This window comes from Burkholderia sp. WAC0059 (genome assembly GCF_002870125.1).
GTDB lineage: Bacteria > Pseudomonadota > Gammaproteobacteria > Burkholderiales > Burkholderiaceae > Paraburkholderia.
Window position 1 is genome coordinate 113,610 of the sequence record NZ_PNEO01000009.1, and the last position, 57,671, is coordinate 171,280.

Consider the following 57,671-nt stretch of genomic DNA (forward strand, 5'->3'; position numbering starts at 1 on the left):
TGCTCACCCGTATCGCTCCGTGGAGACGCGCGTCGTGACGTCGAAAACAGGCGCCGCGGCGCGCGCAGACGTCGCCCGATGCGCGACGGCCACGACCTGGGCGGCGGCCGTCGCGCTCGCGGCCGCCGTGCTCTCGGCCGCGGCCGCGGCCGAGACCGCCGGCAACGCGCCATCGGCGTCCGGGCCCGCGAGCAGCGGCAACGCGAAAAACGCCGGCAACGCCGGCGCCCTGCCGGCCGCGCGCTCCGCCGCCGGCCCGACAGCGACCGTGACAACCCCGGCCGCGCCGGCGCCGAACGTCGGCGACCTGCCGCCGGGAAGCTGGCGGCAGTTGCGCTTCGGCGGCACGTTCTCGACGCTGCGCAACCGGATTCCCTCGCCGGTGCTCGAAGCGCAGGCCGCCGCCGAATACGCCGAGATCGTGCGCGGCGCCGCGCACTCGGATCGCCTCTATCCGGACAACGATCCGCACGTGCTGCGCGTACTCTCCATCGTCGAGCGGCTCGAGCCGTACTCGCTGAAATGGAGCGATCGCGTCAGCCACTGGAAATGGGAAGTCGCGGTCATCCGTTCGCCCGACATCCGCATGTATTGTCTGCCCGGCGGCAAGATCGTCGTGTACGGCGGCCTGCTCGACCGCGTCGCGCTCAACAACGACGAGCTCGGCATGCTGCTCGGCCACGAGATCGCCCACGCGATCCGCGAGCACGTGCGCGAGCGGCTCGGCGAGCAGGAGGCCGCGCAGATCGGTTCGGGCACCGTGCCGCAATTGTTCGGCCTCGCCGACCTCGGCATGTTTCCGCTCGGCCTCGGCTCGCAACTGGCCACGTTGCACTACGGACTCGCCGACGAAACCGAGGCCGACGTGATCGGCAGCGAAATCGCCGCGCGCGCGGGCTTCGATCCGCGCGCGGCGCTCACGCTCTGGGACAAGCTCGCCGCTGCGACGCGCAGCGACGACGACCAGGGCTTCATCTACGTGCATCCGTACACGGCCGCGCGCCGCGCCGACATCGCGAAACGGCTTCCGGACATGCTGCCGCTCTACGCGAAGGCGATCGGCAAGCCGGTCGGCACGCTGCCCGGCTACCCCGGCGTCACCGTGCCGATGCGCCGCCGCGGGGCGCGGTAGGATCAACCGCCGTTCGCGTAGTCGTAATCGACCGTCAGCGGCGCGTGATCGCTGAACTTGATGTCGCGAAAGATCGAGGTGCCCTTCGCCGTGGCCGCGACGCCCGGCGTCGCGATCTGGTAGTCGATGCGCCACCCCACGTTCTTCGCGTACGCCTGGCCGCGGTTGCTCCACCAGGTGTACTGCTCGGGGCGCGAATCGAGCGTGCGGAACACGTCCACATAGCCGACCTCGTCGAAAAGCTGCGTGAGCCACGCGCGCTCCTCCGGCAGGCAGCCGGAGTTCTTCTGGTTGCCCTTCCAGTTCTTGATGTCGATTTCCCTGTGCACGATGTTGACGTCACCGCAAACGATCACCTCGCGCTCGCGCCTGAGCTGCGCGAGATGCGGCATGAACTCGTCCATGAAGCGGTACTTGGCCGCCTGGCGCTCTTCGCCGCTCGACCCCGACGGCACGTATACCGAAATGACCGAGAGCTTGCCGAAGCGCACCTCGACATAGCGCCCCTCGGGATCGAACTCGGCGCTGCCGAAGCCGATCAGCACGTCGTCGGGCGTGCGGCGCGCGTAGACGCCCGCGCCGCTGTAGCCCTTCTTCACCGCGTGCTGGAAGTAGCCCGTGTAGTCGTGCGGCGCGAGAAACTCGGGCGTCATGTCGTCCTGCGAGCACTTGATTTCCTGCACGCAGAGCACGTCGGCGTTCTGCTCGCCGAACCATTCGAAAAAACCTTTCTTCGCCGCCGACCGGATGCCGTTGAGGTTGGCGGTAATCACACGCAGCATGTTTTCGTCCTTGTATCGACGCGAGCGGCGCGCCTTTGCGTTGTCATTCGATCCTGATGCCCTTGAGCGACTCCTTCGCGGGCGGATATTCGAGCTTGAGGCTTTCGAGCAGGCGCAGCAGCAGCTTGCCGACCATCACGTTGCGATGCGGCTTCGAATCGGCCGGCACCACGTACCACGGCGCGTAGTCGGTCGAGGTCGCGGCCAGCGCGGACTGGTAGGCGTGCCGGTAGTCGTCCCATTGCTTGCGCGCCTCGAGGTCGGAGACGTCGAACTTCCAGTGCTTGGTCGGGTCGTCGATACGCGACTGCAGCCGGCGGCGCTGCTCGTCCTTCGAGATGTGCAGCATGCACTTGATGATCGACGTGCCGTTCTCGGCGAGCAGCGCCTCGAAGTCGCGGATCTGCCGGTAGCGGCGCTCGCATTCGGCCTTGTCGATCTGGCCGAGCACGCGCGGCACCAGCACGTCCTCGTAGTGGCTGCGGTTGAAGATCGCGAGCTCGCCCGCCGCCGGCACCTGCCGGTGCACGCGCCAGAGGAAGTCGCGCGCGGCCTCGATGGGCGTGGGCGCCTTGAACGGCACGATGCGCAGGCCGAGCGGATCGACTTCGTGGAACACGCCGCGGATCGTGCCGTCCTTGCCGCTCGTATCCATGCCCTGCAGCACCAGCAGCACGCGCTGGCGATGCTGCGCGTGCAGGCGCTCCTGCAGCGCGTCGAGCTTCGTGCCGAGGCCGGCCAGTTGATCGCGGTCGGCATCCTTGCCGCCGTCGGAAAACGGCTTCGACGCAGGGTCGTAGTCGTCGAGCGAGAACTTCGCCGCCTTCTTGCCGTCGCCGTAGTGCGGCACGCGATAATCGTCGAGATCCGGTTCCTTCGCCATGCGTCGTTCTCCTCCTCGTGACTTCGCCATGCGGCGCGCGACGGATGCGCGCGCCGCGCCGAAACCGCGCGCCGGGGGTTCAGGCCAGCTTCTTCTTCAGCAGCTCGTTCACCTGCTGGGGGTTCGCCTTGCCCTTCGTGGCCTTCATCGCCTGACCGATCAGCGCGTTGAACGCCTTCTCCTTGCCCGCGCGGAACTCTTCCACGGACTTCGGGTTCGCGGCCAGCACCTCGTCGAGGATGGCCTCGAGCGCGCCCGTGTCCGAAATCTGCCTGAGACCCTTCGCCTCGATGATGCGGTCGGCCGCGCCCGCGTCGGCGGCCCGCTCGTCCCACATCGCGACGAACACTTCCTTCGCGATCTTGTTGGAAACCGTGCCGTCGGCGATGCGCTGCAGCAGCAGCGCGAGCTGCGCGGCCGAGACCGGGCTCGCGTCGATCTCGAGTCCGTCGCGGTTCAGTTGCGACGACACCTCGCCCATCAGCCAGTTCGCCGCCGCCTTCGCCTGGGACGCGCCGGCCTGCGCGACGACGGCCTCGAAATACGCGGCCATCGCCTTGCCCGACGTGAGCGCGCCCGCATCGTACGGCGTCAGGCCGTACTGCTCGACGAAGCGCTTTTGCATCGCCGCGGGCAGCTCCGGCAGCTCGCCCCTCACGCGCTCGATCCAGGCCGCGTCGATCACGAGCGGCATCAGGTCCGGGTCGGGGAAGTAGCGGTAGTCGTGCGCGTCTTCCTTGCTGCGCATCGAGCGCGTCTCGCGCTTGTCCGGGTCGTAGAGGCGCGTTTCCTGGACGACGGTGCCGCCGTCCTCGATCAGCTCGATCTGGCGGCGCACCTCGAACTGGATCGCCTCTTCGAGGAAGCGGAACGAGTTCAGGTTCTTGATCTCGGCGCGCGTGCCGAATGCTTTCTGGCCGACCGGGCGCACCGACACGTTCGCGTCGCAGCGGAACGAGCCTTCCTGCATGTTGCCGTCGCAAATGCCGAGCCACACGACGAGCGTGTGCAGCGCCTTCGCGTAGGCCACGGCCTCGGCCGCGCTGCGCATCTCCGGCTCGGTGACGATTTCGAGCAGCGGCGTGCCGGCGCGGTTCAGGTCGATGCCCGTCATGCCGGCGAAGTCTTCGTGCAGCGACTTGCCCGCGTCCTCTTCAAGATGCGCGCGGGTCAGGTTGATGGTCTTCTCGTAGGCCTCGACGCCGGCCTTCTCGTTGGCCGGCACCTGGATCGTGACCTGCCCGCCCTGCACGACCGGAATCTCGTACTGGCTGATCTGATAGCCCTTCGGCAGGTCCGGGTAGAAGTAGTTCTTGCGCGCGAACACGCTGCGCGGCGCGACGCTCGCGCCGATGGCGAGACCGAGGCGGATCGCGCGCTCCACGGCGCCGCGGTTCATCACGGGCAGCACGCCCGGCAGCGCGAGATCGACGGGGCACGCCTGGGTGTTCGGCGCCGCGCCAAACGTGGTCGATGCGCCCGAGAAAATTTTCGAGGCCGTCGAGAGCTGCGCGTGCGTCTCGAGACCGATCACGACTTCCCACTGCATGGTCATGCCTCCCGCCGCGCCGCATCGCTGCGACCGGCCTGCTGCGTCCTGAGTGTGCGCAGGGCGTCCTCGCCCGGCGCGGGTGAGCGCCGATGCCAGTCGGTCGCGCGCTGGAACGCGTCGGCGACCTGCAGCATGCGGGCTTCGCTGAAATAGTTGCCGACGATCTGCAGGCCGACCGGCCGCTGCGCGTTCGCCCCGGCGCCGAAGCCGCACGGCACGCTCATGCCGGGCAGGCCGGCGAGGCTCGTCGACAGCGTGTAGATGTCGGCGAGATACATCTGCAGCGGGTCGTCGCCCTTCGCGCCGATGTCCCAGGCGACGCTCGGCGCAACCGGCCCCATGATGAGGTCGCACTGCGCGAACGCCTGCTGGAAGTCCTGCGCGATGATGCGCCGGATCTTCTGCGCCTGCAGGTAGTAGGCGTCGTAATAGCCGTGCGAAAGCACGTAGGTACCGACGAGGATACGGCGCTTCACCTCGGCGCCGAAGCCTTCGGCGCGCGACTTGCGGTACATGTCGGCCAGATCGCGATAGTCGGCCGCGCGATGGCCGTAGCGCACGCCGTCGAAGCGCGAAAGGTTCGACGACGCCTCGGCCGGCGCGATCACGTAGTAGACCGGAATCGAGAGTTCCGTTTTCGGCAGCGACACCTCGACGAGCGTGGCGCCGAGCGCTTCGTACTGTTTGAGGGCGGCGTCGATGGCCGCGCGCACGTCGGCGGCCAGCCCGTCGCCGAAATACTCCTTCGGCAGGCCGATGCGCAGGCCGGCGAGCGGCTTGCCCGCGTCCGCAGCCGGCGCGTCGGCGCGCCAGCCCTGGCCGAGATAGCGCGCGTAGTCCTCGTCCGCGCGTTCGAGGCTCGTCGAATCGCGCGCGTCGAAACCCGCCATCGCGTTGAGCAGCAGCGCGCAGTCGGCGGCGCTTTGCGCCAGCGGGCCGCCCTGGTCGAGCGACGACGCGAACGCGATCATGCCGTAGCGCGACACGCGTCCGTAGGTCGGCTTGATGCCGGTGACGCCCGAAAACGACGCGGGCTGACGAATCGAGCCGCCCGTGTCGGTGCCGGTGGCGGCCGGCGCGAGACGCGCGGCCACGGCGGCGGCCGAGCCGCCCGACGAGCCGCCCGGCACGGCCTTCAGGTCCCACGGGTTGTGCACCGGGCCGAAATGCGAGTTCTCGTTGGACGAGCCCATCGCGAACTCGTCCATGTTCGTCTTGCCGAGGCAGACCGCGCCGGCGCGCTCGAGCCGCTCGACCACGGCGGCGTCGAACGGGCTCACGTAGTGCTCGAGCATCCTCGAGCCGGCCGTCGAGCGCCAGCCGCGCGTGACGAACACGTCCTTGTGCGCAAGCGGCAGGCCCGTGAGCGGGCCGGCGTCGCCGGCGGCAAGGCGCGCGTCGGCGGCCTTCGCCTGCGCGAGCGTGCGTTGCGCGTCGACGTGGACGAACGCGTTCAGCCCGGCATGCGCCTCGATGCGGCTCAGGTAGCGCTGCGCCAGTTCGACGGCGGAGCACTCCCGCGCGGCCAGCGCGGCGCGCAGTTCGGTCAAGCTTTTTTCATGCATTGCGTGGTTCCTGGAAGAACACGGCCGGCGCGCTCACGAAGAACGCGCCTGCGGCCATCAGAGCGGCGCCGCCCGCCGGCGGCGCCCACCCGGAAAAAACCGGAAAAGACGGGAAAACGGCGCGGGCGCCGGCAAAACGCGCGGCCGGTCGCGCGCGGCGGAAGTTACTCGATCACCTTCGGCACGAGGTAGAGGCCGTCCTGCACGGCCGGCGCCGGGGCCTGCAGCGCGTCGCGGTCGACGGTCTCGGTCACGGCGTCCTCGCGCAGGCGCAGCGCCACGTCCTCGATCTGCTCGATCGGATGCGCGAGCGGCGCGATGCCCGCGGTGTCGACGGCCTGCATCCGCTCGACGAGGCCGAAAAAGTCGTTGAGCCGCGTGAGCATGCCGCCGGCTTCGTCCTCGGCCAGTTCGAGCCGCGCAAGGTGCGCGATGCGCTTCACATCGTTCAGGGTCAGGGCCATGCGGTCACCGGAAAGAAAGTAGGGCTGGTGCAATGCGGAAAACGGTGCTGCAACAGCGGGTTAGTGCGCGGGAGCCGGCCCGCCGGGGAAGCGCCGGCAACGTCAAAAAGTGCCGTGTGCAACCTGCAAAACAGGCAAAATTATAAGGTATCATTACGCGTTCGACTCAAACCCGGACCGCCTTGCGCCTGCCTTTCGCCCCCGGCCGCGATGCTGCGCGGCCAGCGGGCAGGCGGCAGGCGCTGCCTCCGATAATCATTCCCGTGCAGTTTCAGGTTCTTTCGCGGCGGCGCGTTCCGCCCGGCCTGAAGCTGTTATTTTTTCCGCTGCCGTCCTTGCAGCCTTACGCGCAGGCCGGCCCCAGCGAGACAGGATTTTGAATGTTCGGTTTTCTGCGCAGTTATTTTTCCAACGATCTGGCGATCGATCTCGGCACCGCCAACACCCTCATCTACATGCGCGGCAAAGGCATCGTCCTTGACGAGCCCTCCGTGGTCTCGATCCGCCAGGAAGGCGGCCCGAACGGCAAGAAAACCATCCAGGCAGTGGGCCGGGAAGCCAAGCAGATGCTCGGCAAGGTGCCCGGCAACATCGAGGCCATCCGCCCGATGAAGGACGGCGTGATCGCCGACTTCACCGTCACCGAGCAGATGATCAAGCAGTTCATCAAGACGGCCCACGAGTCGCGCATGTTCTCGCCTTCGCCGCGCATCATCATCTGCGTGCCGTGCGGCTCCACCCAGGTCGAGCGCCGCGCCATCAAGGAAGCCGCGCACGGCGCCGGCGCCTCGCAGGTCTACCTGATCGAGGAGCCGATGGCCGCTGCGATCGGCGCGGGCCTGCCGGTGTCGGAAGCGACGGGCTCGATGGTCGTCGACATCGGCGGCGGCACGACGGAAGTCGGCGTGATCTCGCTCGGCGGCATCGTCTACAAGGGCTCGGTGCGCGTCGGCGGCGACAAGTTCGACGAGGCGATCGTCAATTACATCCGCCGCAACTACGGCATGCTGATCGGCGAGCAGACCGCCGAGGCGATCAAGAAGGAAATCGGCTCCGCGTTCCCGGGCTCCGAGGTCAAGGAAATGGAAGTGAAGGGCCGCAACCTGTCGGAAGGCATTCCGCGCAGCTTCACGATTTCGAGCAACGAGATTCTCGAGGCGCTGACCGATCCGCTGAACCAGATCGTCTCGTCCGTGAAGATCGCGCTCGAGCAGACGCCGCCGGAGCTCGGCGCCGACATCGCCGAGCGCGGCATGATGCTCACGGGCGGCGGCGCGCTGCTGCGCGACCTGGACCGCCTGCTCGCCGAGGAAACCGGCCTGCCGGTGCTCGTGGCCGAAGACCCGCTGACCTGCGTCGTGCGCGGGTCGGGCATGGCGCTCGAGCGCATGGACAAGCTCGGCAGCATCTTCTCCTACGAGTAAGGCAAGACCGATGTCGGCGATGCGGCGCTTCCGGCTTCGGCGCGCCGCTCCCGCCAGAGCAGCTTGAGGCGGCCCCCGCGCCGCCGCCGTTACACCTACTTGCCCACGCCCCCGGCGCAGACCATGGAATACAGTCCGCCGCCTCTTTTCAAGCAAGGCCCGTCGGCCTTCGCACGGCTCGTCTTCTTCGTCGTGCTCTCGCTCGCGCTGCTCGTCTCCGACGCCCGCTTCAAGACGCTTGAAATCGTGCGCGGCGTGCTCGGCGCGGGGCTCTACCCGTTGCAGCGCGCGGCCCTCGTGCCGCGCGACCTGTTCGTCGGCGCGGCCGACCTCGCCGTCACGGGCGCCGCGCTGCGCACCGATAACCAGCAACTGCACGCGAAGAACCTCCAGCTCTCGCTCCAGGCGAACCAGGCGGCGGCGCTCGCCGCCGAGAACGCGCATCTGCGCGCGCTGCTGCAGCTCTCGCAGCGCCTCGGGGCACAGTCCACGCCGGTCGAGATCCAGTACGACACGAGCGATCCGTTCACGCAGAAAGTGGTGATCGGCAGCGGCTCGCAGCAGGGCATCCGGAACGGCGCGCCCGTCGTCAGCGAGGACGGCGTGGTCGGCCAGGTGACGCGCGTGTTCCCGATGCAGTCGGAAGTCACGCTGCTCACGGACAAGGACCAGGCCGTGCCGGTCGAGGTGCTGCGCACGGGCCTGCGCAGCGTGATTTACGGCACGGCGCAGGGCGATCTGCTCGATTTGCGCTTCGTGCCGATCAGCGCCGACGTGGTGGCCGGCGACGAACTCGTGACGAGCGGGCTCGACGGCGTCTATCCGCCGGGGCTGCCGGTCGCGAAGGTGCTGCGCGTCGACAAGCAGGCCGACACGGCGTTCGCGCACGTCGTCTGCGTGCCGCTCGCGGCCGTGCGCGGGGCGCGCCAGATGCTGGTGCTCCACTACGATCCGCACGTGCCGCCGCGCCCCGTCGACGACGACACGCCGCCGGCCGCCGGCGGCAACGCGAAGAAGGCGGCCGCGAAACCCGCGGCCGCGACGGCGGCCAGCGCCGCCGCGCGCTCGCCGATCGCGCGCTGGCTCACGCGCCTGTTCCCCGGACCCGCCTCGGGCGGCGCCGCCGCCAGCGGACCGACCGGTAGCGCCGCTGCCGGGGGGAGCCATCCATGAACCGTCCGCAATACATCCTGCAGCCGGTCAACCCGTATTTCATCGCGTTCAGCCTCGCCGCCGCGTTCCTGCTGAACCTGCTGCCGTGGGACAAGCTCGTCGGCGTGCCCGATTTCGTCGCGCTCGTGCTGCTGTTCTGGAACATCCACCAGCCGCGCAAGGTCGGAATGGGCATCGCATTCATGCTCGGCCTGTTGATGGACGTTCACGACGCCAGCCTGCTCGGCGAGCACGCGCTCGCTTACACGCTGCTCTCCTACGGCGCGATCACGATTCACCGCCGCGTGCTGTGGCTCTCGCTCGGCCTGCAGACCTTCGCGATCCTGCCGCTCCTCGTCGGCAGCCAGCTCGTGCCGTTCGTGATCCGGCTCGTCATGGGCGCGGCGTTTCCGGGCTGGAGCTATCTCGTGAGCGGTTTCGTGGCCGCGGCGCTGTGGCCCATCGTGAGCCCGCTGCTGCTGCTGCCGCAGCGGCGCCCCGTCGATCCCGACGACACGCGGCCCATCTGAGCGGCCCCGCCCGCGCGCCGAGACCCGCCCCGATGAACGCCCCCGCCCTCAGCCCCGCCGCGCCGCCGGCACCGGCGCGCCGCGCGCAGCCGCGCGCCGGCGCAAGGCGGGCCGACGCGCCGGCCTGCCCCGGCCCCGCCGCCCCCCGTTTCGTACCCGCATGACCGAATTCAAGGACACCCAGCAGCAGATTTCGAAGTTCCGCCTGCGGGTCGGGGCCGCCGGCCTGTTCGTGTTCGTCTGCTTCGGGCTGATCGCGTTCCGCTTCCTCTACCTGCAGGTCTGGAACCACAGCAAGTATTCGCTGCAGGCCGACGAGAACCGCATCTCGGTCGCGCCGATCGTGCCGAACCGCGGCATCATCACCGACCGCAACGGCGTCGTGCTCGCGAAGAACTACTCGGCCTACACGCTCGAAATCACGCCCTCGAAGCTCGACGACACGCTCGACAACGTGATCGACCGGCTCTCGACCGTGGTCACGATCGACGCGCGCGACCGGCGCAACTTCAAGAAGCTGCTCGAAGACTCCAAGAACTTCGAGAGCCTGCCGATCCGCACGCGCCTGACCGACGACGAAGTGGCGCGCTTCACGGCGCAGCGCTACCGCTTTCCCGGCGTCGAGGTGCGCGCGCGGCTGTTCCGCCAATATCCGCTCGGGCCGACGGCGGCGCACGTGATCGGCTACATCGGCCGAATCTCGCAGCGCGACCAGGACCGCATCGACGCGGCGAGCGAAAAGAACGACAGCGACCCGGACCACTACGACCCGCGCCTCGACGCCAACAACTACAAGGGCACCGACTACATCGGCAAGATCGGCGTCGAGCAGAGCTACGAGACCGAGCTGCACGGCTTGACAGGCTTCGAGGAGGTCGAGGTGACGGCGGGCGGGCGCCCCGTGCGCACGCTCTCGCGCACCCAGGCGACGCCCGGCAACAACCTCGTGCTCTCGCTCGACATCGGGCTGCAGCAGGTCGCTGAGCAGGCGTTCGCGGGCAAGCGCGGCGCGCTCGTCGCCATCGAGCCCGCGACGGGCGACATCCTCGCGTTCGTCTCCGCGCCGAGTTTCGATCCGAACGCGTTCGTCGACGGCATCGACCAGCAGGCCTGGGACGCGCTCAACAATTCGCCCGACCATCCGCTCCTGAACCGGCCGCTGCGCGGCACCTATCCGCCGGGCTCGACCTACAAGCCGTTCATGGCGCTCGCCGCGCTGACGCTGCACAAGCGCACGCCGCAATGGGGCTTCCAGGACCCCGGCTACTACATCTTCGGCGGCCACACGTTCCACAACGACGTGCGCTCGGGCCAGGGCTGGATCGACCTGAACCGCGCGCTCATGGTGTCGAACGACACCTACTTCTTCATGCTCGCGCACGATCTGGGCGTCGACGCGATCGCGAACTTCATGAAGCCCTGGGGCTTCGGCCAGTTGACGGGCATCGACATCGCCGGCGAGGCGCGCGGCGTGCTGCCCTCGACCGAGTGGAAACGCAAGGCCTACCGCAATCCCGCGCAGCAGCGCTGGTACGAGGGCGAGACGATCAGCCTCGGCATCGGCCAGGGCTACAACGCGTTCACGATCCTGCAGCTCGCGCACGCCACGGCGACGCTCGCGAACAACGGCATCGTGATGCGGCCCCACCTCGTGAAGGAAATCGTCAATCCGATCACGCACGCCGTCCAGCTCACGGTGCCGCACGAAAGCGGGCGGATCGCCGTTTCCCAGGCGGACATCGACATCGTCAAGCACGCCATGCAGGAGGTGGCGTCGAATCCGTCGGGCACGGCCTACCAGATCTTCGCGAACGCGCCGTACACCGTGGCGGCCAAGACCGGCACCGCGCAGGTGTACTCGCTGCAGGGCGCCCGCTACCACGCGCACTCGGTCGCCGAGCGGCTGCGCGACCACTCGCTCTTCATCGCGTTCGCGCCCGTCGACCATCCGCAGATCGCCATCGCCGCCATCGTCGAGAACGGCGGCTGGGGCGCGGAAGCGGCCGGGCCGATCGTGCGGCGCGTACTCGACTATTATCTGATCGACCGGCTCAAGCCCGGTGTGGAGGCGGCGTCGGTGGCGGCCGCGGCCTCGGCGACCGTGGACGCCTCGGCGCCCGTCATCGGCGCGCCCGCCGCGGCGGCCTCCGAGCCGCCGCCCGTCGCCGTCGCGACGGGCTTCGAGGCGCTGCCGTTCCCGCCCGGCGCCTCGGTCCCGGCGGCGGCCTCCGACCCGGCCGCGTCCGGCGCGGCCGCGGCTTCGGGCGCCGACGCTGCGGTTCCGGCGACGCCGGTCGCATCGGGCACCGCGTCGGCAACGTCGGCCGTATCCGCCACCCCGGCCGCCCCAGCGAACTCGTCCGTCACCCCGCGGCCGAACGGCGCATCCGCGCCCGCCGCCGCTCCGGCGGCACGCCATGCCGCCCCGCATCGGCCGCGCCGGCCCGCCGGCGACGGCGGGGCCTCGGCCCCGCTCGCCGCGCCGCCGCGCGAAAGCAGCGCGCCGGCCACGCCCGATGCCGCCTCCGGCGGCGTCGACGAGTAAGGAGAAACGGCATGTCCACCCCCCTGCAATTCGACAAGCGCGCCGTGCTCGAACGCGTGAAGACGATGTTCGTCGGCTTCGACCGGCCGCTGGCGCTTACCGTGTTCCTGCTGCTGTGCGTCGGCATCGTGACGCTCTACAGCGCGACCATCGACATGCCCGGCCGCGTCGAGGACCAACTGCGCAACATCATGCTGACGTTCGTGCTGATGTGGGCGCTCGCTAACGTGCCGACTACCACGCTGATGCGCTTCGCGGTGCCGATCTACACGTTCGGTATTGCCTTGCTGGTCGCGGTCGCGATGTTCGGCCTCACGCGCAAGGGCGCGAAGCGGTGGATCAACGTCGGCGTGGTGATCCAGCCCTCCGAGATCCTGAAGATCGCGACGCCGCTGATGCTCGCCTGGTACTACCAGCGGCGCGAGGGCGCGATCCGCTGGTACGACTATCTGGTCGGCCTCACGATCCTCGCCGTGCCGGTCGCGCTGATCGCCAAGCAGCCGGACCTCGGCACGGCCGTGCTCGTGCTCGCCTCGGGCCTTTACGTCATCTATTTCGCGGGCTTGAGCTTCAAGCTGATCGTGCCGGTGCTGATCGCGGGTGTGATCGCGGTCGGGTCGATCGCGGCGTTCCAGAACCGCATCTGCCAGCCCGACGTGAGCTGGCCGCTCATGCACGACTATCAGAAGCACCGCATCTGCACGCTGCTCGACCCGGAATCCGACCCGCTCGGCCGCGGCTTCCACACGATCCAGGCCGTCATCGCCATCGGTTCGGGCGGGCCGTTCGGCAAGGGCTACCTGAAGGGCACGCAGTCGCACCTCGAGTTCATCCCAGAAAAGCACACGGACTTCATCTTCGCGGTGTTCTCGGAGGAGTTCGGGATGGCGGGCGGCCTCGTGCTGCTGACGCTCTACATGGCGCTGATCGCGCGCGGCCTCTACATCGCCGCGAACGGCGCCACGCTGTTCGGCCGGCTGCTGGCCGGCTCGCTGACGATGGCGTTCTTCACCTACGCGTTCGTCAACATCGGGATGGTGAGCGGCATCCTGCCCGTCGTCGGCGTGCCGTTGCCGTTCATGAGCTACGGCGGCACCGCGCTCACGACGCTCGGCATCGCGGTCGGACTCATCATGAACGTCGGCCGGCAGAAACGGCTGATGCAGAGCTAGGGCGCGCCCGGCGCAAAGACGGTTTCGCGTTTCGCGTTTCGCGTTTCGCGTTTCGCGTTTCGCGTTTCGCGTTTCGCGTTTCGCGGCAAGCGGCAAGCGGCAAGCATCGCAGCGCGGGCATGCCCGCGCTTGCGCGCCGTCCGCGATCGCCCCTTCCCCGCTCCCTATTCCTCGACTACCGGGCCCTTGTACGCCTTCCCGGCGTCGCGGCGCACCTCCGTCGTCAGCTCGTCGTACTTGAGCCGCGCCACGGGATCGCCCTGGACCGCCGCCGCCGCATAGTAGGCGCGCGCGATGTTGATGTTCTTGCGCACGCCGTCGCCGCCGCGCTCGTAGAACGAGCCCGTCACGTATTGCGCGGTCATGTCGCCGCCGTGCGCCGCCTTCTTGTACCAGTAGAACGCCTGCCGGTTGTTGCGCGGCGTGCCGCGGCCGTCGAGGAACTGGTTCGCGAGCGCGAGCTCCGCCTGCACGTGGCCCTGGTTCGCCGCGCGCAGAAACCAGTAGTGCGCCTTCGCCGGATCGCGCGCGACGAAATCGCCGTCGTCGTACATCCGTCCGTAGATGTACTGCGCGTGCGACATGTTCGCGTCGGCTGCCTTGCGCAGCCATTTCCGGCCTTCGTCGACGTTGGCCGCGGTGCCCTCGCCGTTGACCAGCATCATCGCGTAGTCGAACTCGGCGAGACGGTTGCCGTGCCCGGCCGCGACGCGGAATTCGGCGAGCGCGACGGCCAGATTGCCGGCGTTGTAATCGGCCACGGCCGCCTGGGTTTCCGGGTCCGCGTCGGCCTGCGCATGCCGCTGCGCGGCCGGAGCGGCCGGGGCTGCCTTTACTGCCGCGGCGCCTGTCAGACAGACGACGGCCAGCGCGCCGAGCGCGGCGGCGCGAACGCCTTGCGAACGCGCGAGCGCGCGCGCGACGACCAACCGGATCGACTTCATGAACGAACCTCCTGCAACGCTTGCCGTGTGGCGCGCAGCAGCCAGATCACGTCGGCCGCGAGCGCGATGAAACTGAATCCCATCTCGCGATACTGGCGCGCGCTGGCCGTATCCATCGCGAAGATGCCGGTCGCGACGCCGGCGCCGCGCGCCGCCTCGACGATGCGCGCCATCGCCTCGTGAACCTGCGGGTGCTTCATGTCGCCGAGGTGGCCGAGGCTCGCGGATAGATCCGCCGGGCCGACGAACAGGCAGTCGACGCCGGGCGTCGCCGCGATCTGCGCGATTTCGTCGAGCGCGGAGGCCGACTCGATCTGCACGATCGTCGCGATCTGCGCATTCGCGCCCTGCAGATAGTCGCGCCGCATGCCGTACGCGGCGGCGCGCACGAGGCCGGCCACGCCGCGCTCGCCCAGCGGCGCGTCGGCGTCGCGATAGCGGGTCAGGCGCACCGCCTGTTCCGCCTGCGCGGCCGAAACAATGTCGGGAAACATCACGGTGCGCGCGCCCGCGTCGAGCACGCGCTTGACGAGCCACGGCTCGCCGGCCGGCACGCGCACCACGGGCTCGGCCGGCAGGTGAGCGGCGGCGATGGCGCGCAACTGGGCGGTGACGTCGGCGCTGTCGTTGGGCGCATGCTCCATGTCGATCAGCAGCCAGTCGAAACCGGCGTGCGCGAGCGCTTCGGCGGCGGTTTCGCTGGCCATCGACAACCACAGCCCGAACAGGGGCTCGGCCTCTTGCAGGCGCGTCTTGAGGGGGTTCGTGAACGTGCTCATCGCCATCTCCCGGTGAACATGCGGCGGCGCGGCCGGCATGTCTCGCTCCATCGTCAGGGCAAAGCAGCAACCGGGACGATCATACCGCGACATAACGCGCCTCGCCGGCGAGCCGGAAGCACGGCGCGAAGGGCTAACGGGGACGGAAGCGGAACCGGCGCGGCGACGAGCGGCGCGGGTTGGCCGGCACGGCGACGGCCGGCGGGATGCGAGCGAAATGCCGGCGCAGGAAGAACGAAATGCCGGCGAGGAGGGAAAAAGACGAAACGATGCCGGAAAGAAAGACCAACCGCCGGGCCAACTGCGGAACGAGCCGCCGGGCCAACCGCAGGACTAATCGCGCACGACGTCGGCCCAGCAGTTCGGCGTCTCGTACAGGCGCACGCGATGAAGCCGCAGGTTGATGCCGTAATGGGCGTCGTAGACGTTCGCGAGAATGTCGAACGCGATCGCGGCCAGGTTCTCGACGGTCGGAATGCGGTCGAGCACCACGGTCTTGTGGCCGGGCAGCGAGTCGAGGAAGCGGCGCACCTGCGCGTCGCCCTCGTAGACGAGAAAGGCGTGATCCCAGCGGTCCACGAGGTGCTCGTTCGCGAGCGACTTCACGTCCGCGAAGTCCATGACCATGCCGCGGTCGGGCGCGCCTTCGGTTTCGACCAGATCGCCCTGCAACGTGATTTCGAGCACGTAGCGGTGCCCGTGCATGTTGCGGCACTGGCTGCGGTGATCGGGAATGCGGTGGCCCGCGTCGAATTCGAGTTTTCGGGTAATCGTCAGCACGGCGGCTCAGGGAATGTTCAGATACTTGTGAGTCTGCATCGACAGACGCCATTGCGGATGGCGCTTGCACCAGTCGATCGCGAGCTTCGTGTTCAACTCGCGCGACGGGCCGTCCATCGGCTGCACGAGAAAATGGCCGAAATCGAGCGTCGCATAGTCGGCGAGACGCTGGTTGTCCTGCGGGATCACGACCTTCAGCTCGTCGCCCTTCGTGACGACGAGCGGCGCATCCGCCTTCGGGCTCACGCAGACCCAGTCGATCGACTCGAGCACCGGCAGCGAACCGTTGGTCTCGATCGCCACCTCGAAGCCCGCCGCGTGCAGCGCGTCGACGAACGGCGCGTCCATCTGCAGCATCGGCTCGCCGCCCGTGCAGACGACGAAGCGATGCGCCTCGCCCGGCGGCCACAGCGAGGCGATCTTCGCCGCGAGGGCAGAGGCGTCGCGATATTTTCCGCCGTTCTCGCCGTCGGTGCCGACGAAGTCCGTATCGCAGAAGCGGCAGACGGCCCCGTCGCGATCTTCCTCGCGGCCCGACCAGAGGTTGCAGCCGGCGAACCGGCAAAACACGGCGGGACGACCGGCGTTCGCGCCCTCGCCCTGCAACGTGTAGAAAATTTCCTTGACCGCGTAAGTCATGCCGCTATTCGTCTGCTGGTTTGTCCGATTCGTCCGATTTGTGCCTGATTCGCCCGCTGTCCGCCGTCGCCGTCAGACCGGCCCGCTCACGTTCTCGCCGGCCAGGAACGCCTCGTGGCCGCGCTTGCGCAGCCGGCATGCCGGGCATTCGCCGCAGCCGAAGCCCCAGGCGTGCAGCGCACCGCGCTCGCCGAGGTAGCACGTGTGCGTGCCGACGCGGATCAGCTCGACGAGCGCGTCGCCGCCCAGTTGTTGCGCGAGCCGCCACGTGTCGGCCTTGTCGAGCCACATGAGCGGCGTCTCGAGCACGAAGCGGCTGTCCATGCCGAGGTTCAGCGCGACCTGCAGCGCCTTCATCGTGTCGTCGCGGCAGTCGGGATAGCCCGAAAAATCGGTCTCGCACATGCCGCCCACAAGCACCCGCAGGCCGCGCCGGTAGGCGATCGCCGCGGCGATCGTCATGAACATCAGGTTGCGTCCCGGCACGAACGTGTTCGGCAGCCCGCTCGCGGCCGTCTCGATTTCGATGTCGCGCGTCATCGCGGTGTCGCTGATCGAGCCGAGCACGGAGAGGTCGATCAGATGATCGTCGCCGAGACGCGACGCCCAGTCCGGGAACGACTGCGCCATCGCCTCGCGCAGGCCGGCGCGGCAGTCGAGTTCGATGCGGTGCCGCTGGCCGTAGTCGAAGCCCAGCGTCTCGACGGTGTCGTACCGGTCGAGCGCCCAGGCGAGACACGTGGCCGAGTCCTGGCCGCCGGAAAACAGCACGAGCGCGCCGTTTTTAGCGTCTGTTCGAGTCACCGCGAAGCTCCGTGAATAGGCCGGCGCGCCCCGCGCGGCGGGCCGGCATGGTCGGGCCGGCGGCTTGCGGCCGGCCCATGCAGTATAGGTCGAGGTCTCGCCGCACAGGGACGTCGCCCGAAGAAGGCGGCCGTGGAGAAAGGGGGACGTCCGGACCGGCGCGTTGGCGCGTTGCCTTTCGTTCAAACCCCCGCTTGAATCCCCGTCGAACCCCGATGGCGTGCGAAGCCGAATCGGCGATTTTATCATGCGCGACCGTTCAACCCCGGTCGGCACCGGCAACCGGCCGCGCGAACGGCAAGCCTCCCCGGCGCGCCGCGGCATTCGGGAACGCCGCGCATATTAAATAGAGAGAACGGCCCTCGCGCTGGAAACTTGAACGTTTTTCGCGCCTAAAAAACGGGGCCTTTTCAATCTCCGCATCGCGCCCGGAAAACGATGCCGCATCCTGTGACCGTCATCGTTACGTAACATCCGCTCCTCGATAATCCGTCGCTCGGCAAGCCATCCGCGCGCCAAAAGAATGACATGCCGATCCAAAACGCTACGGGAGTTACGGATCATGACCATTCGCCATCGCATCACGCTACTCGTGATATTGATGTTCGTCGCGCTGTCGATCATTGGCGCCTTCGCGGTTTATCGCACGCGCGAAAGCGCGGCCGAGGTCCGGCAGGTCACGCAGGGCGTCGTGCCTAGCGCGCTCGCCTCGGCCGATCTCGTCGCCACGGTCAAGGACATCGAGCTCACGACCATGACGCTCGTCTACGCGCCGGACGCGAACACGCTTTCGCAGGCGCAGGACCAGTTGAGCAAACAGGAAAGCGCGATGCGCGATGCGCTCGACGTGCAGGCGAAAGCCGCCGCCACCCACGCGCAGGTCGGGCTCGTCGCCCAGGCGCGCCAGAGCATGGCCAACTACTTCTCCGCCATCTCCGACACCGCGAAGATGAAGGCCGCCGGCAACGACACGCTGGCCCAGGCCAATCTGTTCGCGAACGTCGGCCAGTACAGCGACGAGCTCGAAGGCATCGTCGAGACGCTGCGCATCGAGAAGAACCGCCAGAAGGACGACGCGATCAGCGCGCTGAACGATTCGCTGGCGACGACGACGCTCGCGATCGCCGGCGCGACCGGCGCCGCGATCCTGCTGCTCGTCGCGATCGGCTGGATGCTCTACCGCCAGATCACCCAACCGCTCAGCAGCATGCAGGCGATGATGAGCGAGATCGCGGCGAGCCAGGACTTCACGCGCCGCGTGCCGGTGGGCCGGATGGACGAAATCGGCCGCTCGATCGTCGCGTTCAACGAGATGATCGCGAAGATCGAGGAAAGCGCCGCGCAGCTCAAGCAGAAGACCGCCGACATCCAGGCGATGCTGCAGAACATGCAGCAGGGCATCCTGACCGTCGTCGACGGCGCGAAGATCCACGCCGAATACTCGGCCTATCTCGAGACGATCTTCGAGACGAACGAGATCGCCGGCCAGCCGCTCATGGCGCTCGTCTTCGCCCAGACCGACCTCTCCGCCGACGCGCTCGCGCAAGTCGACGCTGCCGTGGAGGCGTGCATCGGCGAGGACGCGATGAACTTCGAGTTCAACCAGCACCTGCTCGCGAGCGAGGTGAACCGGACCATGCCCGACGGCCGCGTGAAGACGCTCGACCTGAGCTGGTCCGCGATCACCGACGAGCACGACGTCGTCACGCGCCTGATGCTCTGCGTGCGCGACGTGACCGAGCTGCGCCGGCTCACGGCCGAGGCGGGCGAGCAGCGCAGCCGTCTCGAGATGATCGGCGAGATTCTCGCCGTCGGCCAGGACAAGTTCCAGCAGTTCGTCGAAAGCGCGTCGGGCTTCATCAGCGCCAACGAGCGGATCATCACGCAGCACGCCCAGGCCGACCACGGCGCGCTGGCCGAGCTGTTCCGCAACATGCACACCATCAAGGGCAACGCGCGCACCTACAGCCTCCGGCACCTGACGGGCATCGTCCACGAGACCGAGCAGCGCTACGACGCGCTGCGCCAACCCGACACCGACGAGGCGTGGGACCGCGACGTGCTCGCCGCCGACCTCGAGCGCGTGAAGCAGGCCGTCGACCGTTATGCGGAACTGCACGAATCGGTGCTCGGCAAGCATGCGGGCGCATCGACCAGTGGCGTGAGCGGCGCGGAACGCGAGCGGCTCGACGAGAGCCTGCGCCTCATCGACGCCGCGAACCCGGCCGACCTGCAGGCGCTGCAGGCGATGCGCGACGAGGTGCGCCGCCGGCTCGCGCTGATCGGCACGGAATCGCTGGCCGGCATGCTCTCGGGCCTGTTCGCGTCGCTGCCGTCGCTCGCGCAGGAACTCGACAAGGAAGCGCCGGAAGTGCACGTCGACGACAACGGCTACCGGCTGCGCGGCGAGGCGGGCCCGACGGTGCGCAACGTGTTCATGCACCTCGTGCGCAACTCGGTCGACCACGGCCTCGAGCCGGCGGCCGAGCGCCTCGCGCACGGCAAGGCCGCGGCGGGCCGCATCGACATCGAGGCGGGCACCGACGGCGGCGCGCTCCAGCTCACGCTGAGCGACGACGGCCGCGGGCTCGCGCTCGGCAAGATCCGCGAGCGCGCGATCGAGCGCGGCTGGCTCGCGCCCGACGCGAAGGCGAGCGACGAGGAAATCGCGGAACTGATCTTCATGCCGGGCTTCTCGACCGCGAGCCAGGTGACGGAGGTGTCGGGCCGCGGCGTCGGCATGGACGCGGTGCGCGACTTCCTCTCGCGCGAGAACGGCCGCATCGAACTGCGCTTCACCGATACGCAGCAGGGCGCGCCGTACCGCCGGTTCCAGACCATCGTGCATCTGCCCGGCCGCTGGGCCGTCGACAGCCTCGGCACGGCGGACCCGGCCTCGAGCGAAACGCAGCCCGACGGCGCGCTGTCCAGCCAGATATAGACCTACCAGGCAAGGAAGAAGGGAAACACTATCGTGCCGAATGAATACGGTATGACCGCAGCGGCATTCGCGCTGTTCGTCGCGGCGCTCGCGCTGGCCGCATGGCTCGGATGGCGGTCCGCGCGCGCCGCGCGGCGGCACCGCGAGGAAGTCGAGGCGCTCGCGCGCCGGCTCGCGGAGGCCGAGGACGCGCGCGCGCGTCAAACCGGGCAGCTCGACGAACGCGCGGGCGAATCCGAACGGCGCATCGCCGAATTGACGGGCGAACTCGAGCAACGCCTCGCCGCCGTCGAGCAGTTGCGAAACGAACTGGACGCGCTCGCCGCGCGCAATAACGAGTGGCGGCAGCGCGCCGAGCGCATCGCCGCCGAGGCGGGCCGGCTGAAAGGGCTGAACGCGACGTTCGAGCGCTGGCACGAGCAGATGAGCTCGCTGATGGCGCAGAACCGCGACATGCACAGCAAGAACGCAGAACTCTCGTCGATCGTCGCGCACGTGCTGATCGTGTCGCTGAACGCGTCGATCGAGGCGGCGCGCGCGGGCGCGGCCGGCCGCGGGTTCTCGATCGTCGCGGGCGAGGTCCGCTCGCTCGCCACGCGCTCGCAGGAGCTCTCGCACAGCTACAGCGACAGCCTGAGCCGCAACGATCTGGTCACGACGGCGACGTTCCAGGACATCCAGGCCGGCGGCAAGATGATCGCGGCCTCGCTCGCGAGCGTCGAGGCGCTCGCGAGCCAGCTCCACGCGCAATTCGGGCAGGCCGCATGATCAGCGCGCGAGCGGCGGAGAGTTTCGAACGCATCTTCCGGCAGTCCGCGCGCACGCGCCTGCCCGCCCGCGAGGGCAGCCCCTGCGAGATCGAGCCCGCGGCGCCGGCCGACGCCGCGAGCATCGGGCGCGAGCCGTCCGACATCATGGTGCTGACGATCTCGTCGATGACGTTCCGGCTGCTGATGGCGCTGCAGTTCCGCGACGACGAGCCGACCAGCCGCCACTATCGCGGCGACGACGAGCGGCCGCTGCTCGACGCGCTGATGGAAGTCAGCAACCTGTGCTGCGGCGCGCTGAACCAGCAGCTCGTCGAGCATTTTCCCGATCTGGGGATGTCGACGCCGTACGTGCTCGGCGGGCGCAGCCTCGGCCACTTCGACGAACTGAAGCCGGCCCACCTGGCGGCATACCGCGTGACGATCGACGGCGCCGTCGAGATCGGCGCGACGCTGTGCATCTGCGCGAACGCGCCTATCGACTTCGACGCGCAAATCGTCGAGACCGAAACGGCCGACGCCGGCGGCGAACTCGAACTTTTCTGAGGGGCAGGCGAATGGCAGACGATCTTTCCCAAACCGCGAGCCGGCCCGTCGCGAAGATGCTGGTGCTCGAGGACGATCCGGCGAGCGCCGAGGCCATCAAGCGCTTTTGCGACGAACACCATCTCGTCGCGCTGAAGGCGCGCCGGCATCGGCTCATGGCCGTGCTGCGCTCGAACATCGACCTCGGCGCGGTCCTGCTCGCCGAGAACTACGGCGGCGCCGCGGCCGACAGCGCGGCCGTCGCGCAGAGCATCCACGCGCTGCGCCCCGAGCTGCCGATCATCCTGCGCCGCCCCGGCGAACCCACGCTCGACGGCCTCGCGCCGACGCTGCGCGAAGTGGTCTGCGCGGCGTTCACGACGACCGACATGGCGCCGTTGCGCGCGGCCGTCGACGAATACCTGTTCAGCCTCGACTTCCCGAGCGCGCTCGTGCGCGGCATCTGCGAGATCACCGAGGCGCGCCTCGGCAGCCTGTTCCGCCGTCTCGCGGTGAGCCGCGAGACGGCCTACATCGTGCGCGACCGCATCATCTTCGGCGAGGTGTTCAGCCTCATTCCGCTCGAAAGCGCCTGGTGCCGCGGCTACATGATGATGCAGGTCGAGGAGGAACCGATGCTCGAACTGATCGCGCAGCTCGACGGGCACGAAGGCCGCGTGGACTTTCGCGACCTGAACAGCCTGCTCGGCGAGCTGACGAACCTGATCTGGGGCGCCTTCAAGGACCGCTTCATGAGCAAGCCCGGCGACGCCGCGCGCATGACCGTGCAGGTGCCGCTCCTCGTGAACCACCGGCATCGTTACATCTCGTTCGGCTCGAGCAACCCGCAGTTGTGCTTCAAGTACCGGCTGACCGACGAGGCGACGGGACGCTCGGTGACGGTCGACCAGCGCTTCGTGTTCAGCCTGAACTGGCTGCCCGAGGACTTCGCGGAAACCGTGTATGAGGTCGACGCGCTCGTCGACGGCGGCGAGCTCGAACTGTTTTGAACGACTTTTGAACGCGCGTGCGGCGCGGCGCGCCTCACGGCATGCTGGACGTGACTGGAGAGAAACGATGGCGAAGATCCTGGTGGTGGACGATTCGAGCACGGTGCGCGACGAGGTGGCGGGCTTCCTGACCCGCAACGGCCTCGACGTCGCGACGGCCGTGGACGGCAAGGACGGGCTCGGCAAGCTGAAGGCCGACCCGGGCATCCGGCTCGTCGTCAGCGACGTGAACATGCCGAACATGGACGGCCTGACGATGGCCGAGAAGATCCGCAGCGAACTCGGCAACACGAGCGTCAACGTGATCATGCTGACGACGGAAAGCAGCCCGGCGATGAAGGAGCGCGGCAAGGCCGCCGGCGTGAAGGGCTGGATCGTGAAGCCGTTCCGCGGCGACGCCGTGCTCGAAACGTTCCGCAAACTCGCGGGCTGAACGCAAAGCGCGGGACACCCTCCCGACCCGCGTCGTCATCGGGGCCGGGCGCGCGCCGCGTCCGGCCTTTCTTTTTCCCCCTCGTTTCTCCCCTGCTCCTTCACGAACGCCCGAACTTCTCGGCTTCGAACCCGGCCGGCAGCGCGTCGTCCGGCGCGGTCTCGCGCGTCACCACTTCGAGCGAGCGGCGCGTCGCCTTCACGGTGAACGGCAGCAGCATGGCGGTCAGCGCACCCGTGACGGCCATGAACAGGAACACCGTCGTGAAGCCCGAGCCGATGCCGCCCCACGCGTAGACGGCCAGCGCGAGAATCGGGCCGACCGCGCCGCCGAGGTGGCCGGCGCCGTCGGTCAGCGAAACGCCCGTCGCGCGCGCCCGGGTCGGGAAACTCTCGGCCGTCAGCGCGTACATCAGCGGCAGGAAGAAGCCGAGCGAACCGGCGAGCAGGAACACGGCCACGTAGATGAGGGCCGGCGCAGCGGCGACGCCGATCGCGACGAAGCAGACGGTCCACAGCAGCATCCCGGCCAGGATCGTGTGCTTGCGCTCGAACGTGTCGCCGATCGCGGTCGCGAGCAGCGAGCCCACGGGATAGCCGACTGAACTCGCGAGCATGAACAGGATGCTGCCCGTCAGCGTATAGCCCTTCGAGACGAAGAACGTCGGCCCGAGCCCGAGCCACGTGTAGGTGCCGATATACCAGACGAACCAGAGCACGAAGAGCAGCGCGAGGCGGCCCGCGAACGGCGGCTTGAACAGCGCGAAGGTCGGGAAGCCCTTCGCCTCGACTTCGGGCGCGGCGTCGGCGAGCGGCGGCAGCGCGCGGCCCGTGCGGCGCACGTAGTGGGCCTCGGCGGCCGCGACGATGGTCTCGGCGTCGGCGACGCGGTGCTTGCTGAGCAGCCAGCGCGGCGACTCGGGCAGCCACGGGAACGCGAACAGCGTGAAGCCGCCGAGCGCGCCGAGCAGGAACATCGCGCGCCAGCCCCACGCGAAGTTCGGCACGAGCGCGAGCGCGACGATCGGCACGACGCCCTGGCCGACCATCGCGAACACGTTGGCGAGCCCCGTGTAGCGGCCGCGCACGGGCGCGGGCGCCATCTCGCCGATGTACGCGGAGATCACGGCGATCTCCGCACCGATCCCCATGCCCGTGACGAAGCGGCCGATCACCATCGACGAGAGGCCCGACGAGAACGTCGTGGCGATGCAGCCGACCGAGAACAGCACGGTCGCCATCGCGATGCCGGCCCGCCGTCCGGCCGCGTCGGCGAAGTTGCTGTTCAGCCAGGCGCCGACCACGTAGCCGACGAGGCTCGCCGTGATCGGCAGCGCCTGCTGCTGGGTGCTCAGGTGCAGCACCTTGCTGAAGACGGGCAGGCCGAACGCGACGTTGGTGATGTCGAAGAACGCGATCAGGTAGCCGGCGCCGACGACCCAGATCACCGACATCGAGTGCGGCCACGCCGGCAGCCGGTCGAGTCTCGCGACGAGGTCGCGCGCCGACTGCTGCGCATGGAGTTCCGTTTGCATGAGTGTCTCCTCCCTTTCCGTTCTATTGAAATCGTGCGCCCGGCCGCTCCCGTCACGACGGGCTACATGACGCGCGCCCCGGCGGCGGCACGCTATCCGAACACCGCGTCGGCCTGCATCGCCAGTTGCCCCTCGACGCTCTTCGACCAGAGCGACGCGCCGTTCTCGCCCTCGGGCGTGCCGCACAGGAAGAACGGCGCGGTGTGGAACGTCGGGCTCACCGCTCGGTACGCGAAGCGCTTCACGGCGCGCCGGGGCACGTGGCGGCGCACGAGGTCCGCCAGCAGCACGGCGATCAACGGCCCATGCACGACGAGGCCGGGATAGCCCTCGACCTGGGTCACGTACGGATGGTCGTAGTGAATCCGGTGGCCGTTGAGCGTGAGCGCCGAGAACTTGAACAGGACAACTTCGTCGGGCGTGAATTTGCGGTCCCACAGATGCCCGGCCGGCGCCAGTTGCGTCGGCGGCGGCGCCGTTCCGGGCGGCGCGACGTTGCGGTAGACGATGTCCTGCTCTTCGACGAGCGCGGTCCCGCGCGGCGTCGTCAGTTCGTTGCGCACCGTGACGAACACGAGGTCGCCGGTGCGCCCCGCCTTGTGATCGACGCGCAGAATCTGCGCGCGGCGCGTGACGGTGTCGCCCACGCGCAGTTGCCCCGGATACTCGACGCGCCCGCCCGCGATCATCCTGCGCGGCAACGGCACCGGCGGCAGGAAGCCGCCGCGCATCGGGTGGCCGTCGGGGCCGACGAGCGAGCTGCGCACGACGGGCAGGAAGTAGAGCCAGTGCCAGAGCGGCGGCACGGCGTCGCCCGGCGACGCCGGCGCGTCGTCGCGATCGAGCAGCGCGTTGAGCGCGTCGATGGGCACGGGCGCGATCGTGTCGGTGCGCGTTTCCGTGCGGCCCACCCACTGCTTCAGATAGTCGATATCCACGTGTCGCATTCCCGATGATCCGGAAGAAAAGCCTGCTGCATCGAGTGCGCCGACACAATTCGAAAGTGCCTAAGCCCTGCTTAGCCCGCGGTTAAGGGGCCGCCGGCACAAGCCTTCGCGAGCGCGGGCCGCGCGCCGACCAGGGTAAGCGAGCATCGGTTAAGGGCACGCAAAGCGTCCCTTCCGAACTTCCGAATTGCCAGCCGCACACGGCGCGCGCATGCTGGCGATCCTCCGGCAGGCGCAGCGCACAGCAGGACCATTCATCTAAAAACCGCCGGCGAAGCAAGGAAGAGGACGCCCTCATGACATTCAAGGCATTGGGAGACGAAGGGTTCGGCGACATTCGCGAGGCGGTGCGCGACCTGTGCGCACAGTTTCCGCCCGACTATTTCCGCAAGATCGACGAAGCGCGCGGCTACCCCGAAGCCTTCGTCGACGCGTTGACGCAGGCCGGCTGGCTCGCCGCGCTGATTCCTCAGGAGTACGGCGGTTCGGGTCTCGGTCTGACCGAGGCCTCGGTCATCATGGAGGAGATCAACCGCTCGGGCGGCAACTCCGGCGCCTGCCACGGCCAGATGTACAACATGGGCACGCTCGTGCGCCACGGCTCCGAGGCGCAGAAGCGCCACTACCTGCCGAAGATCGCGAGCGGCGAGCTGCGTCTGCAGTCGATGGGCGTCACCGAGCCGACGACGGGCACGGACACCACGAAGATCAAGACCACGGCCGTGAAGCAAGGCGACCGCTACGTGATCAACGGCCAGAAGGTGTGGATCTCGCGCATCCAGCATTCGGACTTCATGATCCTGCTCGCGCGCACGACGCCGCTCGCCGAGGTCGCGCGCAAGTCCGACGGCATGTCGATCTTCATGGTGGACCTGCGCGAGGCGACCGGCCACGGCCTGGAGGTGCGACCCATCGCGAACATGGTCAACCACGAGACCAACGAGCTGTTCTTCGACAACCTCGAAATTCCTGCGGAAAACCTGATCGGCGAGGAAGGCAAGGGCTTTCGCTACATTCTCGACGGGCTGAACGCCGAGCGCACGCTGATCGCCGCCGAATGCCTCGGCGACGCGTACTGGTTCATCGAGAAGGTGACGAAGTACGCGAACGAGCGCATCGTGTTCGGCCGCCCGATCGGGCAGAACCAGGGCGTGCAGTTTCCGATCGCGCGCGCCTACGTGAACACCGAGGCCGCGAGCCTGATGCGCTTCAAGGCCTGCGCGCGCTTCGACGCGCACGAGCCCTGCGGCGAGGAAGCGAACATGGCGAAGCTGCTCGCGGCCGACGCGTCGTGGGAAGCCGCCAACGCGTGCCTGCAGTTCCACGGCGGGTTCGGCTTCGCGGCCGAGTACGACGTCGAGCGCAAGTTCCGCGAGACGCGCCTCTACCAGGTCGCGCCGATCTCGACGAACCTGATCCTGTCGTACGTCGCCGAGCACGTGCTCGGGCTGCCGCGTTCGTTCTGAGGAGGCGAAGCCATGCGACCGCTCGACGGCATCACCGTGGTCTCGCTCGAACACGCGATCGCCGCGCCGTTCTGCACGCGCCAGCTCGCCGACCTCGGCGCGCGCGTGATCAAGATCGAACGGCCCGGCGCGGGCGACTTCGCGCGCCGCTACGACGAACGCGTGCGCGGGCTCTCGTCGCATTTCGTCTGGACCAACCGCTCAAAGGAAAGCGTCGAGCTCGACCTGAAGGCGCCGCTCGCGGCCGAGGCGCTGCGCCGGCTCGTGGCAAAAGCCGACGTGCTCGTGCAGAACCTCGCGCCCGGCGCGGCCGAGCGGCTCGGGCTCGGCTTCGACGCGCTGCACCGCGATCACCCGACGCTCATCGTCTGCGACATCTCCGGCTACGGCGGCGATGGCCCCTATCGCGACCGCAAGGCCTACGACCTGCTGATCCAGAGCGAAGCCGGCTTTCTCTCGGTGACGGGCACGCCGGATACGCCGTCGAAGGCGGGCTGCTCGATCGCCGACATCGCGGCCGGCATGGTCGCCTACAGCCAGATCCTCGCCGCGCTGCTGCAACGCGGGCGCACCGGCCTGGGCGCGCGCCTCGACGTCTCGATGCTCGAAAGCATGGTCGAGTGGATGGGCTACCCGATGTACTACGCGTTCGACGGTCAGTCGCCGCCGCCGCGCGCGGGCGCCTCGCACGCGACGATCTACCCCTACGGCCCGTTCCCGGCCGGCGACGGCCGCCAGGTGATGCTCGGCCTGCAGAACGAGCGCGAATGGAAGGCGTTCTGCGAGGTCGTGCTGCAACAGCCCGAGCTCGCGACGGACCCGCGCTTCGACGCGAACTTCAAGCGCTCGGCCGCACGAGAGGCGCTCTCGGCCCTCGTCGTCGAACATTTTTCGCGGCTGACCGCGGCGCAGGTGATCGAGCGGCTCGACGCCGCGCAGATCGCGAACGCGCACGTCAACGCGATGGCCGACGTCTACGCGCATCCGCAACTGCACGCGCGCGGGCGCTGGGTCGAGATCGACTCACCGCAGGGCAGGCTGCCCGCGCTGCGTCCGCCCGGCTCGTCGAGCGCGTTCGAGGCGCGCATGGACGGCGTGCCGGCGCTCGGCCAGCACACCGAAGCGGTGCTGGCCGAACTCGGCTTTTCCGCCGCGCAGATCGCGGCGCTTTCTCACGCATCGCATACGGAGACACCGGCATGAGCACGCATCCCGGCAAGGAACTAGCCGCCTTCGCGGCGTCGCTGCAGTTTTCCGATCTGCCCGACGCGGTCGTCGCGCGCGCCGAGGACCTCTTTCTCGACTGGGCCGGCTCCGCGCTCGCGGGCAAGGGCGCGCGGCCGGTCGAGACGATCGAGGCGTTCGCGCGGCAGATGGGCGGCACGGGCGGCCACGCCGAGGTGCTGATCTCGCGGCGGCGCACGACGCCCTACTTCGCCGCGATGGTCAACGCGGCGGCGTCGCACTACGCCGAGCAGGACGACGTGCACAACGGCTCGGTGCTGCATCCGGCGACCGTGGTGTTCCCGGTCGCGCTCGCCGTCGCGCAGCAGGAGAAATTGTCGGGCCGCGCGCTGATCGCGGGCGCGGCGGCGGGCTACGAGGTCGGCATCCGCGTCGGCGAATTTCTCGGCCGCTCGCACTACCGCGTGTTCCACACGACCGGCACGGCCGGCACGCTGGCCGCCGCGGCGACGGCGGGCCGGATGCTGAACCTCTCCGCGGCGCAGATGCTGCACGCGTTCGGCTCGGCCGGCACCCAGGCGGCCGGCCTGTGGGAATTCCTGCGCGACGGCGCGGACTCCAAGCAATTGCATACCGCGCGGGCCGCCGCTAACGGACTGATGGCCGCGTTCCTCGCCCGTGACGGCTTCACGGGCGCCTCGCGCATCTTCGACGGCGCGCAGGGCATGGCGGCCGGCATGTCGGGCGACGCGGACCCGGCGCGGCTCGTCGACCGGCTCGGCACGCGCTGGGCGCTGGCCGAAACGTCGTTCAAGTACCACGCGTCGTGCCGGCACACGCATCCGGCCGCCGACGCCTTGCTCCTCGCGATGACCGAACACGGGCTCGCGGCCGACGACGTCGCGCAGGTAACGGCACACGTGCACCAGGGCGCGCTCGACGTGCTCGGCCCCGTCGTCGATCCTAAGACCGTGCATCAGGCGAAGTTCTCGATGGGCACGGTGCTCGGCCTCATCGCGCTGCACCGCAACGCGGGCCTGAACGAATTCGCGGACCAGTTCAGCGAGGCGCGCGTGCGCGCGTTCGGCGACAAGGTGCGGATGGTGCTCGACCCCGAGGTCGACGCCGCCTATCCGGCGCGCTGGATCGGCAAGGTGACGGTGACGACGACGGACGGACGCACGCTGCGCGCGCGCGTCGACGAGCCGAAGGGCGACCCCGGCAACACGCTCGCGCGCGACGAGCTGCGCGCGAAGGCGCTGCGGCTCGCGGCGTTCGGCGAGGCGGCGTCGGAGGCCGAGATGCGGCGGCTGTTCGAGCGCGTGGCCGCGATGCCGGAAATCGCGGAAGTCGGTCCGCTGCTCGGTTGAAGCGGAAATCGGCGCGAAGGTCGGCTCAACGAACGGGAGCCGGCGCGTTCAGCGCGCCTCGTTCGTCAACTGCGTGATGAGCTCGCGGGCGAACCCGGGCAGCGCTTCGAGGCTGCGCGTGCAGATCTTCAGGTTGCGCACGGCCCAGTCGTCGTTGAGCGCGAGAATGCGGATCTGCATCTGCTTCTCGTAGCGGCGCGCCGGCAGTTCGGGCAGCATGCCGATGCCGACGCCCATCTCGATCATCCGGCAGGCGGCCTCGAAGTTGCCGACGTGGATGCGCATGCGCAGCGGCCGGTTCAGCACGCGCGCGGCCTGCACCGAGAACGCGTGGATCGCGCTGCCCTCGGGCAGGCCGACGAAGTCGTAGTCGAGCGTGTCGCGGTAGTCGATGGCGTCGTGGCTCGCGAGCGGATGCCCGGCCGCGACCGCGATGACGAGCCGGTCCTGCCGGTACGGCATCACTTCGAGCCCTTCGGTCAGCACGTTGCCGGCGACGATGCCGATGTCGGTCATGCCTTCGCCGACGGCCTTCACGATGTCGCCGGAGAGGCGCTCGCGCAACTCGACGTCGACGTCGGGATGGCTGGCGAGAAAGCGGCTCAGCGCGGCCGGCAGCATCTCGGTGATCGCCGTCGTATTCGCCGCGATGCGCAGATGCCCCTTGACGCCGTCCGTGTAAGCTTGCAGGTCGCCCTTGAGACGCTCGATCTGCTGGAGCACGACGCGGGCGTGGTGCAGCAGCGTGTCGCCGGGCGGCGTCAGCGTGACGCCGGTGCTCGCGCGGTAGAGCAGCTTCGCGCCGATGCCGTCCTCCAGATTCTTGATGCGCAGGCTCGCGGCCGGCAGCGAAATGCCGGAGCGCTCCGCGCCCCGCGTAAGGCTGCGGCTCTCCGCGATGTTCACGAAGAGCCGCATGTCCGCCAGATCGAGATGCAGTGCCATCGGATGCTCCAGGTCATCCCGGCGACTTTAGGCCATCCCGCCGCCCGGCGGGAATACGGATTTCGCCTGGCGGCTACGGTTCTCGCGGTCGGGCACGGTCGCGCGCGCCGGGCCGCGGCCCGGGGGCCGCAGGCGCCGCGCCCGCCTCGCGTCTTGAGTTCAGGCGCTTTTCAGGACGCAGCGCGCACCGGCACGCCGTTCAGCTCGCCCACGACGTCGAACAGATGCGGCACGTAGCGGTCGCCGTGGCCGAGGTTGGTCGCAAGCAGATAGACCTGGCGCGCGGCCTCGGCGACGATCGCCGTCGACGCGTATTCGCCGGCCAGCCGCGTGTAGGCGCGCATGTCCTTCAACGCATTGCGCAGCGCGAACTGCTGGCCGCTGTCGTCGCCTTCGAGCACGAACGGCACGATGCGGTCGAACGTCCGGCTGTGCGCGCCGCTCAGCCGGCACAGGTCCGTGAACGCGCGCAGGTTCAGCCCCGCCTTCGCGGCCGTGCCGAACGCCTCGGCCAGCACGACGGCGTTCGCCTGCGCGACGAAGTTGTGGATCAGCTTCGCGCGATAGCCGGAGCCCAGCGCGCCGAGGTGATGGACCGTCTCCGCGAACGTGTCGAAGAGCGGCCGCACCGTCTCGACCAGCTCGGCCGCGCCGCCGACGAGCACGTTCAGGCGCCCTTCGCGCGCCTCCTTCGGCGTGCGGTTCACGGGCGCGTCGAGGAACTGCGCGCCGCGCGCCGCGAGCGCCGTCGCGGCTTCCTGCGCGAACTCCGGGTCGGCCGTCGTCGCGTCGACGACGATGAGGCCGGCATGCGCGCCCGCCAGCAGCCCCCGCTCGCGCACGAGCACGTCGCGCACCTGCGGCGTGCCCGTCACGCTGATCAGCACCACGTCCACGTCGCGCGCGAGCGCTTCGGCCGAGGCCGCCTCGGCGGCGCCGCGCGCCACCAGCGCCTCCACGGCGTCGCGGCTGCGGTGCGCGAGCACCGTCAGCGCAAAGCCGTGCGTCAGGACGTTGTGCGCGATCGCCTCGCCCATCAGCCCGAGGCCGATCATGCCGACGCGCCGGATGCGCGCGGGAATCTGGATCTTGTCTGTCATGGTCTTGATCTATCGTGTCGCCGCCCGGGCGGCATGTCATGGAAAGGAAGAAACCACCTGCATGCGCGGCTCGTCGGATTCGCGCGGCGAAGCATGGCGGGGCCAGTCGAGGTAGCGCGCGTCGAGCTCGTCCACGTCCGTGCAGCCGAGCAGCCCGAGCACGCGGTCCACCTCGCTCTTCAGAATCTCGATCGCGCGCGCGACGCCGCGCCGACCGCCGGCCGCGAGGCCGTAGCTCGTCGCGCGGCCGAGCAACACGCCGTCGGCGCCGAGCGCCATCGCCTTCACGATGTCCGCGCCGCGTCGAAAGCCCCCGTCGAGCAGCACCGCGAGGCGACCGTCCACGCGCGCGACCACCTCGGGCAGGACGTCCATCGCCGAGACCGCGCCGTCGAGCTGCCGCCCGCCGTGGTTCGACAGCACGATGCCGTCCGCGCCGGCGGCCACGGCCAGCGCCGCGTCCTCGGCGCCGAGCAGCCCCTTGAGGATCAGCCGGTTCGGCCAGCGCTCGCGCAGCCAGCGCACGTGCTCCCACGCGAGCGACGGGTCGAGCTCGCGCCAGCGCCTGGGCCGCGCCGCGCACGCTGTCCTGCCCCGGCGCGAGCAGGTCGCCCAGGTTCGCGAAGCGCGGCATGCCGTGCGGCACCAGCACGTCGAACATCCAGCGCGGATGCAGGGCCGCGTCGAGCCGGTTGCGCCAGTCGAGTTCGAGCGGCCGCGCGTAATTGCGCATGTCCCACTCGCGCTTGCCGAACACCGCGCTGTCGGTCGTCAGCACGAGCGCCTCGACGTTCGCCGCGAGCGCGCGGCGCGCCAGCTTCTCGACGAACGCGCGGTTGCGGTACATATAGACCTGCATCCAGACGCGCCCGCCCGCGCGCCGCACGACGTCCTCGAGCGACGTCGTCGACGCGTTGCTGAGCACGAACGGAATGCCGGCTTCCGCGGCCGCGCCGGCGAGCGCGAGGTCGCCCTCGTGCGCGAGCAGTCCGCTGAAACCGGTCGGGCCGATCAGGAACGGCGCCGCGCTCGGCTTGCCGAACAGCGTGATGCCGACGTTGCGGCGCGAGACGTCCACGAGCGAGCGCGGCCTGAACGCGATCTCGCCGAACACGTCGCGGTTGCGCCGCAGCGTCAGCTCGTCCTCCGCGCCGCCCTCGAGGTACTCGAAACAGAAGTTCGGCACGCGCCGGCGCGCGAGGCCGCGCAACTCGTCGATGCTGTGGGCCCGCGCCAGATCCGGGCCCGCGTATAAGCGCCTCTGCAGCAATTCTCCGCCCCCCGAATCGTCCTGCCGTCCTGCCGTCCGGTCTTCGTCAGACCGCCAGCTTCTTCTCGTAGTTGATGAACAGCGTGCAGAGCATCTGCACGATCGCCACGGCGACGAAAAACATCAGCGCGAGGAAGTACGAACCCGTGTGCTGGACGATGAAGCCGATGAAGATCGGTACGAAGATGCCCGCGATGTTGCCGACGAAGTTCATGATGCCGCATAGCGTGCCGGCGCGCCGGCGCGTCGCGAGCATGGACGGCGTCGCCCAGTTGCAGCCGCCGCACCAGCGCACGAAGAAAAGCGACACGCACAACAGCATCACGACCGCGAACGGCGAACCCGCATACGCGACGGCGCACATCGACAGCGCCACGGCCGCGGCGCCGACCATCATCATCGTGCGGTACACGAAGTTCGCGCCCGTGCCCTGCGCCTTGCTGCGGTCGGCGATCCAGCCGCCGACGACCTCGCCGACGAAGCCCATCGCGAAGATCAGGAACGTCGCGTTGCCCATCGACTTGAGGTCGAAGCCGTGCGCCTTGTACAGGTAGGTCGGCAGCCAGGTCATCAGGCCGTAGAAGATCAGGTTCGTGCAGGTGTGGCTCACGCACATCGCCCAGACCGAGCGATAGCGGAAGAAGCTCAGCAGCGAGGTGCCGGCCTCGGCCTGCGGCTCGTGGCGGTCCTCCTCGGCCAGCGCCTGCTCGATGTAGGCCGCCTCGGCCTCGTTGATGCGCGGATGCTCGCGCGGCATGTTGCGGATGTACCACCAGGCCCAGAGGCCGCACAGGATCGTGCCGCCGCCGGCCACGACGAACGCCGCGCGCCACGAGCCGAGCCAGCCCATCAGGAGCGCCGTGACCACCGCGCCGACGCCCGAGCCGAGCGCCGAGCCGCCGTCGAGCAGCGCCGCGCCGCGCGTGCGCTCGTTCTGCGTGAGCCACATCGCGTTGAGCTTGCCGCCGGCCGGATAGATCGGCGCCTCGCTGATGCCGAGGCCGAAGCGCGTGAGCAGCAGCGAGAACCAGCCGACGCTGGCGGCGCCGACGGCCTGGAAGAAGCCCCAGCCGATCGCCGCGGCCGCGATCACGGCGCGCGGCTTGAAGCGGTCGGCCAGCACGCCCGAGGGCACCTGCATGAAGAGATAGGTCCAGAAGAACGCGCTCAGGATGAGCCCCTGCCGCTCGGGCGTCATCCGGAACTCCTGCGCGATGGTCGGCATGGCGACCGAGAGCGCGGCGCGGTCGATGTAGTTCAGCGATACGAGCGTGAGCAGCAGCACGAAAATCTTCCATCGCGTGCTGGACATGCGGACTGCGCCTACGTGCGTTGCTTCCATTTGGCCTGTCTCCTTGCCTTGTCGGGCGCGGTGCGCCCTCGTTGTGTCTGCGCGGAATGCGTGCGCCGGGTCTCGCCTGCGCCGATGAGTGCCGCTCGAGCCGCTTGAGCTGCTCGAACCGCCTGAACCGCCTGAACCGATAGGCACGCCGATCGGCCCGTCGGCTCGATTGGCTCAAGCGGGCGTCATCGACGCAGACCCGCTCGCTTGCGCGGCGTTACGACCCGCGCGGCGCGATCTGCAGCCTGCCGTCCACGCGCCGGTTCAGACCGAGCGGATTGGCCTCCCGCAGCGCGGCCGGCAACAGCGCCTCGGGTAAATCCTGATAGCTGACGGGCCGCAGGAACCGCGCGATCGCGAGGCTGCCGACCGAGGTCGAGCGTCCGTCCGACGTGGCCGGATACGGGCCGCCGTGCACCATCGCATGCCCGACCTCCACGCCCGTACCGAAGCCGTTCGCGAGCACGCGGCCGGCGCGCCGTTCGAGCGCCGGCAGAAACGCGCGCGCACTCTCGTAATCAGCCTCGTCGATGTGTAGCGCCACCGTCAGTTGTCCTTCGAGCTTTTCCACGAGCACGAGCATCGTCTCGCGGTCGGGACAGCGCACGATCAGCCCGGCCGCGCCGAACACCTCGTCGTGCAGGTCCGGGTCGGCCTCGAACGCCTCGGCCGTCGTCGAAAACAGCGCGGCACGGCCGCGGTTCGCGCCCTCGGCCGCGAGGCCGCGCGCGAGCGTCGTCACGTCGGGATGCGCCGCCGTGCGCGCGACGCCCGACTCGTAGGCCGCGTGAATGCCGGGCGTGAGCATCGTCGCGGCCGGGATGTCCGCGAGCGCCTTCGAGGCCGCCACGACGAAGCGGTCGAGGTCCGGCCCGTCGACCGCAAGGACGAGCCCCGGGTTCGTGCAGAACTGCCCGGCGCCGAGCGTGAGCGAAGCCGCGAACGCCGCGCCGATCGCCTCCGCGCGCGCATTCAGCGCCGCCGGAAACAGCAGGACGGGATTGATGCTGCTCATTTCGGCGTAGACGGGAATCGGCTCGGGGCGCGCCGCCGCGAGGTTCATCAGCGCGACGCCGCCGCGGCGCGAGCCCGTGAAGCCGACCGCCTTGACGCGCGGGTTCTTCACGAGCGCCTGGCCGACCTCGATGCCCGCGTCGAACAGCAGCGAGAACGTGCCGTCGGGCATCGCGCAGTCGGCCGCCGCTTTTTTCACCGCCGCGCCGACGAGCGCGCTCGTGCCGGGATGAGCCGAATGCGCCTTCACGATGACGGGACAGCCGGCCGCGAGCGCCGAGGCCGTGTCGCCGCCGGCCACCGAGAACGCCAGCGGAAAGTTGCTCGCGCCGAACACGGCGACGGGACCGAGCGCGACGTGGCGCAGCCGCAGATCGACGCGCGGCAGCGGCTTGCGCCCGGGCTGCGCCGGGTCGAGGCGCGCGCCGAGCCAGTCGCCGTTGCGCACGACTTCGGCGAACATCCGCAACTGGCCGACGGTGCGCCCGCGCTCGCCCTCGAGCCGCGCGCGCGGCAGCCCGCTCTCGGCCATGCAGCGCTCGACGAGCACGTCGCCGAGGTCGTGTACGTTCTGCGCGATCGCCTCGAGAAACTGGGCGCGCGCGTCGGGCGAGGTCTCGCGATAGGCGTCGAACGCCTGCCACGCCGCCGCGCCGGCCGCCTCGACGTCCGCCGGCGTCGCGCCGCCGAACGCCGGTTCGAGCGCGGCGCCGCTCGCTGCGTCGACGGCGCGAATCGTGCCGTTTTTACCCGGCACGGCGCGCTGCCCAATGATCAAATCGGTCGGAATCGGCATCGTTCAACGCCCCCAGCGCAGGACCAGCGGATCGAGTCGCCGCGCGACGCGCAGCAGCCCCTCGCGCGTCGCCGGATGAACCGGCGCGAGCGGACGGCGCAGCGCCGCCGAGCGGATCACGCCGCCCGCCTTCATCAGTTCCTTGCAGGCCGCGAGACCGCACTGGCGGTTCTCGTAGTTGATGAGCGGCAGCCACTGCTGATAGAGCGCGGCCGCGCGCTCGGCATCGCCGGCCGCGTAGGCGTCGACGATCAGGCGGATGCCGTCGGGATAGCCGCCGCCCGTCATCGCGCCCGTCGCGCCCGCCTCGAGGTCCGGCATCAGCGTGATCGCCTCCTCGCCGTCCCACGGGCCGACCACGGCGTCGCCGCCCAGCTCGATCAGCTCGCGCAGCTTCGCCGCGGCCTGGGCCGTCTCGATCTTGAAGTACGAGACGTGCCCGATCTCGCGCGCCATCTTCGCGAGGAACGCGGCCGAAAGCGGCGTGCCGGCCACGGGCGCGTCCTGGATCATGATGGGCACGTCGATCGCGTTCGAGACGTCCGCGAAGAACTCGAACACCGCACGTTCACCGACGCGGATCGTCGCGCCGTGGTACGGCGGCATGATCATGACCATCGCCGCGCCCGCGTCCTGCGCGGCGCGGCTGCGCGCGGCGCAGACGAGCGAGCTGAAGTGCGTCGTCGTCACGATGACGGGCACGCGGCCCGCGACGTGTTCGAGCACCGCGCGCATCACCGCGTCGCGCTCGGCGTCGGAGAGCGCGAACTGCTCGGAGAAGTTCGCGAGGATGCACAGGCCGTTCGAGCCCGCGTCGATCATGAAATCGACGCAACGCTTCTGGCCGTCGAGGTCGAGCCGGCCTTCCTCGTCGAAGATGGTCGGTACGACCGGGAACACGCCCCTGTAGGGCTTTTTGAACGAATTCGCCATGGTCCGGTTCGTGGTGTGGAGGGATATCGCAATCGCCCGACGGTTCGGCGGCCCGGTGGTCCTACGGTCGGTCCGGTGGACCCCGATCGCCGCGCGTCTTCAGGTGATCGCGCCGATCTGCCAGGGCACGAATTCGTTCTGCCCGTAGCCGTGAATCTCGCTGCGCGAGCGCTGGCCCGAGGCCACCGCGAGCATGAGCCGGAACAGCTCGGCGCCCGTTTCCTCGATCGACTTCGCGCCCGAGAGGATCGGCCCGCAGTTCAGGTCCATGTCGTCCTGCTGGCGCTGCCACAGCGCCTCGTTGGTCGCGATCTTGAGCGAAGGCGTCGGCGCGCAGCCGTACGCCGAGCCGCGCCCCGTCGTGAAGCAGATCAGGTTCGCGCCGCCCGCCACCTGGCCCGTCGCCGAGATCGGGTCGTAGCCGGGCGTATCCATGAACACGAGCCCCTTCGCCGTGACCGGCTGCGCGTACTCGTAGACGTCGACGAGATTCGTGTGGCCCGCCTTGGCGATGCCGCCGAGCGATTTTTCGAGCACGGTGGTGAGGCCGCCCGCCTTGTTGCCGGCCGACGGGTTGTTGTCCATCGCCGCGTGGTTGCGCGCGCAGTAGTCTTCCCACCAGCGGATGCGGTCGACGAGCTTGCCGGCCACGCCGGGGCTCGCCGCGCGGCGCGTGAGCAGATGTTCGGCGCCGTAGATTTCGGGCGTTTCGGAGAGGATCGCCGTGCCGCCGTTCGCGATGAGCAGATCGACGGCCGCGCCGAGCGCCGGGTTCGCCGAGATGCCCGAGTAGCCGTCCGAGCCGCCGCACTGCAGGCCGACGACGAGGTGCGAGAGCGGCACCGGCTCGCGCCGCGCGTCGTTCGCCTGCGCGAGCAAACCGCGCACGAGTTCGACGCCGCGCGCGATCGACTTGACCGTGCCGCCCGCGTCCTGAATGTTGTAGGTGTGGATGCGGCCCGCCGCGACCATGCCGTCCAGATGCTGCTTCTCGATGAGCCGCGTGATCTGGTTGGTCTCGCAGCCGAGCCCGATCACGAGCACCGCCGCGAAGTTCGGATGGATCGCGTAGCCGCCGAGCGTGCGCTGCAAAATGGCGAGCCCCTCGCCTTCCGGATCGACCGCGCAGCCCACGCCGTGCGTGAGCGCGACGACGCCGTCCACGTTCGGGAAGTCGGCAAGCGCCTCGGGATGGATGTCGCGGCGAAAGCGGTCGGCGATCGCACGCGCGACCGTCGCCGAGCAGTTGACCGACGTGAGAATGCCGATGTAGTTGCGCGTCGCGACGCGTCCGTCCGCGCGCACGATGCCCTCGAACGTCGCGGGCGACTCGGCGAAGCGGGTCGGCTTCGCGTCGGCGCAGAACGCGTAATCGCGCTGGAACTCGCCCATCGCGAGGTTGTGCGTGTGCACGTGCTCGCCCGGCGCGATCGGCCGGCTCGCGAAACCGATGATCTGGCCGTAGCGGCGCACGGCCTCGCCCTGTCCGATCGCGCGCACGGCCAGCTTGTGTCCGGGCGGAATCAGTCCCGCCACCGTCACGTGCTCGCCGGGCAGCGCCGTGCCGCCGACGAGCTGGGAACGGGCGATGACGACGTCGTCGGCGCGATGCAGCCGGACGACCGGGGAAGAGGGGGCGAGTGCGGCGGGCGGATCGTTGATCGTGGCCATTTATCCATCCTTCTGGGGCGCCGCCTGAACGGCGCCGAAGCTGTCTCCGGTCGACACTATACGGTCGGCCTTTCGTGCCTGTATATTGAGAAATTTCCATCTCGTGATCGCTTTTTCGACTTAGATGAAAACCCTGGATGCGTTGCTTTCGAGGCTGCGGGTTCGTCAGTTGCAACTGCTGATCGCGCTCGACGAGCACAAGTCGCTGCACAAGGCCGCGGGCGCGATGACGATGACGCAATCGGCCGCGAGCAAGATGCTGCACGAGCTGGAGTCGATACTCGAGGCGCCGCTTTTCGAGCGCTCGAAGAACGGCATGATCCCGAACCAGTTCGGCCATTGCGTGATCCGCTACGCGCGGCTGCTCGCGACCGATCTCGCCGCGCTGTGCGAGGACATCTCGGAGATTCGCAGCGGGCACGGCGGCCGGCTTGCCATCGGTTCGATCATGGGGGCGATTCCGGAGGTCGTCGTGCCGGTGCTCGACGCGCTGCACGCGAGCCAGCAGACTCTCTCGATCGAGGTCGTCGAGGACACGAGCGCGAAGATGCTGCTGCAGCTCGACGAGGGACACCTCGACCTCGTGATCGGGCGCTCGGCCGTGAGCGACCAGCCCGCAAAATACCACTACCAGAAGATTCGCGACGAGCCGCTGTCCGTCGTGGTCGGCCACGCGCACGCGCCGCTGCCCGACGGCGTGGCGCTGCGCGACCTCGCCGGCCACCGCTGGGTGGTCTACCCGACGCAGATGCCGCTGCGCGCGCTCGTCGAGCGCGAAATGGATCTCGCGGGACTCGCCATGCCGGCCAACCCGATTTCGACCGCCTCGACGTTCGTGACGATCACGCTGCTGATGCAGGACACGGGCCTTGTCTCGGTGCTGCCAACCGACATCGCGAAACTCTGCGCGCGCCACGGCATGCTGCGCATCCTGCCGATCGCATTGCAGTCGCAATCGCAAAGCTTCGGGATCGTCACGCGCCGCGGCGGCGCGCTCTCGCCGCCGGCCGCGCGGTTCATCGAGATGCTGCAGGCGCGCGTCGGCGGCGCCAGGGCTGCATAGTCGACGGCGCGGCAAGAGCCCCGGTGCGGCCAGCTCGCGAAAAAAGCCGGCCGCCTCAAAACACGTACCGCATCGTCACATCCACGCCCTGCTCCGAGCCGGAGCCCATTCCGAACGTGCCGCCGTAGCCAATCCCGAGGTGCAGGTTGCGACTGAGCGTGCTCTCCATATGCAGGCCCACGCTCACGCGCCCGCGCGGCAGCGACACGCCGGGCGCGGTGAACGGCGTGCCGTCCTGCGCGCTCACGGACACCGCGCGCGCGTCGCCGAGCAATTCGTGCGTATAGCCGAGATCCAGCGCCACCGTGATGGGTCTGACGCTGTCGCCGAACGACTTGTCGAGCGCCACGCCCACATACGGTTGCAGGCTACGCACGTTGTCGGTGCCGACCGTCAGGTCCTGGCCGCCCGCGCCGGTCTCGCCGAATCCCTGACCGTGCAGGTACGCGTACAGCATCCCGACGCGCGGCGTGATGCCGATTCCGCCGAACGACAGCGGCAGCGCGACCTGCATGCCCGCCGCCACTTCGTTGCCGCCGAGGCTGCCGTAAGCAGTGCCGACGGAGTGGCCGAACGGCCGCTTCGTATACATGTCGTCGTAGGCATACGAGAGCACGCCCGAGAACTGCAGCGGGCCGGCCCGCCGGCTTCCGTAGAGCGCCGTGCGCAGCGTATCCGCACGCGCGCTGTCGCCCGTGGCGTCCTCGGTCACGTCGTCGTGACCATAGCCAAATGCGGCGCCGAGCGTCGTCGAAGGGAGCGCCTGCCAGTCGTATCCGGCCAGAAACTGGTACTGCTGCGTGCCGAACCCCGGCGTCGCGCCGTTGCCGGCGAGATGCTGCCAGTTGCCGCTGCCGGTCGCCCATAGACGGCCGCTGCCCGACGCGCACGACGGCGCATTCGCCGAACTCGTGCCGCATTGCCCGGCCTGGCGGGCGAGCAGCGCCTCGTCCGTCGCCTGCGTGGCGAGCGACAGACTCGTGCCGAGCGTCGTGAAGATGCTGGTATCGACCGGATCGACGACACGGGTTCCGCTCGCCTCCAGTTCGACCGTGGTCGGCCCGTACGCCACGCTCTGGCTCACCTCGCCCGTGCCCTGCCCGCCCGAGGTGACCCGATCGAATTCGCCGCTCAGCGAACCCGCCGAGACGATCACGTAGGTATGGCTCGAAGTGTAGGTGCCGGGGTCGTAGAGCAACTCCAGGCTGCCGTTCAGCGACGCGCTGCCGGTCACGAAAAGCTGCGACGCCGACGTCGGGCTGACCTCGATCGTCAACTGCGCCGTCGGGGCCTGCGTGTAGTTGCCGGTCACCGTCAGCGTACCGATCGTGCCGCCGGGCTGCACCGTGCCGCTGTTGACGACTTCGCCCGCGATCGTGCCATGGCCCTCCAGCGTGCCCGCCGAACTGACCTGCACCGTGCCGCCCAGCACCGCGGCCGGACTCGCCAGCGTCCCGACCGCCAGCGTGCCCGAAGTGACCTGCGTGGTGCCGGAGAACGTCGCGTCGTTGCCGAGCAGCGTCAACGTGCCGGGGCCGGCCTGGACCAGCGTGCCGTCGCCGGTGATGACGTTCTTGTACGTGACGTCGTCGGCACGGTCGATGACCAGCTTGCCGTTGTCCACGACGTTGCCGTCGAGGTTGCCGTTCGTGCCGCCGTTACCGATCTGCGCGGTGCCGCTGCTGCCGATGTCCGCGCCGCTCACCGTGCCGTACACCTGCACGATGCCGCCCGACATCACCGCGGTACCGCTGACGATCCCGCCGGTGTAGACCTCCTGTATGCCGGCGCTCGATACCGTGGTGCCGAGCGCCATGCCGCCCGACGACACCGTCTGCAACCCGCCGCTGTTGATCACCGAGCCGCTTGCGACGCCGCCTGACAGCACCGTCTGCGCGCCGCCGCTGCCGATCTGCGTCCGGTTGGCGAGGCCGCCCGACGCGATGACCTGCGTGCCGCCGTCGAGCATGGCACTGGCTGCCACGCCGCCGGCGTAGACCATCTGCATGCTGCCGCTGTTCGCGGTCGTGTGGAAGTCGTTACCGTACAGGTATTCGGTCGCGCCCGCGCCGCTCAGCGCTGCCGCGCTCGCGACCCCGCCCGCGTCGACGATCAGCGCGCCGCCGCCCAGCACCGACGTGCCCGACGCCAGCGCGCCCGACAGCACGGTCTGCACCCCTGCGCTGTAGACCTGGGCGCCCTCGACCAGACCGCCCGAACCGATCGTCTGGCTGCCGCCTTCGAGCTGGGTATCGCTGTCTACCGCGCCGGCATAGATCGTCTGCGTGCCGCCGGCCAGCACGGTCTCGCTACTGCCGCTGCCGGACAGGTTCTCCGTACCGCCGCCACTGATCGTCGTGCCGCTTTCGGTCGCGCCCGCGTCGACTGTCTGCACGCCGCCACTGCTGACTATCCCGCCATCGGCGGCGCCGCCCGAACTCGCCACCTGCGCACCGCCGGCCTCGATGGCGGTCCCCGACGCGACCCCGCCCGACGCCACCTTCTGCACGCTGCCGCTGTCGACTTGTGTAGCCTGCGCGCTGCCGCCCGCGCCCACTTCCTGGGCTCCCCCGCCGCTCAACACCGACCCGCTTCCCGTCGCGCCCGAGTCGATGCTCTGTATGCCGCCGCTGTTGATCGTCGTGTCGCTCGTCACGGCGCCGCCGTACAGCGCCTGGGTGCCGCCGTCGTTCACCGTCGTGCCCGACGCGATCCCGCCCGACGAAACCGTCTGCACGCCGCCGCTGCCGACCGTCGCGCGATCGGCGGCGCCGCCCGAACTCACCGTCTGCGAGCCGCCGGCCTCGATGGCGGTCCCCGACGCGACCCCGCCCGACGCCACCTTCTGCACGCTGCCGCCGGCCACCTGCGTGGCCTGTGTGCTGCCGCCCGCCTCCACTTCCTGGATGCCGCCGCCGCTCAGCACCGACCCGCTTGCGGTCGCCCCCGAATTGATGCTCTGTATGCCGCCGCTGTTGATCGTCGTGTCGCTCGTCACGGCGCCGCCGTACAGCGCCTGGGTGCCGCCGTCGTTCACCGTCGTGCCCGACGCGGTCCCGCCCGACGAGACCGTCTGCACGCCGCCGCTATCCACGATCGTGCCGTCGGCCTGACCGCCGCTCAGCAGCGTCTGGCTGCCCCCGGCGAGGGTCGCGCCGCTGTCGACGCCGCCCGCCTCGATCGTTTGCTCGCCGCCCGACAGCACGGTCTCGCCATCGCCCTTGCCCGACAGATTTTCCGTGCCGCCGTTGCCGATCGTCGTGCCGCTCGCGGTAGCGCCCGCGTCGACTGTCTGCACCCCGCCACGGCTGACCGTGGTGTCGTTCGCCGTCGCGCCCGCGTCGACCGTCTGCGAGCCGCCGGCTTCGAGCGTCGCCGACGACGCCGTCCCGCCCGAATCGACCGTCTGGCGCCCGCCCGACACTGTTGCCCCGCTGTCCACGCTGCCGGCATCGATCGTCTGGCTGCCGCCCGACAGCACGGTCTCGCCATAGCCTTTGCCCGACAGATTTTCCGTGCCGCCGCTGCTGATCGTCGTGCCGCTCGCCGTCGCGCCCGCGTCGATCGTCTGCACGCCGCCGCTGCTCACCACCGCGCCGTCGGCCGTCCCGCCCAAACTGACGGTCTGGCTGCCGCCCGCCAGCGTCGCGCCGCTGTCGACCGCACCCGCCTCGATCGTCTGAACGCCACCCGACAGCACGATCTCGCTGTAGCCGCTGCCCCACAGATTTTCCGTGCCGCTGCTGCTGATCGTCGTGCCGCTCGCGGTCGCTCCCGCATCGACCGTCTGCACGCCGCCGCTGCTCACCACCGCGCCGTCGGCCGTCCCGCCCAAGCTGACGGTCTGGCTGCCGCCCGCCAGCGTCGCGCCGCTGTCGACCCCGCCCGCATACACGGTTTGCGTGGCGCCTGACGACACCGTCGCGTCATAGCCCATGCCCGAGACAGCCTCGGTACCGCCAGCCTCGACCTGCGTGCCGCTTGCCGTGCCGCCGGCGGAGATCGTCTGGCTGCCGCCCGCATCGACTGTCGTAGAGATAGCCAGGCCGCCCGCCGAGATCGTCTGCCGGCCGCCGCTGTTGACCGTCGTATCGAGCGCGCCGCCGCCCGACAGAATCATCGTGCCGCCGCTGTCGATCACTGCGCTGCTCGCGGTGCCGCCCGAGGACACGACCTCCTGTCCGAAGTCCGATACCACCGAGCCCGTCGTCGTGCCGCCGGCGGACACGACCTCGACGCCGTTGCTGGTCACGATCGTGCCGCTCGTCGAGCCGCCCGACGAGACGTACAGCCAGTTGTCGTCCCGCGTGCCGACCGCGCTGCCGCCCGACGTCACGAACGCGGAGCCGTACTGCTCGATCCACGTGTTGCTCGCGAGACCGCCCGATACGATCGTGAGCTCGCCGCCGTCGACGAGCAGCAGGTTGGAAGCGACATTGCCTGAAATCTGGAACGAGCCGAGCAGATCCGTGCCGCTCACGAGCGCCACATCGGTCTCGCCGCTGAACGCCCCGCCCGACAACAGCGTCGCGCCCACCAGCGTGGCGCCGCTGCTCACGAAGACATGACCCTGGCTCTTCACCACCGTGCCGCTCGCAAAGCCGCCCGACGACACGTACTGCTGGCCGCCGCTCGCGACCTGCGTATCGACGGCCGAACCGCCCTGGAGCACCTGCTGCGCACCGCCCTGGCTTGCCGTCGCACTCATCGCGAGACCGCCCGACGACACAACCTCGCTTCCGTTCTCCGAGATCACCGTGTCGCTCGAGACCCCGCCCGAGTAAACCGTCTGCTGGCCGAAATCGTCGACAAACGTGCCGATTGCGCTCCCGCCTGACGACACGAACTGCGTGTACTGATCGTTCGTGTCGTAAGCGACGCCGCCGTCGAGCACGGTCTGCAGGCCGGCATGGCCGATCGTCGTACCGCTCGCCGTGCCACCGGACGACACGGTGAACCGGCCGCCGTACTCGACGAACACGCCCGAGGCGACGTGGTTCGAAATGTAGAACGAGCCGGACACGCTCGAACCGGTTACGTCGCCGGCATTGGTATCGGCGATGAAGGCACCGCCGCTCGAAAGCATCACGTCGCTCGCGGCGCCCCCCGAGCTGATCTGCAACTGGCCGCCGCTCAGGACCTGCGTGCCGTCTAGCGTGCCGCCGGACTGCACCGCCTGGGTACCACCGCTGCTAATGATCGACGCGCTCGCGACGCCCCCGTCGAGCACGAGTTCACTGCCACCGTTGAGGATCTCGGAACTGCTTGCGATACCGCCTGACGAAACGAGTTGTTCGCTGAAGTTCTGAACGATCGTGCCAGTCGCGGTGCCGCCCGACGACAGGACCTGGGTGAAGCCGTCGTTCGTATCGACCGCTGCGCCGCCCTGCAGCACGATCTCGACACCGCCGCTGAGCAGCTGCGAACTGATGGTGGTGCCGTAGACGTCGAGCGTCTGTCCCGAGCCGACTGTCTGGCCGGTGGCCGTCGCGCCGGTAGCAATCGTTTGCGCATATGCCACCGCCCCATGCCAGCCCAGACCGCCAACAACGGAAGAGGCAATCAGCCGCGTGAGTAGCGTTGAAGCACACACTCGACACGTATGAAGAGGAAGAGTGCCGGATCTTTTGCGGCAAGCGCAGACCAAGGGCATACGTGTTCCGCTGAACGGATGGTTCGCCCTATTTTTGGGCGAGCGATAGCCGGTACCTAGTGGCACCTGAATGCAAATAACGGCTGCTACGACTACGACTTGAGAGATCGCACAAATAATTCACAGAGCGCGTGCGCGCACCCGAACTTATTAAGCTTTGGTGACAGCGGATCGCGCCTTTCGGTATCGATTAGTCAGTTATGCAGAGCAGAATAAAGAAACGTTTCCATTTTAAATTTCGATTGACCCGTGAGTATTCGAAATGGTCCGACTCGGGATCTTTCACGCGAACGACCGGAAAACGCCCGGAGCAACGCGCCTTGTCCTCACGGTGTCACAGTCGCCGCGATTGCACGCCATGCCCGGGCTCGCCATTGTCGAGCGCTGCCGATGGACATCGTTTGCTGTCGCGCACTGCAACAGCGCAGCACGACGTGCTGTGAAGGCCCGCCGAATGGAGCGTTACGCGGCAATGGGACGGACTGGCGGCGTGGCTGGGACGAGGCGCGGGTGGTCGCGCTTATCGGCGTAAGTCGCCTCGCCGATAGATGGGCGCAATCGGACGGCCGCCGTTTCGCGAGAAGGTCAAGGATGTTTCGGTCGCAGCCGAAAATAAAAGGGGTTTGCGGCATTACAAGCCGGAACAATTCTCGTCTCTTTTGAGATGGATTGTCCCGTATGGTCGCGGCGGGATATTCCGCAGACGATAACCGGGGAGCGTGCTTGAGTCCAGAAACCTCCTACATCGCTACGCCCGTGCGCGCGAACCGCGCTACGCACCGGCCCTACCATCTCGACGTACCGCAGGCCCGCAGTTCGGTTCTCGCCGACGTGTTTGCCTTCGACGGTAGGCGGGCCATCGGCATGCCGACGAAGTACGTCATCAGCTTCACCCATGCGCAGCCCGACCTGTCCCGCACCGAGTATGCCAGGGTGCGGGCACGGATCATCAACCATACGGAACACCGCAAACGGAAGATCCGGCTAGTCGTAGAGACCGGTAATTTCAGTTCTGAGTGGGCGTTGGCCGACGAATTGCCGGGCGCCGTGTATTCGGATGTGGAGATCGACGTGCCGGCCGTGAATATCCCGATACCCGGAACCCGTGCCGCGATGGAGTGGACCGGCCTGGGCGGGCGGGCAAACTCGGATGAATTTGTGGTGACGGGGGAGTTGCCGCGCGCCGAGGGCGAGGGGCTGGCGATCGTGCGGTTCGCACGCGATTTCCGCGTTTATGTGCGCATGTACGCCGAGGAGCAGAAGCCGGTGCGGCGATGGTAGCAACACACTTCAGAAATAGAGTAATCCGAATGAAAAAAATAACGATATTAATTGTGTCGATCGTGTTGATGGTGGTTAGCGCGTGTGCGACAGAACAGCCTCGTGGTTATGTGGACGCGACGGCCTGGAGTGCGAATTACACCGAAGACTATATCCACGAATTCCACATTGAAACGGCATCTGGCCGTGACACGGGACTGGAAGGTATTCAGGTTGGAGAGTTTTCGAAAGGCGGAATGGGAAAGCATGAGTGCTGCTCGCTGATTCCTGGTGTAGGCCAGACGATCCGGATTGTCTGGACTGTCGCCAACACCGACGACAAAGCGCAATGGAAAACCTACGGCCGCGATGTAGTGGTGACGGGGACGATGCCGAAGCCGGGATACAGACTTCAGAGTTATCTCATTGTCAGATTCTTCCCCAATCATGAAGTTGAGGCGGAATTGCTGCCCGGCGACGGCGATTTGGGCCCCGGGAATCCACGGATGGACCGACTGTTTTTTGTTGGGCCGCGAGTCATGCGCCACAAAGGAGAATAACGGTGCAGGACTGGATTACCGACAGCCATGTTACGTTCCACCAGGCTCTCAAGACTGCCACGGAGCTTCACGCCGAGGAATTCATAACCTGCACGACCTGCGAGCAGCAGCCGTGGTTCAGCTTCTTTTTCGACGGAACGGGCAATAGCCGTAGGCTGGACAAGTCGAAGCAGAAGATGTCCACCATTGCCCGACTGTTCGAAGGGCATGCCGGCGGAGAATCAGTATTGGTTGTGCCGTTTTACTACGCAGGCGTTGGTACGCCACTTGACGCGAGTGATCCGGGCTGGTGGGAGAAGATCCGCGATAGCGAGGCGCTGGGTGGCGGAGTCGCACTCGGTTCCGATGTGCGCCTGGTTAAAGCGGAAAGCGATTTTCGTCAAGCCTTACGAGCCAATCACAAAGTCACCCGTATCGACGTCGCCGTATTCGGTTTCTCACGCGGCGCGGCACTCGCGCGCGCGTTCGTGAATCGGCTGCTGAAGAAGTGCGAGATGAAGAACGGCGTGCCCTGCTGGCCGTGCCAGACCGCACTCGATGGCGAATCGGCCCCGCTGCATTTCCGCTTCCTTGGCCTGTTCGACACGGTGGAGTCGGTCGGCCTGCCCGCCCATGACCTCGACAGCGGCATGCTGATGCATGTGCCCGATCAGGTCGAACGGTGCCTCCATATCGCGGCCGGCCACGAACTGCGCGCCTGCTTTCCGCTGACGCCGGTGCGCGATCGCGGTGCCTCCCGCGAACAGCTCGTGTGGCCGGGCGTGCATTCCGATATCGGCGGCGGTTATCGTCCCGGCGAACAGGCCCGCTCAGACCTGCTCGCGCGTATCGCGCTGAACCGCATGCGCCTGGAGGGTGCGATGAGCGGTGTGCCATTCACTGCACCGTCGCTCGCCAAAAAGGACGTGCATGACCTGTTCGAGTACGACGAGGATGTGAAATGCCTGTTCGACGAGTATATGGACCAGGTCGACACCGATGACACGCTGGAGGCGCAGATTTTCGCGCACATGCGCCTCTATTATGGATGGCTGAAGGCACGCTTCCAGCAGAATCCATGCGACATCTACAAGGGTGTGTACTCGACCGACCCGGAAGTGAATGCGCAACTGCAACGCATCCAGCAGTTCCATGAACGCCTGAAGATCGACGCGGACACGATGAACTGGCGCAGCTACCTGACGGACCTGTGGAAGACCGACCGCAGCGAATACGAGCGCACGATTGCAACCGCCGGTGGCCAGCGTGAGACGAACAAACCGCTATCGGACGAGGAAGCCGCCTACTGGGAAGCATGGCTGAATCCACCGACGCTGTCGCCGGATCTGATGCGCTTCTTCGATCTGTACGTGCACGACTCGCGCGCCGGGTTTCTGCGCATCGACAGCAGCGGCTATTTCAGGCCGCGCAAGCTCATTGAGCCGTCCGGCATCCCGAAGACCGTCGCGCAGCTCCCCGAGACGCCACCCGCAGTACCTGTTGCCGGTACGCGGCCGGCGAGCTCACCGCAATGGGCGCTTTCCTGATCATGCAGCCGTCCGACACGTACCCGGACCTGAATACGCTCGACAACCCACCGGGTATTGCCAAGGCCGCCGCCGCCCGTCGCCGCGCCCGCTGGACGACCTCTCAATCGCCAGCCGTCTCACCCTCGCGACCAGCCGGCATCGTCGCCTCCGTCGGCACGCCGAAGCGCTGCTGCCCGATGTAATGCCGGAACCAGGCGTGTGCGACGTCGGACTGATAGCGCTCGTGCCAGTAGAGCGAAATGCGCATCTGCGGCAGCGGAATCGGCGGCGCGAGCACGGTGAGGCCCGCGCTCTGCGCAAACGCGGATGCGATGCTGACGGGGAAATTGCCGATCATGTCCGAGCGCGCGAGAACGAACGGCGCCGCCAGATAGCTCGACACGGTCACGCCGATCTTGCGGCGCAGGCCGATCTCGTCGAGCGTGTCGTCGAGCCGCTGGCCGAAGTGACGCGTATGCGCGACGAGGTCGAGGTGCGCGTAGCTCAGCCACGCCTCGACGTTCCATGCCTCGTCAAGACACGGGTGCCCGTTGCGCACCACGCAGGTCATCTGCTCGTCGAACAGGAAGCGCGAGCGCAGCTCGGCGGCCGGGTCCGGGTAATAGCCGATCACGAACTCGACGTAGTTCGAGTCGAGCATCGCGAGCCCCTGATGCAGCCGCGCGGGCCGCATCTCGATGCCGATGCCCGGCGCGAGCGCGGCCATGCCCCCGACGAGCTGCGGCAGCATCACGTACTGCAGATAATCCGTCGCGTAGACCGTGAACACGCGCGTCGACGTGCTCGCGACGAAGCCCGTGCGCGCCGTCGTCAGGTCGTGCCACTGTTCGAGCATCGGCGCGAAGAGGCGATGCAGCTCGAGCGCGCGCGGCGTGACGCTCGTCTCGCCGTGCTCGCGCACGAGCAGCGGGTCGTTGAAGAGCCGGCGCAGGCGGCCGAGCGCGGCGCTCACGGCCGGCTGCGTCACGCCGAGCGCCTCGGCCGCGCGCGACGCGCTCTGCCACGTGACGAGCGCATCGAGGTGGACGAGCAGATTCAGGTCGGCGGATTTGCTTCGGGCCATAAATGCCGTTGATGGCGATATTAATGGTGCTATTAGGCCCGGCGCGCGGACGGCATTAGGATTTTTCCCATCGGCGCCGCGCCGGGGTTTCGCCAGGATCGCGCCGGGTTGCACCGGCTCGCCCGGGCGGGCGGCCTCGCGCGGGCCGTCGCGGCCGGCTTTCAAGGATAGCGCACCCGGCCGGACCCGCGCGCCGCGCGTCAAAAATCGGGGCGGCACCGCACGCCTGTTCTCATCGCCCTGCGCCGGCCGCTTGCGGTCGGCGCCCCTTCCCTTTCATTTATGTACAGAATCGGTATCGACGTCGGCGGCACCTTCACGGACTTCACCCTCATCGACGAGCAGAGCGGCGACGTGCGCTTTCACAAGGTGCCCTCGACGCCGCACGATCCGTCCGAGGCGATCGGGCTCGGCATCGCCGAGCTGCTCGAACGCAACGGCGTGGCCGCGCGCGAGGTCGCGCACGTCGGCCACGGCACCACGGTCGCGACGAACCTCATCATCGAGCGCAAGGGCGCGCGCGTCGGGCTCATCACGACGCGCGGCTTTCGCGACGTGCTGGAGATCGGCCGGCAAACGCGCCCGAACCTGTTCGACTACGGCGTCGGCAAGCCGCCGGTGCTCGTGCCGCGCGCGGAGCGCATCGAGGTGACCGGGCGGCTCGCCGCCGACGGCTCGGTGCTCGTGCCGCTCGACGAGGGCGAGGTGCGCGCGGCCGCGCTCGCGCTGCGCGACGCCGGCGTGCAGGCCGTCGCGATCTGCTTTCTGCATGCCTACCGCAACCCGGCGCACGAGCAGCGCGCGCGGGAGATCGTGCGCGAGGTGCTGCCCGACGTCTACCTGAGCCTCTCGAGCGACGTGCTGCCCGAGTTCCGCGAATACGAGCGGCTCTCGACCACCATCATCAACGCGGGCGTCGGGCCGAAGATGGCCGTCTACCTGCGCCGCTTCTCCGAGCGCGTCGCGGCGCTCGGCATCGCGCACGAGCCCTCGACGATCCACTCGAACGGCGGCCTGATGTCGATCGAGACCGTGCGCCGCTACCCGGTGCGCACCTGCCTGTCGGGCCCCGCGGCCGGCGTGGTCGGCGCGGCCGCGATCGGCGCGGCGATCGGCTTTCCCGACCTCGTCACGTTCGACGTCGGCGGCACGAGCACCGACGTCTCGCTGATCCACCAGGGCCGCGTGCTGTTCACCTCGAACCGCTCGGTTGCCGGCTACCCGGTGAGAACGCCGATGATCGACATCCACGTGATCGGCGCGGGCGGCGGCAGCATCGCCTGGCGCGACGACGCCGGCTCGCTGAAAGTCGGCCCGCACAGCGCGGGCGCCTCGCCGGGCCCGGTCGGCTATCTGCGCGGCGGCACGCAGCCGACCATCACCGACGCCGAACTCGCGCTGAACCGCCTGAACCCGGTCGCGCTGCTCAAGGGCCGCATGCCCGTGGACGCGGCCGGCGCGCGCGCCGTCATCGAGCGCGACATCGCGAAGCCGCTCGGCCTCTCGCCCGAGGACGCGGCCGAGGGCATCATCCGCATCGCGACCGCGAACATGGCGCGCGCGATCCGCTCGGTCTCGACGGAGCGCGGCTACGACCTCTCGAGCTTCGCGCTCTTCGCGTTCGGCGGCGCCGGGCCGATGCACGCGCTCGACGTCGCTGCCGAATGCCGGATCGGCACGGTAATCGTTCCGCAGGAGCCGGGCACGATGTGCGCGCGCGGCATGCTGCTCGCCGACATCGCGTTCGACTTCGTGCGCAGCGAGATCGCGCGCGTCGACGAATCGGGCTGGGCGCGCGTCGTCGGCCACTACGCGCAGTTGCGCGAGGACGCCGACGCCTGGCTCGAAGGCGAGCGCGTCGCCGCCGGCGCGCGCCGCTACGTCGCGACGATCGACGCGCGCTACGTTGGCCAGAACTACGAGGTGCAGGTGCCGATGGACGAGGTTGGCCCCGGCGACTACGCGAGCTTCGCCGCGGGCTTCGCGGCCGCGCACCGGCGCGAGTACGGCTACCACCTGCCCGAGCGCGCGATCGAGGTCATCAACTGCCGGCTGAAGGCGGTCGGCACCGTCATCAAGGCGCCGCTGCAGCGGCGCGCGGGCGGCACGACGCTCGCCGACGCGAAGCTCGGCGAGCGCGAGGTCTACCACGGCGGCGCGCACGGCTGGCGCGCGAGCCCCGTCTACGACCGCGACCGGCTCGCGTCCGGCACGACCCTCGACGGGCCGGCCGTCGTCGAGGAAATGAGCTCGACGACGGTGATCGGCCCCGGCCAGCACGCGCGCGTCGACGACTACGGCAACCTCGTCATCCACCTCGGCCATTGACGCATTGATGCACCGCCGCCGGATTCGTCCGGCCCACGTCGGGCCCACGTCCGGTCAACTCGCAGGAAACGCACATGAACGCTTCACCGATGCCCGCCGCCGCGCAACCCGCGCTGTACGATCCGGTCGGAATGGAGGTCTTCAGCAACCGGCTGCTGTCGATCACCGAGGACATGAACAACACGCTCGTGCGCTCGTCGTTCTCGACGAACATCAAGGAACGCCGCGACTGCTCGGTCGCGCTCTTCGACGCGCGCGGCCGCCTCGTCGTGCAGGGCACGCAGATCCCGATGCACCTGGGCTCGCTCGACGGCGCGGTCAAGGCCGTGCGCGAGCAGTATCCGGGCGACGCGATCCGGCCCGGCGACGTGTTCGTCTGCAACGATCCGTATCTCGCCGGCGGCAGCCACCTGCCCGACATCAACATCGTCACGCCGGTGTTCTCCGGAGGCGAGCTGCGCTTCTTCCTCGCGAACGTCGGCCACCACGCGGACGTCGGCGGCGCGGTGCCGGGTTCGATCGCGGGCGGGCTGCGCTCGATCTTCGAGGAGGGCGTGCGCATCCCGGCCGTGCGCATCGTGCGCGAAGGCGTGCTCGAGGCGGACCTGCTGCGCCTCGTCTGCAGCAACACGCGCGACCCCGAGGAACGCGCGCTCGACCTCAACGTGCAGATCGCGACCAACGCGCGCGGCGCCGACGCGCTCACTGCGCTGATCGCGCAGATGGGGCTCGCAACCGTGCTGCGCGCCGTCGACGACCTGCTCGCCTACACGCGCATCCGCCTCGCGAAGCGCATCGGCGAGCTGCGCCAGGGCAGCTACCGGTTCGTCAGCGAACTCGACGACGACGGCCTCGCCGGCGGCGAACCCGTCCCGATCTGCGTGGCCGTGACGATCGAGGGCGAGCGCATCCGCTTCGACTTCACGGGCTCGGCGCGCCAGGCGCGCGGCGCGCTGAACCTGCCCGACGTCGTGCTGCGCGCGTGCGTCTACTATGCGGTGAAGGCGCTGCTCGACCCGGGCCTGCCCGTCAACGCGGGGCTTTTCGAGCCGCTCGAAATCTACTCGCCGCCGGGCACGATCACGAACCCGGCCTATCCGGCCGCCGTCGGCGCGCGCTCGATCACGGGACAGAAAGTGGCCGGCGCGATCTTCGGCGCGTTCCGCGGCGTGCTGCCGCCGGAGAAGATCATGGCGTCGAGCAACGACTGCTGCCCCGCAATCGTGTTCTCGGGGCGCCTCGCGAGCCGCGCGGGCGAGTTCGTCTACATGGAAACGCTCGGCGGCGGCGGCGGCGCGCGCTACGACGAGGACGGCATGGACGCGATCCACGTGCACCTGACCAACACGTCGAACCTGCCCGTCGAGGCGCTCGAAAACGAGTACCCGCTGCTGATGGACGAATACGCGCTGATTCCCGACTCGGGCGGCGCCGGCCGCACGCGCGGCGGCCTCGGCCTCGCGCGGCAGATCTCGGCGCGCGCCGACGGCATCGTATTCTCGGCGCGCTCGGACAGCCACGTGACGGGCGTCGCCGCGGGCGTCGCGGGCGGCCTCGACGGCCGGCGCGCGCGGCTCGTGAAGTTCGCCGGCGGCGCGGCGACCGAGCTGCCGTCGAAGACCGCGAACCTGCTGCTCAAAGCCGGCGAGAGCGTGCGCATCGAGACCTCGGGCGCCGGCGGCTACGGACCGCCCGCCGAGCGCGCGCCGGCTGCGCTCGAACGCGACCTGCGCGACGGCAAGGTCTCGGGCGCGCAGGCCGATGCCGTCTACCGCGGCGCGCGCTGAACGTCCCCGAGCGCCCTTTCCCGCCCCTTCGTCCGATCAGGAGAAAAGAACCCATGCACGCGACCGTCAGCCTGTGGCCCCTGCTCGGCATTGCCGTCATCGCGGCCGGCTTCTTCCTGCGCTTCAATCCGATGCTCGTCATCGTCTCCTCCGCGATCGTCACGGCGCTGTGCGCGCACATGAGCGTCGATCGCATCCTCGCCGCGCTCGGCGACGGCTTCATGGAGACGCGCAACCTGCCGCTCATCATCCTGATGCCGCTCGCGGTGATCGGGCTGCTGGAGCGCCACGGCCTGCGCGAGCACGCGCAGGAATGGATCGCCCGCATCCGGCTCGCGACCACCGGCCGGCTGCTCGTCGCCTACCTCGTGGTGCGCCAGATCACCTCGGCGTTCGGGCTCTCGAGCCTCGGCGGCGTTCCGCAGATGGTCCGCCCGCTCGTCGCGCCGATGGCCGAGGGCGCGGCGCTCGCGCGCTACGGCCGGCTGCCCGAGGCGCTGCGCCTCCACATCCGCGCGCTGTGCGCGTCGGCCGACACGATCGGCCTGTTCTACGGCGAGGACCTGTTCGTCGCGTTCGGCGGCATCCTGCTGATGCAGACCTTCCTGCGCTCGGTCGGCATCGAGGAGACGCCGCTGCGCATCGCGCTGGCCGGGCTGCCGACGGCCGCGTGCGCGCTCGTCGTCCACGGCATCCGGCTGTACCGCGTCGACGCGACGCTGAGCCGGCAGCTCGGCGCAGCGACGGCGGGCGGGGACGGACGGGACGGCCGCGAGGAAACCGACGAGGGCGACAGAAGCGGTGCCGGCGGTGCGGGCAGCAAAAGCGGCACGAGCGGCAAAGGCAGCATAAGCGGCGAAAGGCGCCCCTACGAAGCGAACGGCGGCCTCGATCTCGACACGCCCGCGCGCGCGGGCGGCGCCGTTTCCGGCAAGGGCGACGACGCGCTCGCCGCGGGAGACTGAGCCATGATCGTCAAGGTCGACTACCTGTTCTGGCTCGCCGGCGCGCTCCTCGCGATCACGTCCGCGATGACGCTCGCCGACCGCGCGCATCCGAAGCGCTGGACGACGGGCGCGTTCTGGGGCGTGTTCGCGATCCTGTTCCTGTTCGGCGACTGGATGCCGCGCGACGCGGTCGGCGCGCTGATCGTCGCCGCGACGCTGATCGCCGGTTGCGGCGGCGTCGGCCACGGCGCCGCGCGCACGCTGCCCGACGTCATGCGTCGGCTGAGCGCCCGGCGCCTCGGCAACCGGCTCTTCGTCCCCGCGCTCGCAATCCCGCTCGGCACGCTGGCGGGCACGCTGCTGTTCGCGCATGCGCGCATCGGCGGGCACTACCTGTTCGATCCGAAGAACACGACGCTGATCTCGCTCGGCGCGAGCTGTATCGTCGCCGTCTGGCTCGCGTGCCGGCTCACGGGCGAGACGCTCGCCGAGTCGGTGCGCCAGGCGCGCGGCCTCACCGAGTCGCTCGGCTGGGCGCTCGTGCTGCCGCAGACGCTCGCAATGGTCGGCCTCGTGTTCGCCGACGCCGGCGTGGGCAAATCGGTCGCCTACCTGACCGACGCCTACGTGAACACCGACGTGCGCCTCGTCGCGATCGTCGTGTACGTGCTCGGCATGGCGCTCTTCACGATCGCCACGGGCGGCGCGTTCGCCGCGTTTCCGGTGATGATGGTCGGCGTCGGCGTGCCGATCCTGATCCACGCCTACCACGGCAATCCCGCCGTGATCGCGGCCGTCGGCATGTTCGCCGGCTACTCGGGCACGCTGCTCACGCCGATGGCCGCGAGCTTCAACGTGGTGCCCGTCGCGCTGCTGTCGCTGCCGGACAAGTACGCGGTGATCCGCGTACAGATTCCGACCGCGCTGATCCTGCTCGTCGCGAACGTGGCGCTGCTGGACTGGCTGATGTAGGCGCGGCGGCCGGGGCACGCGGCCGTCTCCGGTATGGGCGGTAGCCGACAGGCAGTCCGCCGCCCCTCGCCCGCGCGATCTACGCGGTCCGCGCCGCCGGTGCCCTTCGTACCCTTCGCGCCGTTCAGCCCCCTCTGCAACACCCTCGCCATCCGCCCCAACCCGCACCAGCGCATACCACAGCACGTGCCCGCCCGCGCCACCGGCCTCGCGCCGCTCCGGCCGGCCGCCGTCTCCTTGCCCGCGCCGCCCTCCCGATTCCCCCCAGGGCGACATTTCTATTTTGGATTGCCATGATACGGACCGCGCCCGCGCGCCTCGCGCCGGTGTCGCGCACCGGCGGGAAGCCCTCGCGGACGAGCTTTCCCGGCACCGAATCCTGGCCTCGCGGCCTGTACGGGCAGACTCGATGGGGAGCCGCAATTGGAAATCGCCTGGCTGGAAGACTTTCTGGCCCTGAGCCGGTCGCTGAATTTTTCGCGCACGGCCGAAATACGCAACCTGACGCAGCCCGCGCTGAGCCGGCGCATCAGGCAACTGGAGAGCTGGCTCGGCGTTACGCTGATCGACCGCAGCAGCCACCCGGCCTCGCTGACCGACGAGGGCCGCAGCTTCCGCCGCGTGGCCGAGGAGGTGCTGCGTAACCTGCACGAGGAGCGCGACTACTACCAGGGGCGCATCCTCACGCGGCGCAAGCCGTTCGTCTCGTTCGCGATGGTGCACACGCTGGCCTTCAGCTTCTATCCCGACTGGATCGGCGAGATGGAGCGGCACATCGGCGAGCTGCGCACCCAGGTCGTCTGCTCCAGCACGCACGGCTGCATGCAGGCGCTGACCTCGGGCACCATCGACTTCTTCCTCTCCTACCTGCATCCGGCGTGGCCGCTCGCGCTCGACGAGCAGCAGTACCCGTCGCTGCGCATCGACACCGAAAAACTCGTTCCGGTCTGCGCGCCCGACGAGCGCGGCCGTCCGCGGTACGACCTCGACGAAGCCGGCGACGAGGCCATTCCCTATCTGGAATGCGGCCCGAACACCATCACGGCGAAGATGGTCGAGGTGGTCCTGAAGTCCCGCGATCCGCGCCCCATCCTGGAGACGCGCTACCGCAACACGATCTCGGCCGCGCTCAAGGCCATGGCCGTCAAGGGCTACGGCGTGACCTGGCTGCCCGGCTGCGCGGTGGTCGACGAGCTTCGCGACGGCCGGCTCGTCAGCGCCGGATCGGAAGACTGGTCGCTGCCGATGGAGCTGCGCATCTATCGCAGCCGGCGCTACGTCGGCGGCAGCAGCGACAAGGAGCGGCTCTGGGAGCAGTGCCGCGCGCAATACGCGTAGCGCGCCGCGCCGTTCGCCTAACACCCCCCGCGCATTCGCGCTATGCCGTTCCGGTATGGACTATCTTTTGTTTCTATTTCCTATCCGCGGCGCTCCGTTCCTAGAATGGCCCGACATCCCGATAGCGGGTACGTGCACACCTCAACCCTCACGGAGCACCGCATCATGGCGAGAAGAAACAGGTTCAAGGGCTGGCTGGCCGCCGCCGCATCGCTCGTGCTGGCCACAGCGGCGTTGCTCGCGCCGGCCGGCGAGGCCGTCGCGCAGACGCCGGCCCAGGAGCAGGGCGACATGGCCCGCATCCTCCAGACCAAAGTCGTGCGCATCGGCGCGATCGAAGCCTTTCCGTACTACCGGCACGATCTGAAAACCGACAAGTGGATCGGCATCATGCCGGAGCTGTTCGAGCTCATGTTCGGCGCGATCGGCGTGAAGGTGGAATACGTCACGACCGACTGGGGCACCGCTGCGGCCGGCCTGCAGTCCGGGAAATTCGATCTCGTGGGCGGCTACAACGTCACGCCGCAGCGCGCGCTGGCCGTGGACTTCACCGACCCGCTCGCCGCCAGCCGGATCGGCCTGCTCACGCTCAAGACGCCGGGCCCCGAGTACGCGTCGTGGGCGACGCTCGACCGACCCGCGTTCCGGGTCGCCGCCGTCGACGGCGCGGCCACGACGCGCGCCGCGCAAAAGGTGCTGCCGCACGCGACCTGGACGCTCGTCCAGACCAACGACGCGATGCTGATGGAGCTCGAAAGCGGGCGCGTCGACGCGA

General features: G+C 69.0%; 44 protein-coding genes and 2 pseudogenes (2 of these 46 cut by a window edge). 25 read left to right on the top strand and 21 right to left on the bottom strand.

The genetic code is table 11. The features are described 5' to 3' along the window. On the top strand, positions 1-38 hold the final stretch of the coding sequence (locus CY652_RS11370) for an AmpG family muropeptide MFS transporter (protein WP_102130816.1). Its footprint begins 1,357 nt before the window's first position; only the last 38 of its 1,395 coding nucleotides appear in the window; the start codon falls outside the window, past its left edge; the stop codon is at positions 36-38. Then, positions 35-1,132 carry a M48 family metallopeptidase gene (locus CY652_RS11375; protein ID WP_258002279.1) on the top strand — a complete coding sequence of 366 codons (1,098 nt, stop codon included), beginning with the start codon at positions 35-37 and terminating at the stop codon, positions 1,130-1,132. The genes CY652_RS11370 and CY652_RS11375 overlap by 4 nt, the downstream gene beginning before the upstream one ends. 2 nt (positions 1,133-1,134) lie before the next feature. Here the strand turns inward: CY652_RS11375 and CY652_RS11380 are convergent, their stop codons facing one another. The 5 genes from CY652_RS11380 to gatC form a co-directional block, all read right to left on the bottom strand. Then, on the bottom strand, positions 1,135-1,914 hold the full coding sequence (locus CY652_RS11380; protein ID WP_102130817.1) for an exodeoxyribonuclease III: 780 nt from the start codon (positions 1,912-1,914) through the stop codon (positions 1,135-1,137). 43 nt (positions 1,915-1,957) lie between these two features. Then, positions 1,958-2,797: a PPK2 family polyphosphate kinase gene (locus tag CY652_RS11385; protein WP_102130818.1), complete on the bottom strand. Its 840-nt coding sequence runs from the start codon at positions 2,795-2,797 to the stop codon at positions 1,958-1,960. 79 nt (positions 2,798-2,876) lie between these two features. Beyond that, on the bottom strand, positions 2,877-4,352 hold the full coding sequence (gene gatB / locus CY652_RS11390) for an Asp-tRNA(Asn)/Glu-tRNA(Gln) amidotransferase subunit GatB (RefSeq protein ID WP_102130819.1): 1,476 nt from the start codon (positions 4,350-4,352) through the stop codon (positions 2,877-2,879). Next, entirely contained in the window at positions 4,349-5,914 is a 1,566-nt protein-coding gene (gatA, locus tag CY652_RS11395) for an Asp-tRNA(Asn)/Glu-tRNA(Gln) amidotransferase subunit GatA (RefSeq protein ID WP_102130820.1), read from the bottom strand. Before gatA ends, gatB begins: the two co-directional genes overlap by 4 nt. 164 nt (positions 5,915-6,078) lie before the next feature. Next, on the bottom strand, positions 6,079-6,378 hold the full coding sequence (gene gatC, locus CY652_RS11400) for an Asp-tRNA(Asn)/Glu-tRNA(Gln) amidotransferase subunit GatC (protein ID WP_102130821.1): 300 nt from the start codon (positions 6,376-6,378) through the stop codon (positions 6,079-6,081). Between the two features lie 380 nt (positions 6,379-6,758). Between gatC and CY652_RS11405 the strand changes: the two genes are divergently transcribed. The 5 genes from CY652_RS11405 (at position 6,759) to rodA (ending at position 13,201) form a co-directional block, all read left to right on the top strand. After that, positions 6,759-7,802, top strand: coding sequence for a rod shape-determining protein (locus CY652_RS11405; RefSeq protein ID WP_017772379.1), 1,044 nt, complete (start codon positions 6,759-6,761; stop codon positions 7,800-7,802). A 123-nt stretch (positions 7,803-7,925) separates the two neighbouring features. Further along, positions 7,926-8,975, top strand: a complete 1,050-nt coding sequence (mreC, locus tag CY652_RS11410; RefSeq protein WP_102130822.1) for a rod shape-determining protein MreC — start codon at positions 7,926-7,928, stop codon at positions 8,973-8,975. Further along, complete coding sequence (gene mreD / locus CY652_RS11415; RefSeq protein WP_102130823.1) at positions 8,972-9,484, top strand: rod shape-determining protein MreD; 513 nt, start codon at positions 8,972-8,974, stop codon at positions 9,482-9,484. Before mreC ends, mreD begins: the two co-directional genes overlap by 4 nt. A 160-nt stretch (positions 9,485-9,644) precedes the next feature. Next, positions 9,645-12,029: a penicillin-binding protein 2 gene (mrdA, locus tag CY652_RS11420; RefSeq protein WP_102130824.1), complete on the top strand. Its 2,385-nt coding sequence runs from the start codon at positions 9,645-9,647 to the stop codon at positions 12,027-12,029. A gap of 23 nt (positions 12,030-12,052) precedes the next feature. After that, positions 12,053-13,201 (top strand): rod shape-determining protein RodA, encoded by a 1,149-nt coding sequence (gene rodA, locus CY652_RS11425; RefSeq protein ID WP_102130895.1) that lies wholly within the window; start codon positions 12,053-12,055, stop codon positions 13,199-13,201. A 164-nt stretch (positions 13,202-13,365) separates the two neighbouring features. Here the strand turns inward: rodA and CY652_RS11430 are convergent, their stop codons facing one another. The 5 genes from CY652_RS11430 to queC form a co-directional block, all read right to left on the bottom strand. Next, positions 13,366-14,145 carry a tetratricopeptide repeat protein gene (locus tag CY652_RS11430; RefSeq protein ID WP_102130825.1) on the bottom strand — a complete coding sequence of 260 codons (780 nt, stop codon included), beginning with the start codon at positions 14,143-14,145 and terminating at the stop codon, positions 13,366-13,368. Then, positions 14,142-14,924 carry an HpcH/HpaI aldolase family protein gene (locus tag CY652_RS11435; RefSeq protein WP_102130896.1) on the bottom strand — a complete coding sequence of 261 codons (783 nt, stop codon included), beginning with the start codon at positions 14,922-14,924 and terminating at the stop codon, positions 14,142-14,144. The genes CY652_RS11430 and CY652_RS11435 overlap by 4 nt, the downstream gene beginning before the upstream one ends. 333 nt (positions 14,925-15,257) lie before the next feature. Then, the gene (gene queD / locus CY652_RS11440; RefSeq protein WP_102130897.1) at positions 15,258-15,701 is read right to left on the bottom strand and encodes a 6-carboxytetrahydropterin synthase QueD; all 444 of its coding nucleotides are present in this window, start codon (positions 15,699-15,701) and stop codon (positions 15,258-15,260) included. A 9-nt stretch (positions 15,702-15,710) separates the two neighbouring features. Further along, complete coding sequence (queE, locus tag CY652_RS11445; protein WP_102130826.1) at positions 15,711-16,343, bottom strand: 7-carboxy-7-deazaguanine synthase; 633 nt, start codon at positions 16,341-16,343, stop codon at positions 15,711-15,713. A 72-nt stretch (positions 16,344-16,415) separates the two neighbouring features. Further along, positions 16,416-17,147: a 7-cyano-7-deazaguanine synthase QueC gene (gene queC, locus CY652_RS11450; RefSeq protein ID WP_102130827.1), complete on the bottom strand. Its 732-nt coding sequence runs from the start codon at positions 17,145-17,147 to the stop codon at positions 16,416-16,418. Positions 17,148-17,709: 562 nt separating this feature from the next. On the opposite strand from queC, the gene CY652_RS11455 reads away from it, so the two are divergent. From CY652_RS11455 to CY652_RS11475, 5 genes are all read left to right on the top strand, one after another. Next, positions 17,710-20,088 (top strand): ATP-binding protein, encoded by a 2,379-nt coding sequence (locus CY652_RS11455; RefSeq protein WP_102130828.1) that lies wholly within the window; start codon positions 17,710-17,712, stop codon positions 20,086-20,088. 51 nt (positions 20,089-20,139) lie between these two features. Beyond that, positions 20,140-20,856, top strand: a complete 717-nt coding sequence (locus tag CY652_RS11460; protein ID WP_102130829.1) for a methyl-accepting chemotaxis protein — start codon at positions 20,140-20,142, stop codon at positions 20,854-20,856. Next, positions 20,853-21,401, top strand: a complete 549-nt coding sequence (locus CY652_RS11465; protein WP_102130830.1) for a hypothetical protein — start codon at positions 20,853-20,855, stop codon at positions 21,399-21,401. Before CY652_RS11460 ends, CY652_RS11465 begins: the two co-directional genes overlap by 4 nt. 11 nt (positions 21,402-21,412) lie before the next feature. Next, a complete protein-coding gene (locus tag CY652_RS11470; RefSeq protein ID WP_102130831.1) occupies positions 21,413-22,390 on the top strand; it encodes a chemotaxis protein CheX in 978 nt (325 codons plus the stop codon). A 67-nt stretch (positions 22,391-22,457) separates the two neighbouring features. Then, a complete protein-coding gene (locus CY652_RS11475) occupies positions 22,458-22,823 on the top strand; it encodes a response regulator (protein ID WP_102130832.1) in 366 nt (121 codons plus the stop codon). A gap of 100 nt (positions 22,824-22,923) precedes the next feature. On the opposite strand, the gene CY652_RS11480 is transcribed toward CY652_RS11475, so the two are convergent. Together CY652_RS11480 and CY652_RS11485 are read right to left on the bottom strand one after the other, a co-directional pair. Then, complete coding sequence (locus CY652_RS11480; protein ID WP_102130833.1) at positions 22,924-24,357, bottom strand: MFS transporter; 1,434 nt, start codon at positions 24,355-24,357, stop codon at positions 22,924-22,926. Positions 24,358-24,449: 92 nt separating this feature from the next. After that, positions 24,450-25,304 carry an FAS1-like dehydratase domain-containing protein gene (locus tag CY652_RS11485; protein ID WP_102130834.1) on the bottom strand — a complete coding sequence of 285 codons (855 nt, stop codon included), beginning with the start codon at positions 25,302-25,304 and terminating at the stop codon, positions 24,450-24,452. 296 nt (positions 25,305-25,600) lie between these two features. On the opposite strand from CY652_RS11485, the gene CY652_RS11490 reads away from it, so the two are divergent. The 3 genes from CY652_RS11490 to CY652_RS11500 are packed head-to-tail and all read left to right on the top strand — an operon-like array spanning position 25,601 to position 29,325. After that, positions 25,601-26,770: an acyl-CoA dehydrogenase family protein gene (locus CY652_RS11490; protein WP_102130835.1), complete on the top strand. Its 1,170-nt coding sequence runs from the start codon at positions 25,601-25,603 to the stop codon at positions 26,768-26,770. A 12-nt stretch (positions 26,771-26,782) separates the two neighbouring features. After that, a complete protein-coding gene (locus tag CY652_RS11495) occupies positions 26,783-27,973 on the top strand; it encodes a CaiB/BaiF CoA transferase family protein (protein ID WP_102130836.1) in 1,191 nt (396 codons plus the stop codon). Then, positions 27,970-29,325 (top strand): MmgE/PrpD family protein, encoded by a 1,356-nt coding sequence (locus tag CY652_RS11500; protein ID WP_102130837.1) that lies wholly within the window; start codon positions 27,970-27,972, stop codon positions 29,323-29,325. Before CY652_RS11495 ends, CY652_RS11500 begins: the two co-directional genes overlap by 4 nt. Before the next feature lie 48 nt (positions 29,326-29,373). Here CY652_RS11500 and CY652_RS11505 read toward each other — a convergent pair whose 3' ends face one another. The 7 genes and pseudogenes from CY652_RS11505 to CY652_RS11535 all read right to left on the bottom strand — a co-directional run bounded on the left by CY652_RS11505 (position 29,374) and on the right by CY652_RS11535 (position 38,396). Next, positions 29,374-30,264, bottom strand: coding sequence for a LysR family transcriptional regulator (locus CY652_RS11505; RefSeq protein ID WP_180970545.1), 891 nt, complete (start codon positions 30,262-30,264; stop codon positions 29,374-29,376). A gap of 176 nt (positions 30,265-30,440) precedes the next feature. Further along, entirely contained in the window at positions 30,441-31,370 is a 930-nt protein-coding gene (locus tag CY652_RS11510; protein WP_102130839.1) for an NAD(P)-dependent oxidoreductase, read from the bottom strand. Positions 31,371-31,406: 36 nt separating this feature from the next. Further along, positions 31,407-32,637 (bottom strand): annotated as a pseudogene (locus CY652_RS11515) (alpha-hydroxy acid oxidase). A gap of 49 nt (positions 32,638-32,686) precedes the next feature. Beyond that, positions 32,687-33,952, bottom strand: coding sequence for an MFS transporter (locus tag CY652_RS11520; protein WP_258002280.1), 1,266 nt, complete (start codon positions 33,950-33,952; stop codon positions 32,687-32,689). A 247-nt stretch (positions 33,953-34,199) separates the two neighbouring features. Then, entirely contained in the window at positions 34,200-35,792 is a 1,593-nt protein-coding gene (locus CY652_RS11525; RefSeq protein WP_102130841.1) for an aldehyde dehydrogenase (NADP(+)), read from the bottom strand. A gap of 3 nt (positions 35,793-35,795) precedes the next feature. After that, positions 35,796-36,725 (bottom strand): dihydrodipicolinate synthase family protein, encoded by a 930-nt coding sequence (locus CY652_RS11530; protein WP_102130842.1) that lies wholly within the window; start codon positions 36,723-36,725, stop codon positions 35,796-35,798. A gap of 99 nt (positions 36,726-36,824) precedes the next feature. After that, positions 36,825-38,396, bottom strand: a complete 1,572-nt coding sequence (locus CY652_RS11535) for a UxaA family hydrolase (RefSeq protein WP_102130843.1) — start codon at positions 38,394-38,396, stop codon at positions 36,825-36,827. Positions 38,397-38,520: 124 nt separating this feature from the next. On the opposite strand from CY652_RS11535, the gene CY652_RS11540 reads away from it, so the two are divergent. After that, positions 38,521-39,459 (top strand): LysR family transcriptional regulator, encoded by a 939-nt coding sequence (locus CY652_RS11540; RefSeq protein WP_102130844.1) that lies wholly within the window; start codon positions 38,521-38,523, stop codon positions 39,457-39,459. Positions 39,460-39,514: 55 nt separating this feature from the next. Here the strand turns inward: CY652_RS11540 and CY652_RS11545 are convergent, their stop codons facing one another. Next, positions 39,515-44,980: an AIDA repeat-containing protein gene (locus CY652_RS11545; RefSeq protein WP_180970539.1), complete on the bottom strand. Its 5,466-nt coding sequence runs from the start codon at positions 44,978-44,980 to the stop codon at positions 39,515-39,517. 855 nt (positions 44,981-45,835) lie between these two features. Here CY652_RS11545 and CY652_RS11550 point away from each other — a divergent pair. From CY652_RS11550 to CY652_RS11560, 3 genes are read left to right on the top strand one after another with little or no spacing between them, the layout of a single operon-like run. Beyond that, the gene (locus tag CY652_RS11550; protein ID WP_146010074.1) at positions 45,836-46,393 is read left to right on the top strand and encodes a hypothetical protein; all 558 of its coding nucleotides are present in this window, start codon (positions 45,836-45,838) and stop codon (positions 46,391-46,393) included. 29 nt (positions 46,394-46,422) lie between these two features. Beyond that, the gene (locus tag CY652_RS11555; protein ID WP_102130847.1) at positions 46,423-46,932 is read left to right on the top strand and encodes a DUF3304 domain-containing protein; all 510 of its coding nucleotides are present in this window, start codon (positions 46,423-46,425) and stop codon (positions 46,930-46,932) included. Between the two features lie 2 nt (positions 46,933-46,934). Beyond that, on the top strand, positions 46,935-48,458 hold the full coding sequence (locus tag CY652_RS11560) for a T6SS phospholipase effector Tle1-like catalytic domain-containing protein (RefSeq protein WP_102130848.1): 1,524 nt from the start codon (positions 46,935-46,937) through the stop codon (positions 48,456-48,458). 103 nt (positions 48,459-48,561) lie between these two features. Here CY652_RS11560 and CY652_RS11565 read toward each other — a convergent pair whose 3' ends face one another. Beyond that, the gene (locus CY652_RS11565) at positions 48,562-49,524 is read right to left on the bottom strand and encodes a LysR family transcriptional regulator (RefSeq protein WP_180970540.1); all 963 of its coding nucleotides are present in this window, start codon (positions 49,522-49,524) and stop codon (positions 48,562-48,564) included. 282 nt (positions 49,525-49,806) lie between these two features. On the opposite strand from CY652_RS11565, the gene CY652_RS11570 reads away from it, so the two are divergent. The 6 genes and pseudogenes from CY652_RS11570 to CY652_RS11595 form a co-directional block, all read left to right on the top strand. After that, positions 49,807-51,852, top strand: coding sequence for a hydantoinase/oxoprolinase family protein (locus CY652_RS11570; RefSeq protein ID WP_102130849.1), 2,046 nt, complete (start codon positions 49,807-49,809; stop codon positions 51,850-51,852). 74 nt (positions 51,853-51,926) lie between these two features. Continuing rightward, positions 51,927-53,639, top strand: a complete 1,713-nt coding sequence (locus CY652_RS11575; protein WP_258002281.1) for a hydantoinase B/oxoprolinase family protein — start codon at positions 51,927-51,929, stop codon at positions 53,637-53,639. A gap of 53 nt (positions 53,640-53,692) precedes the next feature. Then, positions 53,693-54,439, top strand: a pseudogene (locus CY652_RS11580) (DUF969 domain-containing protein); the annotation flags it as partial. A 168-nt stretch (positions 54,440-54,607) separates the two neighbouring features. Further along, on the top strand, positions 54,608-55,558 hold the full coding sequence (locus CY652_RS11585) for a DUF979 domain-containing protein (protein WP_102130852.1): 951 nt from the start codon (positions 54,608-54,610) through the stop codon (positions 55,556-55,558). 423 nt (positions 55,559-55,981) lie between these two features. After that, positions 55,982-56,896 (top strand): LysR substrate-binding domain-containing protein, encoded by a 915-nt coding sequence (locus CY652_RS11590; protein WP_102130853.1) that lies wholly within the window; start codon positions 55,982-55,984, stop codon positions 56,894-56,896. A 165-nt stretch (positions 56,897-57,061) separates the two neighbouring features. Then, on the top strand, positions 57,062-57,671 hold the 5' portion of the coding sequence (locus tag CY652_RS11595) for a substrate-binding periplasmic protein (RefSeq protein ID WP_180970541.1). It continues 218 nt past the right edge of the window; 610 of the gene's 828 nt are visible here — the first part of the coding sequence; the start codon lies at positions 57,062-57,064; the stop codon falls past the right edge of the window.

Excerpts from the sequence above, each read along its gene's own strand:
- CY652_RS11465 (WP_102130830.1), top strand. The coding sequence starts at position 20,853 with ATGATCAGCGCGCGAGCGGCGGAGAGTTTCGAACGCATCTTCCGGCAG.
- CY652_RS11430 (WP_102130825.1), bottom strand. The coding sequence starts at position 14,145 with ATGAAGTCGATCCGGTTGGTCGTCGCGCGCGCGCTCGCGCGTTCGCAA.
- mreD (WP_102130823.1), top strand. The coding sequence starts at position 8,972 with ATGAACCGTCCGCAATACATCCTGCAGCCGGTCAACCCGTATTTCATC.
- CY652_RS11520 (WP_258002280.1), bottom strand. The coding sequence starts at position 33,952 with ATGTCCAGCACGCGATGGAAGATTTTCGTGCTGCTGCTCACGCTCGTA.
- CY652_RS11485 (WP_102130834.1), bottom strand. The coding sequence starts at position 25,304 with ATGCGACACGTGGATATCGACTATCTGAAGCAGTGGGTGGGCCGCACG.
- CY652_RS11555 (WP_102130847.1), top strand. The coding sequence starts at position 46,423 with ATGAAAAAAATAACGATATTAATTGTGTCGATCGTGTTGATGGTGGTT.
- CY652_RS11540 (WP_102130844.1), top strand. The coding sequence starts at position 38,521 with ATGAAAACCCTGGATGCGTTGCTTTCGAGGCTGCGGGTTCGTCAGTTG.
- queE (WP_102130826.1), bottom strand. The coding sequence starts at position 16,343 with ATGACTTACGCGGTCAAGGAAATTTTCTACACGTTGCAGGGCGAGGGC.
- CY652_RS11510 (WP_102130839.1), bottom strand. The coding sequence starts at position 31,370 with ATGACAGACAAGATCCAGATTCCCGCGCGCATCCGGCGCGTCGGCATG.
- gatC (WP_102130821.1), bottom strand. The coding sequence starts at position 6,378 with ATGGCCCTGACCCTGAACGATGTGAAGCGCATCGCGCACCTTGCGCGG.
- CY652_RS11460 (WP_102130829.1), top strand. The coding sequence starts at position 20,140 with ATGACCGCAGCGGCATTCGCGCTGTTCGTCGCGGCGCTCGCGCTGGCC.
- CY652_RS11470 (WP_102130831.1), top strand. The coding sequence starts at position 21,413 with ATGGCAGACGATCTTTCCCAAACCGCGAGCCGGCCCGTCGCGAAGATG.
- CY652_RS11455 (WP_102130828.1), top strand. The coding sequence starts at position 17,710 with ATGACCATTCGCCATCGCATCACGCTACTCGTGATATTGATGTTCGTC.
- CY652_RS11535 (WP_102130843.1), bottom strand. The coding sequence starts at position 38,396 with ATGGCCACGATCAACGATCCGCCCGCCGCACTCGCCCCCTCTTCCCCG.
- mreC (WP_102130822.1), top strand. The coding sequence starts at position 7,926 with ATGGAATACAGTCCGCCGCCTCTTTTCAAGCAAGGCCCGTCGGCCTTC.
- CY652_RS11525 (WP_102130841.1), bottom strand. The coding sequence starts at position 35,792 with ATGCCGATTCCGACCGATTTGATCATTGGGCAGCGCGCCGTGCCGGGT.
- CY652_RS11385 (WP_102130818.1), bottom strand. The coding sequence starts at position 2,797 with ATGGCGAAGGAACCGGATCTCGACGATTATCGCGTGCCGCACTACGGC.
- CY652_RS11495 (WP_102130836.1), top strand. The coding sequence starts at position 26,783 with ATGCGACCGCTCGACGGCATCACCGTGGTCTCGCTCGAACACGCGATC.
- CY652_RS11475 (WP_102130832.1), top strand. The coding sequence starts at position 22,458 with ATGGCGAAGATCCTGGTGGTGGACGATTCGAGCACGGTGCGCGACGAG.
- CY652_RS11435 (WP_102130896.1), bottom strand. The coding sequence starts at position 14,924 with ATGAGCACGTTCACGAACCCCCTCAAGACGCGCCTGCAAGAGGCCGAG.
- mrdA (WP_102130824.1), top strand. The coding sequence starts at position 9,645 with ATGACCGAATTCAAGGACACCCAGCAGCAGATTTCGAAGTTCCGCCTG.
- gatA (WP_102130820.1), bottom strand. The coding sequence starts at position 5,914 with ATGCATGAAAAAAGCTTGACCGAACTGCGCGCCGCGCTGGCCGCGCGG.
- CY652_RS11565 (WP_180970540.1), bottom strand. The coding sequence starts at position 49,524 with ATGGCCCGAAGCAAATCCGCCGACCTGAATCTGCTCGTCCACCTCGAT.
- CY652_RS11585 (WP_102130852.1), top strand. The coding sequence starts at position 54,608 with ATGATCGTCAAGGTCGACTACCTGTTCTGGCTCGCCGGCGCGCTCCTC.
- CY652_RS11500 (WP_102130837.1), top strand. The coding sequence starts at position 27,970 with ATGAGCACGCATCCCGGCAAGGAACTAGCCGCCTTCGCGGCGTCGCTG.
- CY652_RS11380 (WP_102130817.1), bottom strand. The coding sequence starts at position 1,914 with ATGCTGCGTGTGATTACCGCCAACCTCAACGGCATCCGGTCGGCGGCG.
- CY652_RS11530 (WP_102130842.1), bottom strand. The coding sequence starts at position 36,725 with ATGGCGAATTCGTTCAAAAAGCCCTACAGGGGCGTGTTCCCGGTCGTA.
- gatB (WP_102130819.1), bottom strand. The coding sequence starts at position 4,352 with ATGACCATGCAGTGGGAAGTCGTGATCGGTCTCGAGACGCACGCGCAG.
- CY652_RS11405 (WP_017772379.1), top strand. The coding sequence starts at position 6,759 with ATGTTCGGTTTTCTGCGCAGTTATTTTTCCAACGATCTGGCGATCGAT.
- CY652_RS11480 (WP_102130833.1), bottom strand. The coding sequence starts at position 24,357 with ATGCAAACGGAACTCCATGCGCAGCAGTCGGCGCGCGACCTCGTCGCG.
- CY652_RS11570 (WP_102130849.1), top strand. The coding sequence starts at position 49,807 with ATGTACAGAATCGGTATCGACGTCGGCGGCACCTTCACGGACTTCACC.
- CY652_RS11490 (WP_102130835.1), top strand. The coding sequence starts at position 25,601 with ATGACATTCAAGGCATTGGGAGACGAAGGGTTCGGCGACATTCGCGAG.
- CY652_RS11575 (WP_258002281.1), top strand. The coding sequence starts at position 51,927 with ATGAACGCTTCACCGATGCCCGCCGCCGCGCAACCCGCGCTGTACGAT.